Source organism: Acinetobacter sp. YH12235, assembly GCF_013417705.1.
In the GTDB taxonomy this organism is placed as follows: Bacteria; Pseudomonadota; Gammaproteobacteria; order Pseudomonadales; family Moraxellaceae; genus Acinetobacter.
Window position 1 is genome coordinate 1 of the sequence record NZ_VPDL01000004.1, and the last position, 57,671, is coordinate 57,671.

Consider the following 57,671-nt stretch of genomic DNA (forward strand, 5'->3'; position numbering starts at 1 on the left):
CTCATGAAATACGGTATTCTGATGTGACAAAACCTGAATCCTGGTCGTTAAAGTGTTTGTTTGCACTCATATTTTAACTGTTAGGACTCAGGTTTTTTTATTTAAAGCAAACTATGGGACAGCAGTGACCATTAGGTCCCTCTTTTCTAGAATTCACGCGTATAACATTAAATTAATAAGGCAATACAACTCCTTCATCCACGTAGCAACGTAGCAGTTCTCTACATAAACTATTACTGTTCTCTACAAGTCGTATTCACCCCAATATTGATGCAGTTATAAGTAGCCTTCTGTCTATTGAGTGTTGGGAAACTTTGGACAGGCATGTTATTACTGAAATTTTTATACATTTCTGCCTGTTGATTATAGCTATTAGCAACTCCATTACTTACCTCGGTAATTGCATTAAATAAAGCAGTCCAGCCCTCTTGAGCCTTTTGTTGCTGTGCTAATCTCAATTGCTCTGCCTGTTGAGCTTGAAGTTGTTGGTTAGCTATATATTGTTGTACATCCGCTAATCGTTTTTGCTTTTGCTGATTTACAAATTCCTTTCCTTGCTCGATTTGATTTTTAAAGACTCCTAAGGATTTATAAGGAGAACAAATTGCAAAATAATTATCTTTTCCAACCTCTTTAATGTAGTTAGAAGAAGTACAAGTTAAATTGATATAAGTATTAACCTTTGTTTCAGCATCCAAAGTCTTTTTTAAATCGAAATCATTAGGATTACTAAATTTGTTATCGAGGTAGAAAATTTTATTTGTAACAAAATCCTGTAAATTCTGAGAAGGATTCACTAAAACTGGAGAATTCGAACTTAAATCAACAAAGTTTTTTCTACCATCATTAAATGATTCAAATGTATATAGTTTCTTCTTCTGCATTTGCACTACTAATTGCTGTTTTAGCAAAGGATCGGAAGTATAACTTTGTTCCGTTACATTCAATCCACCTACACTTGCATAGAATCTTCCTTGTGCGCCTGCATCATCGAAAGACATTTTTTCATACATTTCCTTATGATCGTAGTCATGAAAAATAATGCTTTTTTTAAACACATTGTTATTATCTAACATACCTTGGAAGAGTAGTCTATTTTTAGGTGAATTTTCCAAGTCACCTATTTGGAACATTTTATTAACTTTATCAAATTGATAAAAATATTGGGGTCGCTTTTCCCCCCCTTTATATTCTCCAATAGCTTCAACGTAGGTTTGTTTACCAATAGAAAACTCTCTTCCTAACCCTATTGCGTAACCATCTTTACACTCACCATCCCAATAAAACCTCACAGTAGGATCATTTTTTTTAAATAATGGAGATGCATATATTTTACACTTAGCCTTTTGAGTATCAGCCCAAGTTTCATTTTCTATTTGAGGTTGAGGAAGGCTAGCTTGAGATTTGTTCTGTGTATCTTCATCCAAGTATCTCTGAAATTCTGAAGGAGACATGGATTTATATGGTTGATTTCTTAAAGGAGCAGAAGAACTGCAACCATACAATGAAAAAAGAACAATAGCCCCGATAGAAATATTTCTAAGCATTTTTATAGTGTCCTATTCACTAAAAATAATAAAAAGTATACATAATGAAATTATAAAAATACTTTTTAGAAAGTATAAGTTTATACATTCCGTTATTCTTGATTTTTTTAAAAAAACTGGGTTTTTCCACCAATTTAATATCCATTTAACATAATGGCGATTATGCAAAATTTAGTTGTAAGCTAAAAATAGAAATGTCCGCTTTTAGAATACGCAACTAAGCGCATAAATATACAGCGTATAAAAAATCGCAGCCTAAGCTGCGATTTTTAACCATATTTAAATGATTTAGCTTATTATACGGATGCTTTTAACTGTGCAGCTGCACGGCCATCGAGCAACTTGCAACCTGTCTGTTGCTGAAGTTCCTCAAAACTCAAGCCATCGACCATTTCTAGCACCCAAGCCTGATTATCTTTGAGTTCAATAATACACAAATCGGTATAAATGCGGTCAACGCAGTTTTTACCGGTAATCGGATAAGTCAGCTCTTCCACAATCCGTGGTTCGCCATTTTTAGTGACATGTTCCATGCAAACATAGACACAACGAGCACCAACCGCCAGATCCATCGCCCCACCCACCGCTGGAACCGCATCCAGTGCACCGGTATGCCAGTTAGCGAGATCACCGTTCACAGCAACCTGAAAGGCGCCCATAATACAGAAATCTAAATGGCCGCCACGCATAATATCGAAGGAATCTGCAGAGTTCATAAAACTGCCGCCATCCAGCATGCTGACTAGTTCTTTACCGGCATTAATCAGATCATCATCAGCTTGATCAGGATCAGTTAAAGCGGTAAAACCCAGAACGCCATTTTCGGAATGCAGGATAATATCCTGTTCAGGCTTTAAATAACCGGCAACGCGTGTTGGTAAGCCAATGCCTAAATTCACATAAGAACCGGTCGGAATATCCTGTGCAACTTTTTCTACAATCTGTTCGCGTGTACGTTTTTGAATTGTCATTATTTGATATCTCCTACCTTCACCACATGCTGCACAAAAATACCCGGCGTTACGATAATCTCTGGATCAAGCTCGCCTAGCTCTACAATTTCATGCACTTGGGCAATTGTTGTTCTGGCTGCTTTTGCCATTAACGGGCCAAAGTTTCGGGCTGCTTTACGGTAGGTTAAATTGCCCCATTGATCAGCCTGATTGCCATAAACCAAGGCATAGTCTGCATGAATTGGATATTCCAGCACATAGTCCTTGCCATTGATATGGCGGGTTTCTTTGCCTTCAGCAATCTTGGTGCCGTAACCTGTAGGCGTAAAAATAGCGCCCAGACCTGCACCCGCTGCCTGGATACGGCAAGCCAAGTTGCCTTGTGGTACCAACTCTAGTTCAACCTTTCCAGCTTTATACAGCTCTTCAAACACCTTGGAGTTATTGGCACGAGGAAATGAACAGATCATTTTTTTCACCAGTCCTGACAATAACAGGTTGGTTAGACCACGGTCACCAGAAGCTGCATTATTATTAATAATAGTCAGATCTTTAGGACCAATATCAATCAAAGCTTCAATCAGTTCGATTGGCTGTCCTGCCAGACCGAAGCCACTGGTCATAATATGTGCACCATCTGGAATCTGCTTCAGTATGGTTTCGATATCCTGTGTGATTTTATTCATTTAATTGCTTCCTAGCATCTTCCTGTCTTTATAAATGTTTGATTAATCAATTAGTCAGCTTTTTGTGGGTCAAATAAACGGTTTTTAATGAAAATCGCCGGGATCAGGCCACAAATAAAATAAGCCACACTCATGATGAGTAGACCTGTACCAATTGAGCCACCTTGCGCAAAATAACCGATAGTTAAAGGTGCCAATACTGCGCCTAGACGGCCAATGTTATAAGCGCCACCTGTTGCTGTACCACGGACTTTAGTAGAGAAACTTTCAGTCATATAAGTCGCATTAATGCCATATGGAATACCGTAAAGGAATCCGAAAAACAGCATTAGCCATAAGATATTGTCCGGTGTGTTACCAAAGACAATGATAGGAATAAAGATTGCGGTGCCCATGGTACCGAAAGCAAATACAGCACGACGACCAATTTTATCCGCAATAATGCCCGCGATCACTTTGGTACACATCATGATCAGGAAGGTCCCAATCATATAGGTAGTCATTTCTTTAAATTTGATACCTAAGTCTGATTCCAGATAAGCTGGTAACCAGTTACTTACGCCGTAATAACCAAACTGTAAGAATGCGGTGCTGAACGACCAGAGGATGAACATGCGACGGCTTAAAGCATCGGCAAAAATCATTTTAAACGTATTCTTCGGTTTTTCCTGCACTACGCCGCTGGCTTTGGCTGCCAATCTTTCTTGACGTGCCTTTAACCAGGCTTGTGGTTCTGGTACCAGGAAGAACATGCCAATCGCAAGAACAATCGGAACAATGGCAATATAGTAAAGGTAACGCCAGCCTAGCTCTGGAAGCAGCCATCCTGCAAGTACAGTGGCAACGACTGAACCAAGTGTCCAACCTGTCATTAAGGCAGCAAGTACTGTAGAACGATATTTTGTTGGCACATATTCTGCCATTAGAGTATTACAGGCAATATAGAGGGCACCTAAGCCAATTGCTGAAAAGAATCGCAACCATTTGAATTCTTCATAGCTTTGAGTGAAGCCCAGCCAGAAGGTTAATGAAGAGAATAAAGCGATCGCAACAACAATCACCCGCACTCGTCCGAAGCGGTCACAAGCCCAGCCACCAAAAAAGCCACCAATGGCCATACCAGCAAGTGTCCAGCTACCGAGTGCACCTGCCTGAATACTACTTAAAGAAAATTCTTGTTTGAGGCTGGTTAGACTGTAGGCTAATAGTGCAAGATCTGCACCATCTACCAATAATGCTAAAAATGAAAAGATAAAAGCCAGAATCCAGACCTTTTTCTTAGGCATATTTTCTTCTGGTAGAAGGTTTTGTTGTGAATTAAGCGTATTCATAATGTCCTTTACACTTTGCTGGCACTCCTGTGCCCTTTAGAAGTTTATGTTTCACCTAATTAATTAAATGAAACATAGAATGTTTAATTGATCTTTAATTCTGAATCTGACTAGATTTTTAAAATCCATCCCAGAACTGGATTGGCTGACTTCAATAGAAGTCAGCCAAAACAAACTAGCCAGCAATGCTGGCTAGAGGTTGATCTGCATTTAGTTGGAGAATGCAGCAATTCCTGTTTGAGCACGACCTAGAATTAGGGCATGTACATCATGGGTACCTTCATAAGTGTTGACCACTTCCAGGTTCACCAGATGACGTGCCACACCGAATTCATCAGAAATGCCGTTACCGCCCATCATGTCTCGCGCTAAACGGGCAATATCTAAGGCTTTACCACAGTTATTACGCTTGATCAGTGAAGTACCTTCTACTGAAGCAATGCCTTCGTCTTTCATACGGCCAAAACGTAAAGCCACTTGCAGACCCAACGCAATTTCAGTTTGCATATCCGCCAGTTTTTTCTGGATCAGCTGATTCGCAGCCAATGGACGACCGAACTGTTTACGGTCCATGGTGTATTGATGCGCTGTATGCCAGCAGAATTCAGCTGCACCCATCGCACCCCAGGCAATGCCATAACGCGCACTGTTCAGACAGGTAAATGGACCTTTTAGACCACGAATTTCCGGGAACGCATTTTCTTCTGGTACAAATACATTATCCATCACGATTTCGCCGGTGATCGAAGCACGTAGGCCAACCTTACCGTGAATCGCTGGTGCAGAAAGCCCTTCCCAGCCTTTTTCTAGAATAAAGCCACGAATATCACCGACATTGCCTTCAGGAGACACTTCTTTTGCCCAAACCACAAAGACATCAGCAATCGGACTGTTGGTAATCCACATTTTCGCGCCCGTCAGACGGTAACCACCATCCACCTTTTTCGCACGGGTAATCATGCTGCCCGGATCAGAACCATGATCTGGTTCAGTCAGGCCGAAACAGCCGATAAATTCACCAGTCGCCAGCTTTGGCAAATATTTCTGTTTCTGCTCTTCAGAACCAAATTCATTGATTGGCACCATCACTAGCGAGCTTTGTACGCTGGCCATTGAACGATAACCCGAATCCACACGTTCTACTTCACGTGCAATCAGACCATAGCTGACATAGTTTAGACCTGCGCCACCGTATTGCTCAGGAATGGTTGGGCCCAGCAGACCCAGCTCACCCATTTCACGAAAAATCGTTGGGTCAGTTTTTTCATGACGGAACTGTTCTAGTACGCGTGGCATCAGCTTGTCTTGACAGTACGCATGTGCGCTGTCACGGATCATGCGCTCTTCTTCAGTCAGTTGCTGTTCCAGTAAGAATGGATCTTGCCAGTCAAATCTAATTCTTGTGCTCATTTTAATATTTCCAATATTCTAAAATTTGCTGCTTAAGCGGTTGCTTGTTTAATCATTTCACGTGCAATGATGATTTGCTGGATTTGAGTAGTACCTTCATACAGACGGAACAAACGCACATCACGATAGAAACGTTCAATTGAATATTCACTGATATAGCCCGCGCCACCATGAATTTGCAGACAGCGATCCGCTACACGGCCACACATTTCAGTGGCAAACATTTTCGCGCATGAAGATTCAGTGGTTACATTCTTGCCTTCGTCACGCAGACGAGCAGCATCTAGAACCATACATTTCGCCGCATAAATCTCAGCTTTAGAGTCTGCCAGCATGCCTTGGATGAGCTGGAAATTCGCAATCGGTTGACCGAACTGCTTACGTTCCACTGCATAATTTAAAGCATCTTCCAGCATACGCTCTGCCATACCTACGCTATAGCCAGCAATGTGCAGACGGCCTTTATCCAGGACACGCATTGCAGTTTTAAAGCCAATGCCTTCAACACCACCGATCAACTGATCTTTATGAACTTTACAGTTGTCAAAAATCACGTCACAAGTGTATGAACCGTGTTGACCCATTTTTTTATCAATTTTGCCCAGACTTAGGCCCGGTGTATTCGCTTCTACCAGGAATGCAGAAATGCCGCTTGCACCTTTGATATCAGGATTGGTACGCGCCATCACCGTAAATGTTGTTGCACGCGGTGCATTGGTAATAAAACGTTTGGTACCGTTTAAAATATAGTAATCGCCATCTTTAACCGCGCTGGTTTTTAAAGATGCTGCATCTGAACCTGAATCTGGCTCAGTTAAACAGAATGAACCAATGATTTCACCAGTCGCATAACGTGGCAGGTATTTCTGTTTTTGCTCTTCTGTACCGTCAATCACGATCCCGCTTGAACCGATCCCGTTATTGGTCCCGATCAAAGAACGGAATGCAGCCGATGTACGGCCTAATTCCATTGCGACCAGAATTTCCTCTTCCATGGTGATACCTAAACCGCCGTATTCCTCTGGAATAGTTAGGCCAAACAGACCCAATTCTTTCATCTGCTCGACAATACGCTCAGGAATCGCGTTGCTTTCTTCAACTTCATGTTCTAAAGGGACTAGTTCATTTTTGACAAAGTTACGAATAGTCGAAAGAAGTTGCTCAAGCATTTCCGGATCGCGAATCATAGGGATCTCCATGTTATTTAGTTCATCTGGGTAAATTCCTTTACCCTTTAATTTTAGTTTCGTAATACGAAATAAATAATCATAAAAATTCATTTTGAGCAAGAAAAATTATTAAAAATTTTATTTTTTAAGCAAAAAAGCAAATTTTTCTAGCTTTAATTAAAAATTATAGTTAGAATTTTATTTCACAATGCGAAATTTTTTAGATTGTTAGTAGATTTAGAAAAGAGTTAGATGATCTGAATCAGATCATAATTGATTCTATAAAAGCGCAGCTAGATAAGAATGTTTCAATTAAATCGTGCTGATGATTCTCGTTTTGATTGGCTCCATTTTCCTGAAATTTTATCTGGCGAACTTTAAATTTTCTAAAGATACTTAAAGATCATTACAGGTCTCAAAAACCTGTAAATTCTGCATGGTTTTTAGCTGAATAGCGCTAATTGACTTAAATACAGATAAAATGAGCACTTTTTTATTTATTTTTATCATTAATAGAAGTGTTTTATTTTGTATCGTGAAATTTAATTGCTATCATATTTATTAATTTACCTTTAATTGCTCTGACCATGACAAAAAATAAAACTGGCGAAATACCTAATTTTGATGAGATCCGTTTAGATCCGATTTCACATATTCATAGAGAAAATAACCCACAATTTATCGCGTCTATTGCACGTGGTTTAGAAATCCTCAGATGTTTTTCCGCAACGAATCAATTACTGGGCAACCAGGAAATTGCACAACTCACTAATCTGCCAAAACCGACTGTTGCCCGGATCACCAGCACGTTGGTTTCTTTAGGTTATCTAAAACAGTTACCGAATACGACCAAATACCTGTTGGACGTTGGTGTATTGGCTCTGGGTTATGCGGCGCTCAGCAATATTTCGGCACGTACACAGGCTTATCCATTTATGGAAGAAATGTCACGTTATGCGCAAGCGCCTGTCGCCATGGCAACACGTGATCGTCTGAGCATGATTTATTTGGAAGTCGTTCACACAGAGTCTACTTTGACCATGCGTCGTCCAGTTGGCTCTACCCTGCCTATTCATAGTAGTGCGATGGGCCGTGCCTGTCTGGCTGCGATGGAAGTTAAAGAACGTGAATATCTGTTTGATGCGATCAAGAAAAGAAATGAAGATCAATGGCCAACCATTAAGCGTAATTTAGAACGTGCTATTCGTGATTATCAGGATTATGGCTATTGCTTATCTCTCGGTGATTGGGCCAAAGATGTGAACTCTGTCGCAGTACCTTTAATTCACCCTAAACATGGTATTTTGACCTTTAACTGCGGCGCGCCAACTTACCTGCTCAATCAGGAAAAACTGGAAAATGAAATCGGTCCTCGTCTGATTCATATGGTTAATAACATTTCCCTGACTTTAAATAATATTTAAGCTGTTATTTAAGATTTAAATGGGCGGCAATGATCGCCCTTTATTTTTTCTTTTTTAAATTACTTCTAAAATTTTAGAGCAATAGAAAAATAGCCCATTCTAAGATGGGCTATTTTTTAAAGATTTAAAGACCAGCAAACTTGGCTCGCGCTGTATGCAGTTTCTTATAGCTATCAATTAAACGCAGATGACGATCCAGACCTTCAAGCTGCATATTGGTTTCAGCTAAACCGTAGAAACGTACTGTACCTTCTACTGAACCGAGGACTGCATCCATACGGGCATCGCCAAACATACGGCGGAAGTTGTGTTCATAGTCTTCCAATTCCATTTCATCATCCAGAATGACTTCAAGCACTACATTCATGCATTGATAGAACAGGCCACGTTCAACCGTGTTGGTATTGTATTGCAGGAACTGTTCGACCAAATCTTTAGCTTCTTCAAATTGTTGTAGAGCCAGATAGATCAGGAGTTTCAGTTCTAGAATGGTCAGCTGACCCCATTCGGTATTTTCGTCAAATTCAATCCCGATCAAGGTACGGATTTCGGTGTAATCATCTTCATCTGCTTCTTCCAGACGTTCAACCAGAGCTCCCAGCTGTTCATCATCCAGACGATGCAGGTTCAGGATATCTTCACGATATAAAAGCGCCTTATTAGTGTTATCCCAAACTAGATCTTCCACCAGATAAATTTCAGAATAACCCGGCACCAGAATACGACAAGCAGTTGCACCTAAATGCTGATAGACCGCCATATAAACCTCGTGGCCCATCTCTTCCAGAATGGTAAACAATTCCTGCGCTTCATCGGCATTTGAGTTTTGACCATTATTGGTGAAATCCCACTCGACAAAATCATAGTCAGATTTTGCGCTGAAGAAACGCCAAGATACGACACCACTTGAGTCAATAAAGTGCTCAACGAAGTTATTTGGCTCAGTGACTGCATTTGAACTGAAGGTTGGTTTTGGCAGATCATTCAGGCCTTCAAAACTACGGCCTTGTAACAGCTCAGTCAGACTACGCTCTAAAGCGACTTCAAGGTTAGGATGGGCACCAAATGAAGCAAATACACCACCCGTACGCGGGTTCATCAAGGTCACGCACATCACCGGGAACTGACCGCCTAAAGAAGCATCTTTGACCAGTACTGGAAAGCCTTGCTCTTCTAAGCCTTTAATGCCTTCAACAATCTTTGGATATTTTGCCAATACGTGTTCAGGGACATCTGGAAGTGCCAGCTCACCTTCCAGAATTTCGCGTTTAACCGCACGTTCAAAAATTTCAGACAGGCATTGTACTTGAGCTTCAGCCAAAGTATTGCCCGCACTCATACCATTACTGAGGTACAGATTTTCAATCAGATTCGATGGGAAATATACAGTTTCACCATCAGACTGACGTACAAATGGCAATGAACAGATACCGCGTGCTTTATTGCCCGAGTTGGTGTCATACAGATGAGTACCTAGTAACTCATCTTCAGGATCATAAATTTCACGGGTATGTTCATCTAAAACTTCTTCTGGCAATTCACCATTTGGACCTGGTTGGAACCATTTTTCATCCGGATAATGCACAAATTCTGCATTGGCAATATCTTCACCCCAGAACTGGTCGTTATAGAAGAAGTTACAGTTCAGACGCTCGATGAATTCACCCAGTGCAGATGCCAGCGCACTTTCCTTGGTTGAACCTTTACCATTGGTAAAGCACATCGGTGACTGAGCATCACGAATATGCAGTGACCAGACATTCGGTACAATGTTACGCCAAGACGCAATTTCAATTTTCATGCCGAGGCCTGCCAGAATCGCAGACATATTGGCAATAGTTTCTTCGAGTGGTAAGTCTTTACCCGGAATACAGGTTAGGCTGTCTGAAGCCAGATTTGGCATCAACAAAGCCTGCGCATCGGCATCAATGCTTTCAACTTCTTCTATGACAAATTCAGGACCGGTTTGAATGACTTTTTTGACGGTACAACGGTCGATCGAACGCAAAATCCCCTGACGGTCTTTTTCAGAGATATCAGCCGGTAGCTCGACCTGAATTTTAAAAATCTGTTTGTAGCGGTTTTCAGGATCGACGATATTGTTTTGGGACAGACGGATATTGTCGGTTGGAATGTCACGCGCTGCACAATAAACTTTAACAAAATAAGCTGCACACAACGCAGAAGATGCCAGAAAATAATCAAATGGGCCGGGTGCCGAACCATCACCTTTATAGCGGATCGGCTGATCGGCGATTACCGTGAAGTCATCGAACTTGGCTTCCTGACGAAGATTATCGAGATAATTGACCTTAATTTCCATGTGGATACCTAAATATTCTTATGTGCCACCACGGACAGATAAGATGCTAAATCTGAATATACAAGCCGAATCACGGAGGAGAATTTGACTCAAAAATAAAAATAACCCGGGTTAAACCTTCAACCAGTTAGTTTCAGGATAAGCTCGAGTAAGAATGGGCGCTATTATAGAATCATTTTATGAAATTGATAATGTTTGCTCGAATTTCCTGCAGATTTATCAAAATATCTGTTAATTAAATATTCAGGAAATCTGGCTTTAAGCCGGGAACAGGCTGTTTTTATTGATACTTGCTGTTCCCGACTGGATTTTATGGACTGCGAAATGCGTTTTTTAAATCAGATCAAGATCCAAATTAAAAATCATAGCCAATACCAAACACAGCGAGATCGCGCTGTTTATCACCAAAACGGTCGTAACCACCGAAGATATAATCACCAGACAAGGTCAACTTTGGCGCAACTTCATAACTCAATCCAGCAGTTGCATAACGGAAAGCATGCTGTTTGGTAGTGTTGCCCAGCTCATTACCTTCATATTTGCCTTCATCATTAAAATAACCACCCGCTGCACCGACATGCGCACCCAGCTTATCATTAATCTGATGGGTTAAATCCAAGGTATAAAAAGTATCACCCTGATTGGCATAGGCCACATCATATAAATAGGTCGATACACCCGCTGTAACACTGGTCTTGTCGTTTAGTGCACGACTTACATTCAGACCTAATTCATTTGAAGTCGTATGGCTGCCACCCGGATAATAATAGGTTGCATCCCAGAAATTCCAGTCGTAGTTTTCACTGCTATAGTTATAGCCCACGATAAAATCATGTTCGACTTTATCGCGACGATGTGACTTCTTGCCTTCCAGTTCCGGATAGGAATAACCTAAGGTTGAGCCCCAGTAACCGACATAAAAATTACCATAAGCCAGATTCAGCGCTGCCTGTAAAGCAACGTCATCATTTTCTGGTGCATTGGTCAGACCACGAGAGATGTATTTAGAAACTACACTGATGTTTCCACTGGTTTCAATTTTTTTTGCTTCCGCATCATCTGTAAAACAATAAACACTAGAAACAGCAGCACAGCCGAAAAGGACTGTTTGTTTGAAAATTCTCATAAAATATAAATTATATTAAGCAAAGAATGGATAACACTGAAACCAATTACAGCCCTATCCAGCTTTGGGTAAAAATAAATTCCGCTATATTCCTTGATGCAACAAGCAACAGGAATATAGCCATGACTTAAGCGCGTGGGGCCCGGTAGAAAGGCGCTGTAGAAGCAGGTAATGCCTGCTTGCCACGGATATGATCTGCAAGCTTTTCAGCCATCATGATCGTGGTTGCATTGAGGTTACCTGTAATAATGAGCGGCATAATTGAAGCATCGATGACACGCAGGCCTTGCATCTCATGCACACGCCCATAACCATCGACAACTGCCATATCATCCTCACCCATTTTACAGCTACAGGACGGATGATACGCTGTTTCTGCATGATTACGAACAAATTCATCAATTTCTGCATCAGTTTGCAGATTTTTGCCCGGGCTGATCTCTTCACCACGATATGGATCCAGGGCGGGCTGATGCATAATTTCACGGGTAATACGGATAGCATCACGGAATTCGCGCCAGTCCTGTTCAGTGCTCATATAGTTGAACAGAATGCTTGGATGTTCAAACGGATCTTTGGATTTCAGGCGAACCCGACCACGAGATGGTGAACGCATGGAACCGACATGAGCCTGGAAGCCGTGTTCATGAATAGCATTGGTCCCATTATAGTTAATCGCCACTGGCAGGAAGTGATACTGGATGTTTGGCCATTCGAACTCATCCGAAGAACGGATAAAGCCCCCGGCTTCAAACTGGTTGCTGGCACCAATGCCTTTGCCTAGGAATAACCATTCTGCGCCAATCATGGGCTGGTTATACCATTTCAATGCCGGATATAAGCTGACCGGTTTTTTGCACTTATATTGTAAGTACATTTCCAGATGGTCTTGCAGGTTTTCACCCACACCCGGCAGATCCTGAACCACGGGAATATCCAGACTTTTTAATAATTCAGCCGGACCTACACCAGAGCGTTGCAGGATTTGTGGAGATGCAATTGCACCTGCACATAGTAGAACTTCACGATCTGCAAAGACCTGAATCGGCTGTAAGGTATTTTGACCTTCAAAATATTCTACGCCAATCGCCTGATTACGGTTAAACAGAATTCGGTTGGTCATGGCATGGGTAATAATGGTGAGATTATCCCGGCCTTTGGCCATATCCAGATAACCACGTGCCGTACTGGAGCGACGACCTTGTGGTGTCACAGTACGATCCATTGGCCCGAAGCCTTCCTGTTGGTAGCCATTCAAGTCATCGGTACGTGGATAACCGGCTTGAACCCCAGCTTCGACCATGGCATGAAACAGCTCATTATTACCATTCTTAGGCGTTGCAACTGAAACCGGACCTGAATCGCCATGATAGTCATTGCCGCCAATATCGCGGGTTTCAGCTTTTTTATAATAGGGTAGACACTGCGCATAGTTCCAGTGTTCCAGACCTTTAAAGCTAGCCCACTGTTCCAGATCCATAGCATTACCACGGATATAGCACATGCCATTAATCAGTGAAGATCCGCCCAGACCTTTACCACGGCCGCATTCCATACGGCGATTGTTCATGTGGGGTTCTGGATCGGTCAGATAGGCCCAGTTATAACGGCGTCCTTGTAAAGGATAAGCTAAAGCAGCCGGCATCTGGGTTCTAAAATCCAGACGATAGTCCGGGCCACCTGCCTCAAGTAATAGCACCTTAGTATCTGGATCTTCAGTTAAACGCGCTGCCAGAACATTACCCGCAGAGCCCGCACCGATAATAATATAGTCGTAATTCATCAAATCCCCCTTATGCGCTAAATACAGACTGGAAAGGACTGAGTTCGACCTGAACCGATTTGGTCTGGGTGTAGTGCTGCAAAGTGACTAGACCATTTTCACGTCCGACACCGGAATGCTTATAGCCACCGACCGGCATTTCTGCAGGTGATTCACCCCAGGTATTAATCCAGCAGATACCTGCTTCTACCTGATGAATAATTCGGTGTGCACGGGCCAAGTCTGGTGTGACGACACCTGCGGCCAGACCATAATCGGTGTCATTGGCACGACGAATGGCTTCTTGCTCGGTGTCATAACTCAGGATACTCATGACAGGACCGAAGATTTCTTCACGCACAATGGTCATGTCATCGCGGCAGTCGGTAAATACGGTTGGCAGGACATAAGCCCCTTGGGCAAACTGTTCATCTTCGGCACGGCCGCCGCCACACAATAAGCGCGCCCCTTCTATCTTGCCTTTTTCGATATAGCCCAGCACTTTTTCCATATGCTCAAAGCTGGACACTGGGCCGAAATTGGTTTCAGGATCGAGAGGATCACCCATACGGATATGTTCAACACGCTGCAAAATCTTTTCTTCAAATGCTGCTTTCAATGCCAAAGGTACAAAAACACGAGTACCGTTGGTACAGACCTGACCAGAGCTATAGAAGTTGGCCATCATGGCAATATCAGCCGCTAGATCCAGATCGGCATCTTCACAGATAATCAGCGGAGACTTACCGCCCAGCTCCATAGTGACTTCTTTCAAACTAGAATTGGCAGCTTGCGCCATAACTTTTTTGCCGGTAGAAACGCCACCAGTGAATGACACTTTGGCAATATCGGGATGCGAAGTCAGATAACCCCCAATTTCACCACTACCAGTCACCACATTAAATACACCATGCGGTACACCGGCTTCAGTATAAATTTCTGCCAGTTTCAACGCAGTTAAAGGTGTGACTTCACTGGCTTTGAAAATCATGGCATTGCCTGCAGCGAGTGCCGGTGCAGATTTCCATAAAGCGATCTGAATTGGATAATTCCATGCGCCAATTCCAGCGACGACACCCAAAGGTTCACGGCGGGTATAGACAAAGGAACTGCTTCTCAGCGGGATTTGCTGGCCTTCAAGAACCGGTAGAATCCCCGCATAATATTCGAGTACATCTGCACCTGTCGTAATATCAACAGTCGATGTTTCACTAAAGGCTTTACCGCTGTCCAGGCTTTCTAATTTTGCCAGCTCATCATTACGTTCTCTTAAAATGGCGACTGCCTTATTCAAGATGCGCGAACGTTGAATCGCGGTCATTTCTGCCCAGACTTTTTGCCCTTGTTGTGCAGATTCAACCGCACGATCGATATCATTTTTTGAACAGACCTGCACTTCAGCCAGGACTTCGCCTGTTGCAGGGTTAATAGTTTGAAACGTGCTATTGGACGTTGCATCGACATATTGTCCATGGATATAAGGACGTTGCAGTTTGAATGTTGTCAATGGAATTCCCTCGCAGATTGTTTATTTGAGTTGTTGCCGGATATATTCACTACACAGTTCAATCGGCAGTTCTGGATCAATTTCGCCACTTACTAAAGCACCTCTTAGCCAGAATCCATCAATGAGTGCAGCCAGACCTTGTGCTGCCTTCTCAGCTTGATCCTTACTCAGCTTTTTCATGAATTCATATTTAAGATTGGAATGTAAGCGGTAATGGTTTATTTGCTGTAAACGATGTAAATCAGGCTGGTGCAGACTGCTGGCCCAAAAAGCCAACCACACCTTCATGGCCGCTTTATCCGTTTGTGGAGCAGTAAAATTGCCACGCACAATCGCCAGTAAGCGTTGTTCAGGGGCGTCATTCACCTGTGACTTGATTTCAGCAACAGATTTACCCAATTGCTGCAATAAGTAACGCATTGTGGCTTCAATTAACCCATTTTTACCTTGAAAATAATGACTTATGATGCCGGTTGAGACACCTGCCCTCTGAGCAATCTGACTAATTGAAGCTTCTGCAAAACCTAGCTCATTCACTGCAGCTAAGGTGGCATCGATCAGTTGCTGACGACGGATCGGTTGCATACCAACTTTTGGCATAGGACTAACCTGAATAACGGATGTAACAATAAAAAATCACTCTGCTAAAGCAAATAGCTGAATAATGTAACAATTCATAAACTCTTTTTTAATTGAACGTTCAATTAATAAAAATTATAGTGCCAGCTCACCCTTGATGTACAGCGCAGTTTGTTTTGGATTTGCAAAAGTTTGTAATTCACGAAAACAAGGAAGCTTTAGGGCCAGTTTTTGCTTTTAAATCACACTGCACTGTAGATCATCCGGCAACAAAAACGATGGTCAGAGATTTATGCAAAAGAAAAACGAAGAGGTGCAAGATAGTCTGAATAAGGTAGTCTTTTATTGTTCGGCGACGCTTATTCTGCTGTTTTCTATCATCACGATTTTATTTAATGAACAAGCCAATCTAGTCATTATTAATATTTTAAACTGGGTCAGTAGTACCTTTAGCTGGTATTACCTGCTGGCGGCAACGCTGTATCTGGTTTTTATTGTCTTTATCGCCTGCTCACGTTATGGCGAAATCAAGCTTGGTCCCAAACATTCTAAACCCGAATTCAGCCTGCTGAGCTGGTCGGCCATGCTGTTCTCAGCCGGGATCGGGATTGACTTGATGTTCTTCTCGGTCGCTGAACCCCTGTCGCACTATATGAGTCCACCAGTCGGTGAAGCTGAAACCTTTGAAGCCGCGCGTCAGTCCATGGTCTGGACCCTGTTTCACTATGGTCTGACTGGCTGGAGCATGTACGCGCTGATTGGGGTTGCGTTGGGATATTTCAGTTATCGCTATAATTTACCACTGACAATTCGCTCTGCGCTTTATCCTATATTTGGAAAAAGAATTAATGGCCCGATCGGCCATACGGTGGATACTGCTGCGGTACTCGGTACGATTTTCGGTATTGCCACAACCTGCGGTATTGGTGTGGTTCAGCTAAATTACGGTCTGCATGTCCTGTTTGGCTTGCCGGAAAATATCTGGATTCAAACTGCATTAATTGGTGTTGCAGTCATTATTACTATTATTTCCGTCACTGCGGGTGTCAATAAAGGTATTCGGGTTCTGTCTGAAATTAATATCTATGTATCAATCGGGTTGCTGCTCTTTATTCTCTTTATGGGAAATACCGAGTTTTTATTAGCGGCTCTAATTCAGAATTTTGGTGATTATCTCAGCCAGTTCCCGAAACTCTCTTTAAGCAGTTTTCCTTTTGAGCAGCCTAAAGAATGGATGAATAGCTGGACCCTGTTCTTCTGGGCATGGTGGATTGCTTGGTCGCCGTTTGTAGGTCTGTTCCTGGCACGTATTTCCCGTGGTCGTACTATTCGTGAATTTGTCACCGGGACTTTGGTTATTCCTCTGTTATTTACCCTCACTTGGTTGTCTATTTTCGGTAACAGTGCTTTATACAGCGTGATTTTTGATGGTAATACTCAGCTTGCGACAACTGTTTTAGAAAATCCGGCACATGGTTTTTATGACCTGCTGGCACAGTATCCAGGTTTCACATTTCTCGCAGGTGTCGCCACCATTACAGGTTTGCTGTTCTATGTGACTTCAGCGGATTCAGGGGCATTGGTATTGGGGAACTTCACCACTAAATTCACTAATATTGAGCATGATTCACCGCGCTGGCTCAGTGTGTTCTGGGCGATTGCGATTGGCCTGTTGACGCTAGCTATGCTAATGGCTAACGGTGTGACAGCATTGCAAAACACCACCATTATTATGGGCTTACCTTTTAGTTTCGTGATCTTCTTTGTCATGGCCGGTTTGTATAAATCCTTGCGGCTTGAGGATTTCCGTCAGGCCAGTACCAGTCTGAATGCTGCACCAGTCGTCGGTAATGTTGACATCTTTAACTGGAAGAAACGTCTGAGCCGGGTGATGTTGCATCCAAGCCTTTCACAGACTCGCGCCATGCTGGATGACGTCTGCAAGCCGGCCATTGAGGCAGTTGCGACTGAGTTAACCGATAAGGGTATTCAAGTGAATATTCAGGAAAAATCGCTTGAGGAAGAACCTGAACTGTATCATCTGGATCTCACCATTCAGCTGGATGAAGAAGAAAACTTTGTCTATCAAATCTGGCCAGTACGTTATGCCACACCGAACTTTAGTTCACGGGGTAAACGGACTAAACGCTATTACTATCGTCTGGAAAGTTACCTGTTTGAAGGATCTCAGGGCAATGATCTGGTCGGTTACAGCAAGGAACAAGTTATTAACGACATTCTGGATAAATATGAACGTCATATGATGTATCTGCACATCAACCGGATCAGTCCGGGTAAACGTCCACTTTTCCCGGATCGTGAAATCTAGGATCACTCAACTACGGAAGGATTGAATGATGTCAGCAAGTTTAAATGCCTTTGCCCTGTTTTTTTCGTTACTCAATCCATTTTTGATGAGTATCTATATGCTCGGAATTATTCGTAATTCCGAAGCAAAGGTCTTCAATATGGCATTGATTCAGGGCAGCCTGATCAGCTTTATTGTTTTCATCATTTTTGCGAAAACTGGCGAAGCCTTCTTCAATGAAGTGCTACATGCTCGCTTTGAATCCTTCCAGATTTTTGGTGGTCTGATTTTTCTGGTGATTGGTTATCGCTATGTCTTTGAAGGTGCGGATACCATTGGGGTGATGCGGGGTGCGCCGAATCATCTGGCGGGTACGATTGCCATGCCTTTTATGATCGGTCCCGGCACCATTTCAGCTTCAGTTATTACCGGTGTACAGCTCAGTTTAATGCAAACCATTCTGGTGATTTTCTTTACCCTGTTTCTGACCTGTAGCTTGCTAATTCTGATGAAATACCTGCATGATCATTTACAGCATAAATATTCCAACTACATTGACCTGTATGTCGATATTGTCGGTCGTGTTGCAGCACTGTTAATCGGAACCATCGCCATTGATATGATTGTGACAGGTGTCAGTGGAATTCTGGAAGGCTAGTTTTATATAAGCTGACAATAAAAAAAGCGGGCAAAAATGCCCGCTTTTTTATGAAGTGATGATTTTAAAATTTAAACGACACGCCTGCATAAGTCGAGAAGCCTTCACCCGGTGAAGATCGTGCTAGATCTGCACCTTTGTCGTCATAGCCTGGAATTAACACTGCTGCATATTTTTCATCGGTGATGTTCTTGAAGTTAACCCAGGCACTCCATGACTGATCTTCTGGCGCATATCCCAGATCAATACCCCAAATCTGATAGTCATCACTGAAGCGGCTATTGGCATAATCATGTGCCATCTTCGATGCATATTCTGTATTTAGACCCACATAAAGACCGTTATTCAAGGCATAACTGAGCTGTGCCTGATAAAGGTGTTTTGGAATTCCCGGTAACTGGTTTTTGCCAAATAAAGGATCGTTTTTATACTGGAAATCACTCAAGGTATAAGCCTGTCGTAGGCGAAGTTCACCCTGCTGTGATGCATACAATGGTGTATCCAGACTGAGTTCTACACCTTGATGAAGGGTGGGAGTTGCATTGGATTCTACAGCAATTGGTTCAGAAGGTCGTTCCGATCCATCCTCATAGGTTTTGATCAACTCTGAGGTTAATAACTCGTTTTTAACTTTGGAATAATAGTAGCTCAGTGCCCAATCACCCCAGGCTGACTGACCCCGGCCACCCAGTTCTAAAGTATTTGCAGTTTGCGTGTCCAGATAAATAGGTTCACGTACCCGCCCTGAAGCGACACCAGTGTCAAAATAGTATGGCGAAGACCATGCCATCGCCCATGGATGTGCCGGTTCAATACTACGGCTTAAATTGGCAAACCATTGTAGTGTTTCATTTGGCTGATAAGTCAGGCCAATACGCGGGGCGAAATTCCATTCATAGCGGCTAACTTCAGGACTAGCCACAGGATAAGTCACTTCACTCTCACGGTGGGTATAGGCTGCTGCCAATCCTAGATCAAGCTTAAACTGATCATTCAACTGAGTTTCCTGATCAAATTGCAGCACATTGTCTGAACCACGATAGGTATAACGGCGTGTTACGGTATCTGCCGGATAAAGCGTGCCATCAATTGTAGTATCGCGTCGAATTGTTTCGGTTACACCACTATTCGGACGGTGCGTGGTACTTCGAAAAGCAACTTTTCCTTGATGTTCAAGACCGAATAACTGATAAGGTTTCTCATACTGAACCCGCGCACTAATATCCTCATAATCGACATTGGTACGATAACTACTTTCACGTAGATCCAATGGATAATGGTGATAAGCCAGACTACCGGTCAGTTTGGCATCATCCTGCAAGTTCCAAGTGGTAGTATTTGCCAGCCAGGTACTGCCCGGTTGAATCCGCTTGGCATCTACAGCCAGATTAAAATCATTGGCTGCTTCAGGATTATTCTTGAGCTGTTCCTGGGTAATGCGCCCTGGCGTTAAATGTTTGCTTTCACGGTAACGGGCATAAAAGCGGGTCTCAATATCTGGACTGATCTGATAACCCAGATTAAAAGCTAGACCTTTACCATCACCTTCGGCATGATCCTGAATCCCATCAAACTGTGAACCCGTTACTGTCAGATAATAATCTAACTTATCGAGTTGTCGGCCAGTACTAAACTGGTATTTCTGATAGCCATGGCTACCCGTTTCATATTTTAATTCAGAGCCATTCTGCTCTGCACCAGTCTTACTTTTATAATTAACTGTTCCACCTAAGGATAATCCGCCCTGTTTTAAACCATTGGCACCACGGTACACCTCAACATGATCAATCCACCATGGTTCAAGCAGTTCATAAGCTGTACCACCCGGTCCGGTAAAGGGAATATCATCGATCATGACATAAGTTCCGGATGCATGTGCACCAGAAGTACGGTTAATGCCAGAACCACGGATAGAAATTTTGGCTCCTTCATTGCCCGGCGATTGGGCATAAATGCCGGGCTGGAGACGGAAGACGTCAGCAATGGTTCCCAGACGCTGATGTTCGAGCTGCTGATCTGAAATAAAATTGGTTCCTCCCGAAACGCTGGCAAGTTCGGCCGCAGTCTGTTGCTGGGAATTTGTATTTTGCTCAGTGGTCACCACAATAGTTTCCAGTTGCTGAACACTATCCTGTGCTAGCGTAGTTTCAGCATAAAGATGGCCTGAAAATGCCGACAGTATCATCAGGCTAAGCGGATTTTTCTTGAGAGGGATTTTTGTCATATTCATGGCGAATTTATACAATCCTGTATAAGTGATCCTGATCTGCTTTAGGACTTGGCTTAAAAATTTAAGCTGTAGCATAAATGAAGCATGCAAAATTAAGCAGATATTTTCTGCCAAAATATCTGACTGGTGCGGCAATATTTTTAATTTTTTCTATACAAAAAATCTGTCAGTACTTTACAAGATCACAGACAGATTCATACAAGTTCTGACATCTAATTTATTAAGTATTTGTAATTTATAGATATGTATTTTTTTCTTGTAACCATCTAATTCGAGTTGGCAAAAAGTGATTTAAATTAAAAATTTTGAAGATATAAACAATATTCTGATTCATCAAGATCAGTTTAATAGACAGGTTTCTAGACCAAAATCTTAGTCATAACTAGAAAATAGAATTCTTATTTTTTGAACTATGGCTTATAGATTTCAGCCCAAAAAAGAAACCCTCCTGCTGGAGAGTTTCTTCATGTATTCTGGCTATTATTTTATTTAGAGGCATTTTCGATTACTTGTGCTTGTAATGGTACAGCTTGCTGGGTTTCAGCTGATTTTTTCTTGGTTTTCATTTCTGCCACTTTGGCCAGAGTTTTCTCGGTAAAACGTAAACCGCCATCTTCTGCCATCACATTACCCGCCATCAAAAGACTGCTCATTACTACTAGCAGGGATGGTATAAGTTGTAATTTCATGTCTATTCCACCTTTTTATTTTATAGTGGATTAAAAATAAGCAATTATTATTCCAATATTTTTATCTATATTTGATTTTTTTATTTTTCCCGATCATCTTGATGAAATTAAAATTGATCTAAGCGATAAATTTTATATTCTTTATTGTCTTAAAATTCCTTATTTTAGTGCGATTATTTTGGTTACGCCTCATTTTAGTCAGAGTAATTTAGTCTCATCAGACTCTATACACTATTTTTATGACACTTTTAACCTGATCTCCTGATTTTTTGCACCAAATTGCATGGTATGTTTTTTGCATAAGTCCTCATAGATATTCCCCGATGTACTAGTTAAAAATCTTGCATGTCTAAATTACGAATTGCCCTGATTGATGATGATCCAGAACGCGCTGAATTTATTCAGGCTTCTTTACTTGCGCATGATTTTCATGTGGTGGCCTGTGTCATTCTGAATGACCTCAACATTGTTGATATCAAAAGCCTGCATGCCGATGTCATTCTGTTAAATATGGATCATCCTCATCGCGATATTATCGAAAGCTGCGTGAGTCAGTATGAATTACCTACGGTTCTATTTACCCAAAATTCCAACAAGGACACCATCAGAAATGCCATTGATGCCGGAGTCACGGCATATATTGTGGACGGGATTGATCCAACCAAACTGGAAAATATTCTGGAAATATCGATTGAACAATTCCAGAAACATAAAAAACTGTTACATGACCTGAAGGAAACTCAGGAAAAATTAAGTGATCGCAGGGATATTGATAAAGCCAAAGTCCTGCTGATCCAGCTGCATGGACTGAGCGAAGAAGAAGCATTTGCCCTGTTGCGCAAAAATGCCATGAGTCACCGGATTACCATTGGCGATATGGCAAGGCGCTTACTTGATGCACAAAAACTGTTATCCGGCCAATAAGGAGCATTCAATGACAACATTAGAAAAAACAGAACTCAATATTGGCTATATTCCACTGCTTGATTGTGTTGCCATTCTTTGGGCGGAGCGACAAGGTTATTTTACTGAACAGGGTTTAAAGGTAAACCTGATCCGTGAAGCCTCCTGGTCCAGCTTACGCGACCGTCTGGCCTATGGCTTTCTGGATGCTGCCCATTGCCTGTCTGCCATGCTTCCCGCGGCTGCTTTGGGCGCAGACCAGTTACAAGTCGCTTTGCAGACCCCATTAGTCCTCAGTATCAATCAGGCATTTATCAGCTTAAGACAGGATTTGTGTTATGAACTGGGCATTCAGCCTGAAGATAATGAACAGATCACGTCACAAAAGCTGGTCAGTGCCTTAAAGCAGCAACATAAAGTAGGTCTGGCTCATGTTTATAAATACTCCATTCATCATTACTGTTTAAGAGAATGGCTGGCTTTAACTGATGCGCAATATGCTAAAAATATATTGCTCAAGACCTCACCTCCCCCTTTGATGGTCAAAGGGATTGCAGCACAGATTTTTGATGGTTTTTGTGTGGGTGAACCTTGGAATATTCAGGCCAAGCTTGAAGGTTATAGCCTGATTGTCGCAGCAAGCCAAAATGTGATTCCTAAAGTGGCAGATAAAGTACTAGCAATAACTCAGGAATGGGGCGAGTTGCATCCACTGACTGTAGAGGCCTTAGTCGCAGCTGTAAATAAAGCCCAGATGGATTTAAAGCATGCTACGGATCTTTCTGAAGTCTGGGACATGCTGATGGATTATCAGATTATCCAGTTTGAATGTTCAGCTTCTCGACACGTTTATGACTTCCATAAGATTCAGAATATTATTCGTAACCTTGCAGGTGAAAGTGTTGAGCCTCAATTCACCGATTTTATCTGGCTATTAGAGCAGATGGAAAAATGGGAAAATATTGATCTGTCCGCAGATGATCAGCTACAGATTGCACAATCCTGTATTTATCAGCAAGAATCCACGACTGTATAAATTATAAATTTATAAACTTCCATAAAAAAAGACCCAGAATCGTTCTGGGTCTTTTTATTTACTGCTGATATTTAGCTGAGCGCTTGCTGCAAATCCAGTTGCATGAATTTTTGCAAGGACAATTTTCCAGCAATCATCTGATTGATGAATTGTGACATTTCATCATACAAGGTCTCATATAGTTGCGGCTCTAATGCCATATGTCTTAACTGGATTTGTAAATGCATCAACAGTTCCTGCTGCTCGCATTCACCCTGTTCCAGAGCATAGATATAACCTAACACTGCGCCTTTTAAAACCACATCAAACGGTAAACTATATTTAAGCAAGGTCGATAATGAACCCATAACCCGTTCATTGTGTTTCAGCTTTCTTAAGGGTTCACGCCCTACACGTGCACATGGGTCCTGATAAGCATAGGCACAGGATTCAGTAAAACTTTGTGCCAGATGTTCCAGATCTGAAGCATGCTTAGGAATCTGGTAACAGAGACCATGCTTCACCTGCGCTAAGGCCTGCTGCATGAATTTTCTGACCGCATGATCTGACATGGCCACGCCAATGGTCTGATGACCGCGCAGGCTGGCATACCAGGCCATCATCGCATGCACACCATTCCATAAGCGGTTTTTAATCAGCTGGATATTGGCAATATCATCTACCAGAATCATCTGGCGCATTTTAGCCAATAATGGACTGTTATTTTCCACATAGATTGGCATATCCGTTTCGGCATTAAACAGAATCAGATCCATTGACTGTAGAATATGACTTGGCTGAAAATTACGGCGCAGGTCTTCAATATATAAGCCCGCCTGATGTTCCTGCTCTGCATTCAGGGCTGTAGAATCATCCAGATCCACTACAGACAGATCTTCATCCAGCTGATACTGCTTGAACATGTTGTATTTGATACGCAGCTGACGATACAGTTTCTGGTCTGACAGCTTGGACACCATACGGTTCACCACTGTGTCACAGAAATAATGCTGATCCATAATGTGCTGCGCTGTCTGTTCATCCGTAATCTGTTTCAGACGGCTCAGAATCTGCTGCATCACCAGCTGTTTGGCCCCGATTTTATTCAGGATAATTAACAGCGTCAGCGGCTGTTCCTGCTGCTCATAAGCCAAGTATCGCGCATATAAACCCTGTGCAATCACCTCTGCTTCAGAAACCAGAGCTTCCTCAGGGACACAGACTGCCACCAGACTGGATTCAATATACATATTCTGCATTTGCTTCAGATCATATGCATCAATCACGCTCATATTTTCAATACGCTGGTCAAAAGAGTTCTGACCATAACGAATGCAATAGGTGCCAAACGCATTAACGGCAGACTGATAGAGTGGATTACGGGTCGAGGCAATAATTTTGCGTGGACGCGTATAACCATCCCAGTGTGATAACACCTGAGCCAGATAACCACCACCAATTGCACCGAAGCCGTGAATCCCAACTGTTAACTGATTCAGCGTTTGCGGAAATGCAGTCTCAAGTTCTGGCATTTCCAGAACCGGAACAAACTGGTTCAGATCTGTCAGAAAATCTTCCATCGTTTCATAATAATACTGGGCTTGTGCCAGCATCGATTTATTCGGCGTTTTAATATCTTTAAAAAGTACCGTCATACCGCCTGCATCATAGGCAGATCGTAGACCATTTTCAGAATCTTCAAACATCAGGCATTGAGCCGGACTTAAATTGATTTTTTCGGCTGCACTGATAAAAATTTCTGGATGAGGTTTCCCCTGTTTAATCTCATCGCCACACACCAGTACATCAAAAAATTTATAGACATTGGCATTGATCAGATATTCTTCTGCGATCGCACGTCGGCTCGAAGTCGCCACAGCCATTTTCAGGCCTGCCTTGCGTAGGCGTTCCAGTACTTGTAATAAACCTTTTTTAATTGGAACACCATAATTGCGTACATGTTCTAGTTCCAGTACATCAGCACGCTGGCGGATCTCGGCATAAGGAACATCTTGTCCATAACGCTCTTTGGCCAGCTGCTCGGCACTACGGGCACTTAAGCCCAAACACTGCATTAAATAGTTTTCAGAAAATTCGACGCCGATCAGCTCACGCGAAGCTTGTTGCAAGGTTTGAAAGCGCAAACGTTCAGTATCAAACATGGTTCCATCCATATCGAAAATTGCGCCGTGTACGATTTGATTTTTAAATTCTAGCATTGCTCCCCTTTTATAATTCAATGAGTTAAGAAGTGGACAATACCTTAAGGAAAATAAGAGATTAAATAAACCGATGTAAAGATATGAAATAGTTCTGACTATAAATTGATCAATAAAGACTAAAATAAGATTATTTATGTTTCTGGATGTAATCAAACTGTTAACTTAAGTAAGTTATTAATCTTGCCCCTCAGTTTAAATTTTTCTTTTGAAATATCAGGTTATTTTATCATTTTAAATGTTTCTGCTTATCATGGCATCCATTTTGCTTGATCAGTATTACGTTTTATAAAAATTGTAATATTGAGGGGCAACACTATGAGTTACGTTGCACGTGAACTCAGTCAAAGAAATAAAATACTGTTTGGCTTGGGCTCTTTTTTAATACCGATCTTGATTTGGTGTGCAGTCAGTTATTTGCCATTTATCTGGCATCCACAAGTCCAGATTGCCGATTCAGGCAGCGTTAGCTATTTACAAGTCGGTAGTCGTATTGATAAGGATATCTTTTTCTCTGCTGCGCAATCCGCAGTGGATCAAGGTCTGGCGCCGCCCCAAGGTATTCTGGTCAATCCGATCTATCTGCCTGCCCCGCATGAAGTGGCGATCGCATTGGTCACTGCATTTACCACAGAACCTGCTCAAGCCAATGCTCCATGGTTTCATGAAAGCCTGTGGCACAGTATCAAGTTAGTGTTTACTGCCTTCTTAATATCTTCCCTGATTGGTATTCCACTCGGTATTTTATGTGGCTTCTCTAACAAAATTTCCCAACTGACCGAGCCATTTGTTGAGTTTTTCCGCTATTTGCCAGCTCCAGCCTTTGGTGCGCTTGCGGTTGCTATTTTAGGCATCAACGATGCACCAAAAGTAGCCATCATTGTGATTGGAACCCTGTTCCAGCAAATCCTGATTATTGCCAATACCACACGACTGGTAGATCGCAGTCTGATTGAAGCCGGTTTTACTTTGGGTACCAATAAATTAAAAAGCCTGTTTCATGTGGTCATTCCAGCGGCCCTTCCTGAAATTTATCGTAACTTACGCGTACTGCTCGGCTGGGCATGGACGTACCTGATCGTGGCTGAATTGATCGGTAGTACGTCTGGTATTACCTGGTTTATTACCCAGCAGGCCCGTTATCAGAATTTTGACAATGTCTTTGCAGCGATCCTGATCATTGGGGTAATTGGTCTGCTCTGTGACGTGATTTTAATGAAATTGGGACAACGCTTATTTAAATGGAAACCGGGAGCAAACTGATGCAAAACACTGAATTTAATACCCACGAATATTTTGACAAGATTTATAGCCGTCCAGTCATCCTGGAAGCCAAACAGCTCACTCAATCCTTCAAGCATGGCAAAACTGAACGCACCATTTTAAATGGCATTGACCTGAAAATTCATAAACGTGAGTTTATCTGTGTGATTGGTCCATCAGGTTGCGGTAAATCGACTTTTAGCCGTGTGGTAGCTGGGCTAGATCCTTATACCAGCGGTGAAATTCTGGTGGATGGCAAGCCGATTACTGGCCCAAGCCCAGAACGCGGCATGGTGTTTCAGGGGTATACCCTGTTCCCATGGAAGACCGTGAAAGAAAACATTATGTTTGGCCCGAAAATGAAAGGCCAAAGTAATGCTTCTGCTGAAGCGCAGGCACGTGAATGGATCAATATCATTGGTCTGGAAAAATATCAGGATCAGTATCCGCATCAACTTTCAGGCGGAATGAAACAACGTGTGGCGATTGCCCGCGCCTTGGTCAATGAACCTAAAGTATTGCTGATGGATGAACCTTTTGGTGCACTAGACCCGCATACGCGCCAAAAAATGCAGCGTCATCTGATGGATTTGTGGAAAAACATCGACATTACCATCATTTTCGTGACCCACGATATGGATGAAGCGATCTTGCTGGCAGACCGGATTGTGGCGCTGAAAGCCAATCCAGGTGAAATCAAGGAAATTATTGAGGTCAATCTTCCTCGTCCACGCCATCCGGATCTGATGCTGACTCCGGAATTTAAACAGCTTCGCGAGCACGTCAATCATCTAGTACATGCACAGGAGGATGAGCTGGATCCTGCACTAGCCGATCTTCCAGAAATTCCACGCTTGACCAAAGTCAGCACGAGCAAATAATCCATTTAAAAAAAGAGCCTTTGGGACGACCCAAAGGTTTTAGTCGCTGTGTTGGACGACCAACAATAAGGTGATTGCAATGCAAGACCAATACGTACTCCCACTCGTCGATATTTCTAAAATGCAAAGTCCACATCTGGCCGATCGTCTTGAAGTTGCGGCAGCTTTAGACCAGGCCTGTAAAGATGTCGGATTCCTTTATCTTAAAGGAGATCAGTTTAATTTTGATTATGCCACGTCACTGGTTGAACTGGCTAAATCCTATTTTGAGCAGGATCTGGACACAAAAATGCAGCACTATATTGGCAAATCCAGTAACCATAGCGGTTATGTGCCAATTGGTGAAGAACAGTTCGCAGGCAACAGTTATGACCTCAAAGAAGCCTACGATGTGAATTATGACTATCAGGGTTCTAGAACAGACTGCCCATTACTTGGCCCAACCTTATGGCCTGATTATCCAAATTTTAAAGCCATTGTCAGCCAATATTACGGTCACTTGCGCACCATTAGCGAACAAATTTTTTCTGCTTTTGCCCTGGCTCTTGGTGTCAAAGAAGATTTCTTTGCCGATAAAATTAATGATGCGCCAAGTCAATTGCGCCTGATTCATTATCCGTACAATCCGGATATCAAAGATGCCGAAGGCATCGGAGCACATACCGACTATGAATGCTTTACCCTGCTATTACCAACTGCGCCAGGTTTGCAGGTGCTGAACAAAGCTGGCGAATGGATTGATATTCCATTGATTGAAAATACGTTGGTGATGAACATTGGAGACATGATGGAAATCCTGTCCAATGGCAAATACCTGGCAACCAAACACCGCGTAAAAAAAGTCTCTGAAGAACGTTATTCCTTCCCGCTGTTCTGTGCCTGTAACTATGACACGGTGATTGAACCGGTGGTAAAAACTGATGATTCCAAATATAAGCCTTTGATTGGTGGTGAACACCTGTTTAATCAGACCGCACAAACGTTCCAGTATTTAAAACAGCGAATTGCCAATGGTGAGCTGGTTCTAAAAAATGCCGTTCCACTGTCTTCCTTTGGTTTAAATGAAAAATCGGAGGCAGCATCATGAACCTATTAGAAGCCATAAAAAAATTAACGCCAACAACTACTCAACCTGAAGTAGTTCCGAGCTTTTTATATGGGGCATTTCGCAGGAAAAGCATCAGTTTCTTTAATGGCCTGACCGATCAAAACACCATTGTGTACTGGTTCCAGTCACGCAGCTTTACTATTGATCTACGCCTGAAAAGTCAGAATGACACACCAGTGACAGAACGTCAGGGCTGGATTGGCAATACGGTATGGGATGATGCAACGCAGCTCTTGTCATGGGAAGTTGAAGACTACGCCAATTATCAAAATCATGTGCAGTGGCCTGAACCGGCCAAACTACATGCGATCGGGAACTGTATTCTGGAATTTTTACCCAGCAACGTCTATGTCGAAGACTGGCGTCAGCAAGTGAAGAAAGGTCTGTTCTTAGGCCTACGTCTAGAATCTGCGGTAGATGTCCAATCAGGTGCAAAGCTGCAAATGGATGGCGGTCTGATCATCTGTGATGATCATATAGCCTATGCCCTGACCCGCTTGCCAGAGGTGCAATCTCAAGTTGCAGAACTAGATATCAAGTCAGCCGATACTACTTCATTTGATCTATTACAAAGCTTTGAAGTCTCTATTGGCACCCAAGGTTTAAGTAAAACCTACAGCACCCGTACCGGTGAAACAGGCAACGCCTTTGATCTGGACAATTTTGAAATTCTGGATGCAACCCGTCTGGTCCAGCATGTGGTTCTGGATGGTCGTGCAATTGACCTGATTTTTAAGATTGATATCTACCAACCTGAATATGAGTTTCAGCACAGGACTAGCACGACTGCAGAAGCAGCACAGTGGATGAGCGCGGAACAGAATCACCTGCTGCATCATGCAGAACGGGTGTTATAAGGAGGAATATGGCTTTTTTATATCTATCCGTTGCTATTATTGCAGAAGTCATCGCGACTTCTGCACTAAAGGCCTCCAATGGCTTTAGCGTACTCTGGCCTTCAATCACCACATTTGTTGGCTATGCGATTGCCATTTTCTTTCTTTCCATGGCCATGAAAACCATCCCAATGGGCATTGCTTATGCCATCTGGTCCGGTGCAGGTATTATCCTGATTTCTACAGTGGGACTGCTGGTGTTCAAGCAGCATCTGGATATTCCGGCACTGATTGGTCTGTCATTCATGATTGTGGGAATTATTTTTATTAATGTCTTTTCCAAAAGTATTGAACTTTAATTTCTTAATATTAGTGTTTTTCATCAGTCATTTTTTAATTACTAAGAAGTAAATTCCCTCTCCTTGTAGGAGACTTGCGGAGCATGCTCCTCAGGGAGAGGTTCTCTCTAATAAATACCCTCATCCTCTTGCAAAGCTATGCTTCTCATCCCAGAGGGAGAAGAAACTTTCAATATCCATTAAATTTGAATATTAATGATCATTTTTCGATTTATAAAAGATATTTACACATCTAACAATAAAAAATCCCCGAAACTGGGGATTTTTTATTGTTTGGATTTCGACTTATTTCAGCTCTTGTACCAGCGTTGGAACAATCACACTATCCACATTCATTTCAGTGCTATAAATGCCATTAGTGACGTTAAACTTGTTGACGTGATAGCTTGAACCATAGATCGAATCGAAACCCTCACCTTTGGTAAAGACTTTTTTGTTCGCTTCCAGATCCAGCAAATGGGTACCATCTACAAACTGCATATAGGCTTTAGCATCAACACCGACACGTTTCGACATGATTTCTACAGCATCTGCACGTGTTGCCGGGTCATTGATATATTTAACAGTTTTATCCCAAACTTGAATGACCTTTTTCCATTGCTCTTTATTGGCTTCCAGATGCGCAGGATTCACGGTCAAGGTGTCGTAAATCAGACCAGCTTTATCTTTAGAGCTGAAAATAATTTTTGAACCAGCAACCGCAGATAAGGCCTGATTCGCGACTGGCTGCCATACCGCAATCGCATCAATATCCGCTGTTGCAAAGACCTGTGGCAGTTCATTGGTCATGGTATTGACCAGTTTCACTTCATTCAGTTTAACCTTTGCATCATCCAGAGCAGTCGATAGCAGCAAGTGATCGACCAGACCTTTTTCAGTGGCAACAGTTTTACCGCGTAAATCCTGAATCGAGTTGATTCCATTCTTGGCAATGATCACGTCATTTCCGGCTGAATAATCCGTTGCCAGTATCATCACGCCTTTGGTACCACCAGAGCCAGTCACCAGATTATCACCATTGGTTACCATGACTGCATCCAGCTGATTTGCTGCAAAGGCAGACAATGAAGCAGAATAGTCAAACCATTTAAAATCTGCATTCACACCTGCTTCTTTTAACCAGCCTTTTTCAATCGCCACTTGCCAAGCCACCCAACCTGGCCAGTCGCTATAGCCGATACGAATCGGCTGAGTATTTACATTGCCTTTGGCCTGACCAGAGGATTCTGGAACTTTCGCCGTATTGTCACAACCACTGAATAAAATGGCACCGCAAACCGATGCTGCCAGAGTAGCTTTTTTGATCATTGTGCGATTTCCCCTATGCAATTACATTTAAAACGCGTATTTGAAAGTTGTTTTGATTTGATAAATTCACGCCAGCCGCCGAAATGACTGATCTCAGTTGCATCTTCCAGCGCATAGCCTTCGCAGATAAAACCTTTAACCCAGCTGCCATCTGCCAGCTGTACATTGCCAATGCCCAGCGGTGCCGGAACTTCTGCCACGATCTGACCAAAGTTGGCGAATGAAATATCCCAAACTTCCACTTCGATCTCCTGACCTTTGCTGTAGTACTGCAAGCCCGGTTTCGGTGGTGTGGTATTTTTCAGTGCGAACAGTTTGTAGTTGGCTGCGGTTTTGGTTTTTTGCACTAGCGTGCCACCACGTGTGGTGAGCTGGAAGTTCAACGGCATATCAGTCAGATGTGCACCGACAACAGCCAGTTTTACTGCATGCTGTGACTGAATCTGGCCTATTGGTTCATAAGTTTTTTCAGATGTTCCTAGTGTTAAAGCCGTTGCCTGCTGCCAAGTCTGGCCAAAGTTTGCCAAGGCCTGATCCATCCAGGCGGGTGCAATGAAGGTCACCCCACTTGGCAAACCATCAGCGCGAATTGTATTAGGCAGTGCCAAAGCCGATAAATCCGCAAAATTCACGAAGTTGGTATAAGCGCCCATATGGCTGTTTTTCACCAACGGATCAGCTTCTACATCGGCAATCTTGTAGATGGTTGGCGCCGTTGGCACCATCAAGGCATCAAAATCCGCCAGCGCCAGATTGATCTGACGAGCCAATTGCGCTCTTTCATATTCCGCCTGCATCATATCCACGGCATTAAAGTTATCTGCCTGACTGATGATCTGGTTAATCACCGGATGCGTTACATCACGAGAAACCAGTTTTTCAACAGCATTGGTCCGTTCAGCCACCCAAGCCTTGTTATAAAGTGCGGATGCCAACTGGTTGAAAATGCTGAAATCAATCGCTTCAACTGCATAACCAAGCTGTTTTACACGAGCAATTGCCAATTCAAAGGCTTTATCAGTTTCGGCATCGCCATAGAATTCCAGTTGTGCTGGAATCGCGATTTTGCCTTTGGAAAATTGGGTTGGCACATTGGCTGGATGCTGGCGGGAATATTCATCGCTTGCGTCATAGCCTTGCATAATTTGTGCGACTTGCCATGCATCATCTACAGTCAGGGCAAAAATTGAAATTACATCAATAGTGCGGCACGCGGGTACCAGACCTGTAGTGGAGAACCAGCCTTTGGTGGGTTTCAAGCCGACAATATTGTTATGTCCTGCCGGTACACGACCTGAACCCGCCGTATCGGTACCTAAACTAAAAGGCACCTGACCATTCGCCACCGCGACCGATGAACCAGAGCTTGAACCGCCGCTGATATATTCCGGATTAAAGCTGTTTTTCACTGCGCCGTAGGGTGAACGTACACCAACTAAGCCAGTTGCAAACTGGTCCAGGTTGGTTTTACCCACCACAATAGCCCCTGCTGCTTTTAATTTAGCTACGACTGTGGCATCGCTGGTCGCCAGATAAGAAGCTTCTTTGCAGGCTGCGGTGGTATAAAAACCGGCAACATCAATATTGTCTTTGACTGCGAATGGAATGCCGTAGAGTGGCAATTCGGCTAGTGATTTTCCTGTTAAGGCATCAATTTGTGCTTGTAATTGTTCTGCAGATGCAATTGAAATCCAGGCATGATCATCATTTTGAAATGATGCAACATAATCGATCAGGTCCTGTAACTGAATCTGCTGCTGTTGGTAGGCGTTCTGCCAGTCTTGAATTGTCCATAAAGTATTCATGACAATACTCCTTTATTGGTATTTTGGGGAATGGGAGGCATCACGGCATCCATCAGTTCCAGGTGTCCTTTGAGCACCCCTTTTAATGCAATAAATTGTTCGCTAATTTCTTTTAAATCACTGCTTACACCCTGCATCAGCATCACTTGCAGGACTTTCTGATCATCCAGCTGGATATGCAGCGAGCTGATCACCTGTTCCAGATATTGCTGTTGCAAATCGACCAATTGGGAACGTAACGGTTTCAGGCTGACGTCATAGACCAGCGTCAGCGTACCGACCATGACTTCATCACGAGAAACCAGTTCATCAATCAGGTGGCGGTTAATCATGTCGACAATGGCCTGCGAGCGGCTTTCATAATGCTGCTCGACAATTTTCTGATCCATGGCCTGTAATGTGGTTTCCGGCACGGTGATACTGATTCGTGCCAATTTCGGTTTAGACACGTCTGTTTTCCTTGAGTGAATCCTGTTTGACATAAAGCCCGGCGCGAACGCTGAGCAGTTCAATTAAAAATTGGGCAAATGGATGCAGCTTGGCTTTTTTGCTTTGATTATTCATGCGCATCTCCTTGGTATTACTGAATGTGAATTTCGTATTACTTAAGGAAATGCAGAAAGCGTGCCAGTTTTAGATGAGGAAATTTACTAATTACGAGCAGAAAAGACTGAAATTCAGCTTAAAAAAAGCCCCATCAACGGTTATGGGGCTTTTTTGGAATCAAAATGAGTGAATTAATTCACCAAGAGGCCGTTAAATTAATCATGTACTGTAATTATTTTTAGACATGATGGATTGATCGAGAATTGCGTCTGGTTCTTCAAGTAATATGCTCTCCTCTTTTAATTCGGTATATAAATAAAAGCAGAAAATATGCCAAATATAAAGAGTTTTTTATTATTAAAAAATTGATTTAAAACAGTTAGTTGAAAATTAATAAATGCTACAAAATGTGTCTAAAATATTTATGCGCCAAGAGTGATCAAACTTGCACCAAAACGATATCAAAATGGGGTTTTATGGTACAGTTTTTGATAATGGAATCTTCACCAATTACTCTTCTCTAGCTTTAATTATGAATACTAAAGCCGCTCAGATTTAGGTTTCGATTAAAATTTGCACTACAGGTGAATTTCTATACAATAAATTCCATAAAAATGCCCGAACAATAAGGAAATTTAATGAAGACTTCCACTCTCCTTCGTACTGCCATTCTTTGTACGCCTTTTATTTTTGCGGCATGTAGCAAAACCGAGCAAGCAGAAACCTCCAAAACCGAAATCCAGCAGGAAGATACCACGCAAGCTGCCGAAACGGCACAGACACAAGCTTTTGACATCAGTAAAATACCACTCAGCACAGCGACACTCGGTGACTTTCCTTATATTGCCCTGCCAGATGGTTATATCTATCAAAATACCGAGCAGCGCAATTTTGAGCGTGTTCCATTCTGGACAGGACAGCAACTGGAATGGATCGAAGGACAATTATTCAGTTCAGGCATTACCTCGAAACCGGAATATAAAGAAGGCAATTTTTTAGAAATTCAGCGTAATCTGGAGAGTGTGATCAAGGATTTGGGCGGTGTGGAAATTGCCAATAGCCAGATTCCAAAAGACATCATCGAAAAAATTCCGAAGGATTTTCAGGTGCAATATTATGCGGGTCTGGGGGATATTTTTAACTACCCGACCAAGACTTATGTGGTTCGTCAGGAAGATAAGACTGCATGGTTCCAGCTAACCCAATCTGGTAATTATATTTCGCTGATGGTGGCTGAATCTAAATCTTTAAATGTGACTGCCAAAGCCCTGACTTCAAGTGCACTAAAACAAAGTCTTGATCAGGACGATAAAGTCAGCGTACAGATTAACTTTGCAACCGATAAAGCCGAGATTTTGCCGGACTCACAAGCGCAAATTGAGCAGATGGTTGCCTTATTAAATGACAACCCGGATTTAAAACTGGGCATTTATGGTCATACCGACAATACCGGTGATGCAGCTTATAACTTAGAGCTGTCTGATCAGCGTGCGCAAAGTGTGGTTACTGCCCTGACCAAAGCAGGTATTGAAGGCAGTCGTTTAACTGCCAAAGGTTTCGGGAATACTCAGCCTGTTGCAGATAATTCGAATGAAGATGGTAAAGCGAAGAATCGTCGGGTGGAGTTGGTGAAGCTGTAAAAGTAAGTCTATAAGACTTTGAAAATGTTTTAAAAGTGTACCATTACTGATAAATTACCCCCCATAATTCGGGGGCTTTTTTTATGACAGAAAAACTATATTATTGGGCTGAAAATTTAGAAAACTATACATCAGATAACGACAGTGAAACGGGCTATAATGAAGTTATAGAAATCAAACGTCTTAACTTTTTTATTGGAAAAAATAATTCTGGTAAAAGTCGTTTCATTCGTAATCTGTTTCAAACCACTCAAGGTCAGCAACTATATAATTCTCTTCAATTTAGAAGGCTATTGGCTTTCAAAAAGCAATTACAAATAAGTAAAAAATATAGTGATAATAATACCTACTATAACCATTTTTTGAAAACAACAGAGGACATTAAGCCATCAAAAATAGGTTCTGCAAATTCTAACTTTCCACAAGCACTTGATTACTTATCAAGAATTGGACAGCTATCAAGTCTTTACTCAAACAACAATAAATCTATTGCTACATCAATGTTTAATAAAGAAATAGAATTAAACTTAAATCCTATTTTCATAAACAAAAAATTTTACATCCCTATACTTCGAGGAATGCGTCCTGTCACTGACAAAGAGAATAAATATCCATATATTGAGCGAGCTCAGAAAGATTATTTCCAAGATCATAATAAATTTAATCAAGACAACATCATTACAGGTGAACGCCTTTACTATGAACTAAAAGTCCATTTATTAGGTAAACCACAACAACGTGAACTGATAAAACAATATGAAGAAAAATTAAGTCAGTATTTTTTTGATAATGAAACCGTCACTCTAATTCCATATATTGGTAAAGATGATAATGGTCATGAGAATGATGTTGTACATATTAAAATTGGTGAGGATGATCAATTCCCAATTTATAAACTAGGTGATGGTCTTCAACAAGCAATTATTCTGACTTATGAAGCCTATATCAAAAGCAAAGACAAAAATGGTAATACAGAAATCCATGCATTCTTTATAGAAGAACCAGAATTGCATATGCATGCAGGTATGGTTCGACAACTGATGAATTTCTACTTAAATGAAACTTCACACTATTATTTCTTTACTACACATTCAAATCATTTACTTGATATGGCAGATGAATCTGACCAAGTTATGATTCAAAAATTTGTAAAACAAGCTAGACAAGATAATCCTAAAGAATTCGAGTTTAAAATTTATCGATGCGACCGTGATCGCGATTTACTTGCTTCTCTAGGTGTTCGCCCTTCATCTGTATATCTAGCTAATTGCACGATTTGGGTAGAAGGAGTTACCGATAGACTCTATATCACTAAATATATGGAACAGTATTTGTCGGAGTTAAAAGAATCAAATCCTGATCTTTATAAAAAGTATCGTCGTTTTATGCCTAATTATCATTATACATTCGTGGAATATTCCGGAAGTAATTTATCTCACTGGTCATTTGATGATGATTACCCTAAAACAAGAGAAGAAAGAATTGAATTCCTTCAGCAAGATCGAGGTCAAAGTGCAACTTCCGTCGCAAGTGACATGCTATTGATTGCTGATGGAGACATACAAAAAAATTCTGAAAAAATAAAATTTTTAAGAAAAGAATTGAATAGAGATAATTTAATTATTTTGGAATGTAAAGAAACAGAGAATACTCTACCTAAAAATGCAATTATTCGAGTTGCGAAAGCAAAATTTCCACGCCTAAAAAATGTACGACAGAGCTATGATATTTCCTTAATTGATAATATTAATCAAGATGATTATTTTGATAATGCTCAATACGGTATTGGTCGCTTAATAGATGAAAAAATTAAGAAACCAACATCAAATACAACCAAAACTGCTTTTGCTGATGGTCCTGGTGTCGGGACTATTAAAGATAAACTAAAATTTTGCCGTGAAATTATCAAAGATTTTGATGAAAATCCTGATTGGAAGCTTACACCTAAAGCTAAAGAATTATGTGAAAAAATTTTTAAGCATATTGAAAGATGTAATAAATAAATTTTAATCTCCCCTAACCCCTCTTTAATAAAGAGGGGGAAATTCCCTCCTTTGGAAAAGGAGGGTTAGGGAGGATTTTTAAGCCACTGGTGCCAAAATAAATAACACCTGTCCTGTTTTCACAGTATGAGCTGATTAAACATTAAACCCAATATGTTTCCCTGTAGGCAGCTCTACATCAATACGCAGCTTTCCACCCATTGCTTCAACATATTTTTTCATTGTCGAAATCTTGAGATCGTTGCCACGATTCTCAATTGCAGATAGTGAAGGTTGTTTAATCCCTAAAGTTTCAGCCAGTTCTTTTTGAGAAATTTCCAACTCTTCGCGAATCATATGAAGATGTTGCTCAAGCAGCAGCTCTTCTGCCATTTCCTGAATACGAGCCTGACTCTCAGGAGAACGTTTCGCCAATAATTCTTGCAAAGTTTTAGCCATATCAGTTTACTCCTAAAGATTTCAAATGCAGTGAATACTGTTCATCTGCAATTGCCAGCATCTCTGTATAGAAACGCTTATTGCCACTTTTATCACCAATGCAGAGTACGATTGCCTGTCTTAACGGATCAAAAGCAAAAAATGCCCGGATTGGTTTTCCTCTATGTTGAACACGTAGCTCTTTCATATTGGTATATTTAGAGTTATATATTGTGTCTACCAAAGGTCGCCCAAGACTTGGCCCTTGACTCTGTAATACCACCAAAGCTGCTAAGACTTTTTCTTGTGTCGATTCGTCCTGTTGTTCAAGCCATTCATTAAATACATCTGTGGTCAGTACCGTCCACATACCACAACCCAAATATAGACTATAAGCTATATATTACTAATGTCCACTCTATACTGCAAATAAAAAACCGCCCTTATGGACGGTCTTTAAAAGTTCCCTCCTTTTTCAAAGGAGGATTAGGGAAATTCTTTAAGCCACTGGTGCTAACGTAAACAACACCTGCCCTGTTTTCACCGTTTGCCCTTTCTCAATCGTAATCGTATCTACACGCATACGTTCAGGGGCAATAATCGGAATCTCAATCTTCATTGCTTCAATTACGGCCAAGGTGGCACCTTCTTCCACGATATCACCAGACTGACATTCAATTTTCCAGATTGAACCCGGCATATGTGATTCCACCGCACAACCACCTTCCGGAATAGTCACAGTTTCACCATCATCGACTGCATCCAGACTTTCAGACACGTATTCTGCCAGTCCAGCTTCATGCCAGCGACGGCGTTCCGCTTCAAAGTTCGCTTGTTGCGTTGCCTTAAACTCGCTAATGGTGTCGGCATTGTCAGTCAGGAACTGGTTGTACTCTTTCAGGTTCAACACACCTTCTTCAATACGCAGTTTCAGACGGCCTGCCTTAAAGTCCTCACGCATTTGCATGAGTTCTTCTTCAGACACTTCATAGAACTTGATCTGATCAAAGAAGCGCAGTAACCATGGTTTGCCTTGCTCGAAGTCCGCATTTTTACGGTAACGCGACCACATTTGCGTAGTACGACCGACGAACTGATAACCACCAGGGCCTTCCATACCATACACGCACATATAAGCACCACCGATCCCCACGGCATTTTCAGGGGTCCAGGTACGCGCCGGGTTATATTTAGTGGTCACCAGACGCTGACGTGGATCAAGCGGGGTTGCGACAGGTGCACCCAAATACACATCGCCTAAGCCCATCACCAAATAGCTGGCGTTATACACTACATCTTTTACTGCCTGTTTATCTTTCAGGCCATTAATACGGCGGATAAACTCGATATTGTCTGGACACCATGGTGCATCTGGACGTACGGTTTGCATATAACGTTCGGTCGCCAGTTGGGTTTGAGAATCTTCCCATGCCAATGGCAAATACACGGTACGTGATGGCACTTCCATTTCAGTCACATCAGGCAGTTCAGTTTCAGCGACTTGCAACAAACGCAACAGGTCGAGCTGATCCAGCTTGATTGAATCGAAATGGATTTGCAGCGAACGGATGCCTGGCGTCAGGTCGATAATGCCCGGAATATTCTGTTTTTGAACCCATTGCATCAAGGCATGGATACGGAAACGCAGGTTCAGATCCAGTACCAGCTCGCCATATTCCACCAGCATGTAGTTGTTACCCGCTGGACGATACACCACATCCGGCGCACCATTTTCACCTTTTAAGGTATCCAGTACGGCATTTTTCAGCGTAGCCAGTTCAGGATAGAAGGATTCATTAAATGAAACTTCCTGAGTATCCAGCGCTTCTAGTTGTGCGTGATATTTCTCATTCAACAGTTTGGCTTGGTGATAGCTGACTGGAACAAATTTCACTTTGTCACCGGCTTTGAGCTGACCCAGTTTCCACAGCTCAGAATTGATCACCACCGCTGGACAAACAAACCCCCCCAAACTTGGGCCATCTGGACCGAGAATAATTGGCATATCGCCTGTAAAGTCGATCGCACCAATCGCATACGCGTTGTCATGAATATTGGATGGATGCAGACCGGCTTCACCACCATCTTCACGTGCCCATTCCGGCTTTGGACCAATCAGGCGGATACCGGTACGGCTAGAGTTAAAGTGAATCTCAAAATTATTGGCAAAGAAGGTATCAATGTCCTTTTTGATGAAGAAATCTGGCGCACCATGCGGGCCATACATCACCGCAATTTCCCATTCATGGCTGAATGCTGGAATTTGCTCAGGTGCCAGCGCTTTGACTTCATTGCTTGTAAATGCGGTGATTGGAAGCATATCGCCGATTAGTAAGTTACGACCGGCATGACCGCCAAACTGACCGAGGGTAAAGGTCGCTTGTGAACCCAAGTATTCAGGTACATTCAGACCACCTTTGATGCCGATATACGTCCGGCAACCGGTAGCGATCTTGCCACATTTCAGCACCTGACCTTTACGCACATTCACGGTTTGCCACATTGGCACAGCCACACCATCCAGTGTTGATGGCATATCCCCACCCGCCAGTACGATCTGGCTGTCGCAGTGGAATTTCAGTGTTGGACCTTGCAGGGTACATTCCAGACCGGCGGTATTTGGCGCATTGCCTAAAAGCTGGTTGGCGACATTGAGCGATAATGGATCAATCGCACCAGATGGTGGCACCCCCACATCCCAGTAACCGAGACGACCAGTGACATCCTGCACAGCAGTTTGGATGCCTGCTTGCAGCACTTCAATCTTCTGGGTTTTCCACTCAAAGGTATTCAGGAAACGTGTGGTTTGTGTTCCCGCCTTAAACACCTCACAGTCGATGATGTTTTGCAGATATTCCAGGTTGGTTTCGATGCCCGCCACTTGAGTTTTCGCCAGTGTATCCGTCATCGCCTGAATCGCGGCTTCCCGGTCATCTGCTGTGACAATGACTTTGGCAATCATCGGGTCATAGAAAGACGATACATTCGAACCCGTTTCTACCCAGGTTTCATTACGTGCGTTTTCATCAAACTCGACATAGGTCAGCAGACCGGCACTTGGCTGGAAGTTCTTGATCGGGTCTTCGGCATACAGGCGCACCTGAATCGAATGGCCTTTGGATTCCAGTGGCTCTGTTGGTGCAGTCCAGTCTCCGCTGGCAAGCGTCACCATCCATTCCACCAGGTCCACACCAAAGACTTGCTCCGTCACGCCATGTTCGACTTGCAGACGCGTGTTGACTTCAAGGAAGTAGAATTCTTGTGTATCGGTATCCATCACAAATTCAACCGTACCTGCTGAGCGATAATTCACTGACTGCATCAGTTGAATGGCAACATTTTGGATGTAGGCACGTTGTTCATCATTGATATGCGGTGCAGGCGTTTCCTCAATTACTTTTTGGTTACGACGTTGTACTGAACAATCACGCTCGCCGAGCGCAATCACTTGACCTTTGCCATCACCAAAAATTTGCACTTCGATATGACGGGCATTTTGCACAAATTTTTCAAGGTACAAACCAGCATCTTTAAAGTTGGCTTGGGCTAAATAAGACACGGTTGCATACGCATCTTTCAGTTCAGCTTCGTTCCAGACCAAACGCATACCGATCCCGCCACCGCCTGCAGTACTTTTTAGCATCACAGGATAACCAATACGATTAGCCTCAAGCAGTGCTTCAGCTTCATCTGCAAGCAGTTGACTGCCTGGTAATAACGGCACATTAGCTTGAATCGCAAGCTCACGTGCCGTGTGCTTTAAACCAAAAGCACGCATTTGCGCAGAGTTTGGCCCAATAAAAGCGATGCCTTGTAATTCACACAGGTCACAAAATTCAGCATTTTCTGACAAGAAGCCATAACCCGGATGAATCGCTTGTGCGCCAGTTTGTTTGGCAACTTCTAAAATTTTATCAACATTTAAATAGCTTTGGCTGGCTGGTGCTTCACCGATATACACCGCTTCATCCGCTAAAGTCACATGCAGTGAATCACGATCGGCTTCTGAGTACACTGCAACCGATTGAATACCGAGTTTTTTTAATGTACGAATCACACGACATGCAATTGCACCACGGTTGGCAATCAAAACTTTATTAAACATAACTTAAGCCTCCTCGCCTTCACGCACAACCAGCTGGATTTGTGTCGGGTTGTAGGCATTACATGGGTTGTTCAGTTGCGGACAGTTCGAGATCAGTACGATCAGGTCCATTTCTGCCTTGATTTCCACATACTTGCCAGGTGCTGAAATTCCATCATCAAATTTTAGATGTCCGTCTGAAGTCACAGGCACATTCATAAAGAAGTTGATGTTGGGACCAATGTGGCGCACGTTTAAGCCATGCTTTTTCGCCACCGGATGCTTCGCCAGCGCATACATAAAGTTGTTACGGCAGCTGTGCATTGGGTATGTGTCATGGGCATAACGGACGGTATTACTTTCACAGGAACATGCACCGCCTAAAGTGTCGTGACGGCCGCAGTTGTCATCATGGATCACGGCAATCGCACGGCCAAAGTTACTGTATAAAGTGGTGCCTTTTTCCAGATAAATCTGCTGGTTTATTGCCAGTGTATCGGTTGCGCTATAACGCTCTTCCGGATTTTCCGCAGAGATAAACAAGGTATCAACTGCCTGATTGCCTTCCAGATCGATGATACGGAAATACTGGCCTTTTTTGACTTCGCACATCCATGCTTCACCGGCAGGACAGATTTCGCTAAGAACGGTTTTTTCAAATTGTTGTAGAACTGTCATGATCATTCTCCTGCCTTAAATGTTTGAAAGTGCGTAGTAACGGGCATTGTTCTGGAATGCACGCTGATTCTGTGGACAGGAGTCACGGCAGATATCGGTTTCGCCTAAGCTATTGGCTTTAAACAAAGATAACTGGATGTCAGCTGGTTGATATTCCGCACTGTTATCCAGACCATGTGGTGCAGACGACAGGAACACCAGACAGTCCATTTCAAAGCGCATTTCAATGATTTGATCGGTATTGTCTGAAGATACATAAGACAATGCGCCGGCGTCATCTGGAGTGACTTTGGAGAATAAATTCACGGTTGCACTCAGGTCAGTCTGTCCCAAAGAGAATTTGGAGAGTTCAATGAGTAATCCGTCTAAACCGCTTTGATACATGTCATTTCGGGCATCCTGGAAGGTACGGATGCCAAACTGTTTTTCAATCTGTTCAGGACGAGATGGCCCGCAGAAAGTATCGTTCCAGCCAGCTTCATCTTTAACAATCGAAGCCATGACACGGCCTAGATCGGAATACAGCACATTACCCGCAGTCAAATACGCGGTATGCTGGCCTTTCAGGCTGTCAGGCATGTTGTAACGTTCCAGTTTGTCTTCGGCATTGACACAGAACAGGGATACATTGGCATTGGCACCGAGTGCCTTGAATTGCAGAACCGCACCTTTCTGAATGCGTCCGGACCAGTGATGCCCTCCCGGCAGGATTTCAGTCCAGAGTGTTTGATTATTGTGATAGTCGCCCATGTGCATGACCTCTCTAAGGTTTTTGTTCCAACCTCCCGGGCTTTTATCCCTCCGTGTAGCTGTGTTTTTATACAAAACAAGCCGTGAACTCTCGGTCTCAGGCGCAGTACTGTTTGAAAATGACTGCCGGAACCCTAGATCACTTTATGATGCGTAGATAAATGCAAATGACGTGCCAATTTAGTATTACGATTTTTATTATTAGTAATACTTAAAATGCTCAAAATAAGTTCATTTTAGTAATTCACTGATAAATACAGACTGGATGTGCACCCAAACTGGACTTTTTATCTCTTTCTAAAAACGGGATAATGGCGGCGAAAGAAAAATGGGTGTGACATGTTTAAAGATAAAAAGCTGGTATGTTTTGACCTGGATGGAACCTTGATTGATTCAGTGGGAATCTGGAACCAGGTCGATGCTGCCCTGATTCAGGAATTGTCGGGGATCGAAATCGGTCTGGATCAGATTCAGCAACAGCGTGACCTGCAACTGAAAGCCTTTAGACATATGCCCGATCCTTATCTGGAATATTGTGGCTATTTAAAAGAGCTATATGGTTTCAAGCCAAGTAAAGAAGAGGTTAAAAATCGCCGTTATCATATTTCACGGCATTTTCTGGATCATGTGATAGAACTCAAACCGCAAGCTGAGCTGCTGATTCAAGCCTTAAAACAGCAAGGGATACAATTGGCACTCACGACTACCACTAGTTTATTCAATGTGCAGCGTTATCAGGACAATAACCAGAAGATTAATCAGAAAATCAGTTTTGATGATGATTTTGCGATTATTTTGACTCGTGAAAATGTTGAGAATATCAAACCGCATCCAGAAGTGTATTTAAATGCGCTCCAGCATTTTGAAATTGAGGCTAAAGATTGCCTGATTGTTGAAGACTCTTTAATTGGGGTGGAAGCTGCCAACAATGCGGGAATTGATGTCGTTGCAATTTACGACCAGTATTCTGCGCATGAAATAGATCTGATCAAAGCCAAGGCAGATTATTTTGTAGAAGATTTTGCTGGTCTCATAAAATTGGTGAACTAAAAAAATGCCATGAATCCTCCCTGATCATGGCATTTTTCGTGTTATCTCTGAATTGATTAGATTAGAGCATTATTTGGCTTTTTTATAGACGGAGCCTGAACCGACCAGATTGCCAGTTTTTTCGTCAATTGCGAAATCAACGACACCTGTACCTGAATTAATCTGAAGCAGACCATTATCAGCGACTGAAGCTGGCATCGGATTTTTCTTGTCAGTTTTGCCGCTTTCTTTGTCTTTAATAGTATTGGTAATGAAATAGTTTTCACCATTTTTGGAAATCACCAGGATATTTTCCAATTTTGGATTTTCCAGTGTATTTTTCCAGTTCCCCTGATAATCTGGTGCTGGAGTTTCCGGGGTATTACACGCGGTTAACAGCAATAAAAGTGAGATGCCTGAAAAATATTTAAGATATTTCAAAACTGAGACCTTGAATGATAGAACGCGGCCATTATAAAAAGAACCTCCTTGAGGTAAACGCTTAGCTTGTAGGCGAAGCGTTTCAGCGGTAGTAAATCTGTCCCGCCTTCGTCATTTTTTGAAAATCATCTTCATATTTCATTCATAAATTCGTGTGAACTGACCACTTTTTAACAGATAAAAAAATCCTCAATAGACCATCCAAATCTATTGAGGAGTACCAAACTGGATAATAGAGAAACCTTAAAAAATTAATTTACAAGTTTGGATTTAAAGTAACGAAACACCGATTTAACTGCGTGAGTTTTTTCTGCAATTTGCTGATTCCATTCATTTGGCAGTGAGCATTTCGCCAGTCTGACCCATACAGTCGAGAACTGTTTCATAAAGCTGGCTTCGTTATAGTGAATCCCGTACTCAGCACATAAGGCTTTGATTTTTGGTGCTACTTCGGCATAACGGTTTGCTGGCATATCTGGGAACAGATGATGCTCAATCTGATGGCTTAAATTACCACTCAGAATATGCAACCAGTTCGCGCCACTGAAGTTGCTCGAACCACGGATCTGACGCAGATACCATTCCGCACGGGTTTCATTGTCGGTATTGTCCATTTCAAAAGTTTCTGCATCTTCAGTGAAATGTCCATTGAAGATCACCGCGGACGCCCATAGGCTACGAATCACATTGGCAACCGCATTCCCGGTAAATACTGGAATCGCATTTGGACCGGCAATCAGTGGGAAAAATACATAATCTTTTAGGACCTGACGGCGCATTTTTTTGCGTAAAGGCGCTGCTTCTTCCCAGACCTGTTTCCAGGTTTTAGTTTTATAGGCAATGACATCTTCCAGATGCAAACGCTGTACACCCACATACCATTCAAAGAACACCATCAACTGAATGGTTAAAGGAATATTCCAGATAAAACGTAGTTCCCACGGCTGAGATTCACTGACACGGATCAGACCATAACCGACATCGTGATCCATACCGACAATATTGGTATACGTGTGGTGAATATAATTATGCGTGTATTTCCAGTCATCCCCAGTGGAAATAGTATCCCAATCATAAGTCGAACCATTCAGACTCGGATCATTCATCCAGTCGAACTGGCCGTGCATCACGTTATGGCCAAGTTCCATATTTTCCACGATTTTCGAGATACCCAATAAGCCTGTTCCCGCTAACCAGACCGGCGGCAACCAGCCTGCAAACATCAGCATGCCACGGGAAGCAATCTCGCTATAACGTACAAAATTACGGATTTTATAAATATATTCTGCGTCTTTCTCGCCCAAATCTTCCATTACTTCACGGCGGATAGCATCAACCTTGGCACCGAACTCTTCAACCTGTTCCGGGCTTAGAAATTGAGATTTACTGTGTTTTTTAAAATCAATTTGCATATTCATGGGAGCACCTTCTTATTCGTTTAGTAATGGTTGAAATAGCTTATAAATTAATCACCACAGGACTGACGGCCTGTGAAATACAAAGTTTGATTGGAGTATTGCTGCCGTGGTCGATCTCACCCGTCAGCATGTTTTTAACTGAACCGCTGACTTTGGTACATGAGCAAGTATTACAAATGCCCATACGGCAACCATGCGCTGGACGAAGACCCGCCTGCTCTGCACTTTCCAGCAGATTAGATTCTGCCTGGAATTCCTGCTGCGATCTTAAAAACTGTACAGGCTGTGCTTTCACTTTTTCATCCATCGCAATCTGGAAATATTCAGAATGGAAGCTAGATTTCACCGCCAGTTTATCGGCAATCTTGAGTGCAGTTTTCATCATTCCCGCTGAACCACAGGCATAGATTTCACGCTGTTCAAAGTCTGGTACCAGCTTGTTTAGCAATTGCTGGCTCAGATGCTGCTTATGCTCGACTGTATTAAAATGATGATATTTCAGATGAGGATGCATTAACGCTAAGGTTTTGATCTCGGCATGAAATGCATCATCACGGGTAAAATAAATCAGATCAATTGGGTGCTGAAACTGCACGACTGCTTTTTGCAATAAGGAATAAATGGCGGTAATGCCACTGCCTGATGCTAGAAACAGAATCGGTTTAGGAGAGTTTAATAAGGTAAATTCGCCCTGTGGCTGAGACAGCTCGACCACTGCACCCAGTTGCAATAAAGTTAAGGCACGTGACACTTTACCTTGCTGCTTGACTGCAATAATCACATCGCCATTTTTTAAAATGGTCACGATAGAATAATGACGTTGATGACGTACTCCATCCAGACGCAGAGTCACCGCGATATTTTGACCGGCCTGAAATGACCCGTGGTTAAAGTTATAATTTGGACGTAACTGGATTTTGAAAAAGTCTGGGCTAACCGCCTGAATATTCACGACCGATGCTTTGACTTTTTTGAGTGCCCAGGTTGGATGGATTTTTTCACCAACAAAATCAATGAAATCTTCACGAATCCAATGCGGCTTGTAGGTTGTCATACTTGTCATTTTTATCCCCTCTATTCCGCAGACAGTATTAATGTACAACTGTCTATTTATTATGTAGTCCAGAATAAAGAATTCTGAAGCTCGCACCATGTCAATGTAGGTCAAATTATGTGCTTAGAAACCATAGTTAGACTTTTTGTAAGACAATCCTAACCAGAAAGTGCTGTAAAACTGTATGAACTGAATAAATTGCTTTTTTGGTCTGTATATTTTTAGCAAAAACATATAAAAAACTGACCTCTATATAAGAGATCAGTTTCTGTTTTAAATATTGGGTGAGTTAAAAAGGCAAAAATTTACCTTTTAAAAAAATAGCTTAACCTACGACCTGTTCCAGCAAGATAGAACCATAAAGTTCACGCAGGTCTTTTTTCAGCATCTTGCCGGTTCCACTTAACGGAATAGAATCTACAAAGATCACGCGATCCGGGATCTGCCATTTAGCGACTTTGTCCGCATAGTAATCCAGCATTTCAGCTTCACTCACATGACTCTCTGGCTTTTTAATCGCAATCAGAACGGGACGCTCATCCCATTTAGGATGCTGTGCCGCAATCACGGCAGCCATGGCAATTTCAGGATGTCCCATCGCCATATTTTCAAGATCGACTGAAGAGATCCATTCACCGCCTGACTTGATCAGATCTTTGGAACGGTCACACAGCTTCATAAAGCCATCTTCATTTAAGGTAGCAATATCTCCGGTATCAAACCAGCCATCTGCTGTGAGCGCAGATTCTTCCTTGCCAAAGTAATGATCAATGATCCAGTGCCCTTTAATCTGCAGATTGCCTATGGTTTCACCATCGCGGGCAATTTCCTGGGTTCCTTTTTCTTCATCGGTTAAACGTAAATCAACGCCAAACGGTGGACGACCTTGAGACAAGCGAATCTGCATTTTTTCTTCATCCGCTAGATCAAGATGTTTGGTTTTTAGCTGATTGGCACTACCAAGTGGACTGGTTTCAGTCATCCCCCAAGCATGAATGGTTTCGCAGTTAAACTGCTCTTTAAAGGTTTTCAGCATAGCCGGTGGACAGGCAGAACCACCGACCACATTCCGTTTCAGGCTTTCCAATTTTGAACCACTTTGCTGGGCAGCCGCAATCAGGCCTTGCCAGATCGTTGGAACACCTAAAGCCACAGATACTTTATACGTATCAATCAGATTGACCAGACTGGCTCCATCCAGGCCCGGCCCCGGCAACACCAAAGTACAACCGACCATGGCAGCGGCATATGGGGTTCCCCAGGCATTGACATGGAACATTGGCACCACCGGCAGCATGATGTCACGCGCTGCTACATTCAGGGAATCCGGCATGATGATGGCATAACTATGCAACACTGTTGAGCGATGGCTATATAAAACCCCTTTCGGATTTCCAGTCGTACCGGAGGTATAACACAGTGAACTCGCTGTATTTTCATCCAGTTCAGGCCAGTCAAATTCTGCAGATTGCTGGGCAAGCAAATCATCATAAAACTGAACTTCCGGAATGGCTTCACAAATCGACGAATCTTCAGCATCCAGACAAATATACTGTTCTACAGTTTTTAATAACGGTTTGACGGCTTTAATTAAAGGTGCAAAGGTTTTATCAAACAGCAGTATTCGATCGGCAGCATCATTGATAATAAATACCAGCTGTTCCGGAAATAACCGCGGGTTAATGGTATGGCAAATCAGTCCACTTCCCGAAATGGCATACCAAGATTCTAGATGTCGATGATTATTCCAGGCAATGGTTGCAACCCGGTCGCCGAGTGTCAGACCGAATTGCTGTAATACATTGGCAAAACGTTTCGAGTTTTCCCGGATTTCTCCCCAATTGGTCTTTTTAATGCTGGTATCGGTATTTTTAGAAATGATCTCGGTATCGGCATGATAACGACCGGCATGTTCAATCATGCTGCTGATCAGTAAGGGCTGGAACATCATATTTCCGAGCATGCTTCACTCCTTTATCCTTGTTGTTTGTCCATCTGCTATATCGTTGTTATTTCTGTATGATGCGCTGGCGAAAAGCCTGTATTCATTTTTATCATCAAACAGTCTGAATCTAGCAAGGAAATCTGACTTTGTGAGTGTCAAATTGTGACAAAGTCATAGAGTGGATGCAGAAAAAGTAGAAAATAAAACTGGTAATGTGTGGCATAAAAAAGCCCCAATTTAGATTGGGGCGATGATAGTGTTCAGGGAGAAGAGAATTTTAAAAGCCGCTCATCATAATTTTGTCTGCATTTACTACAAAGATAACGCCGAGGCAGAATAAACCAGTATAAAGTGCAAACCAGAGAATCATCTTCTTGAATGCTGCATCAGAAATACTGCTATCCGCATATTTTGGTGCTTTGTTGTCTTCTGAATTCATATGATCACCCATAGGTTGGTCTGGCGTTATGAGTTTTATTATCAGCAGACCTAAATCAACTGTATAGATACAATATTCATTTAAAAAAATATAACAGTTAGCCACTTATTTTTTTGATTTGTTATATTTTAATAACTTATTTATAATATAATTCTGATTATATTAGTACAGTTTAGATTTTATTTTCTTATGTTCAAATCTGAAAAGCTAGCCCAAAATATTCGCCAGATGATTGAAAATGGCGCATGGAAGGCGCATGACAAATTACCTTCATTACGGGAACAAACTGAACTGTCCGGCTATAGCCTGATGACGGTGCTTAATGCCTATCAGGTGCTTGAATCGCAAGGATTGGTCTATGCCAAAGATAAATCTGGCTACTATATTGCGGAGCGACCTCAAACCTATAACAGCAAAGAACCCGCGGTACAGATTGGCTTAAACTCCAAAGTTAAAATTAACTCTGTGGTATTTAATTATTTAAAGTCACTGCAAACTCCAAATATTGCACCTTTTGGTTCAGCTTTTCCAAATGCTGAACTGTTATATAACAGCCGGTTTATGCAGATTTTGGCGCAGCATAGCAAAAGAAAAAGCAGTTATAGCCATCAAAATCATATGCCACCGGGTAATCAGGAATTACGCCAACTGATTGCCAATCGCTATCAGTTACAAGGTATAAACTGTACTTCGGATGACATTGTCATTACTTCTGGTGCCTTGGAAGCCCTCAATCTGTCTTTACAGGCTTTGACTCAACCGGGTGATTTTATCCTGCTCCAGCAAACCATTTTTTATGGTGTCTGGCAGGCGGCTGAACGTTTAGGCTTGCAGGTGATTACAATCCCTGAACATCCGCAGTTTGGTTTTGACCTGGAATCATTTGAACAAGCACTTAAACAGTACCCGATCAAAGTTTGCTGGCTGATGCTGAATGCACATAATCCGATTGGCTTTACGGTAAATTCAGAGATCAAGCAAAGAATTGCGGAACTGTTGAATGAATATCAGGTATATCTGATTGAAGATGATGTCTATCAGGAACTCAATTACGGCGCTCATAAACCGGTTTCCGTGAAATATTTTGATCAGCATCAACGGGTATTGCACTGCTCTTCATTTTCCAAAACCTTGGGCATGGGTGCGCGGGTCGGCTGGGTTTTCGCTGGCCCATTTTCTGATGCAATCCAGCATTTACAGCTCATGAGTACTTTGACTGTTAGTCCGCTATTACAAAATGCACTGGTCGATTTTCTGTCCCATCATCATTATGAAAAGCATTTGCGCCATTTAAGACAGCAGCTGGAAAAGTATAAGCAAAAGTTTTATCAGGAACTCAAAGCGCGTTTAGATTCAGTCTGTGAAATTTATTATTATTCCAGTGGCTATTTTCTCTGGATCAAATTGCCCGAACAGCTGGATGGACAGGTTTTATATGAACAGCTGATTCAGCACAATATTGCTATTGCACCCGCTTTGCTGTTTAAACCGGAACATACCAGCCAGAATTATATTCGCCTGAACTGTTCATTTGACTGGACCTCTGAGATAGAAAATGCTGTCAATGTGCTGGCAGAGGTGATCCTGAATCATGCAAAAAGCGTGGATTAATTCATCCACGCTTTAAGTTTCTTATGTAAATCGCTAGAGCTTAGAAACTGTAAATTGCAACGGCATTCACTCGGTTATCTTCACCTTTTGTACTGCCATTTGGTGCAGCACCCAATGCTTCACGTTCACCATAAACATATTCCAGGCCAAAACTCAGCGGTTTTGTAGGGTTATAGAACACATTGGCCCAAGCCTGCCAAAGGTCTTTGTTCACTGCTGTTAGAGTCAGACCAGGAGCAGCAAGATAGCCATTATCTTGGTCGAAATTCATATAACCATACCCTACGGTACCACGCAATTTATCATTAAACTGCTGCGTTAGACCGACTGTAATCGAGTCAAATTCACTCTGTAGAAGATCACCATTAGGAGCTCGAACTACGCCAGGATTAGCGTAAGAGACAAAGCTGCTATCACCTTTGACATGATAATAATCTGCCTTAAGACTGGTGCCTGAAACAAACTCATATTTCGCACCTAAACCCACACCCCATGCAGTTTTTTCATCTTCATTCACACGTTTTTCATGGCCCATCGCACGCGCACTAACGGTAAGATTATCTGCAAATTTGTGATTTAACCGTGCTGTTAAAGCAGGTAGACGCTGCTTAATAGAACCATCTTTTGGATCTTCTACCGCCAGTACCAGATTGGTAGCCGGGCTGAAGGTGCTGGTATGACGAACTTGTGGAGTCCGTTTAATTGAACCGCCAGCATAAACCAGTGCATCTACAGTTTCTGGAATATAGTCCGGAGTTGCAAAGTTTGACCAGGTTTGACCAATTAACCAGTCAGCATAGCTGATATAGGCATGGCGAATACGCAGGTTGTCAAAACCAGCTCCACCCAGGAAATCGACCTCAACCTTACCGCTTAAGGCATTATCCCCAGCACCCACGGGCGCTTTAAAATCCATCCCTAAACGGGTGGCTGAAAGCGTGGATTTAAACTCATCACTGCGTTCACCTGTGCCTTCAAGAGGTACTGCATTAATCTGGTTATACATACGTGTCGCTGCACCGCCCTCAGCCTGATAAGAGGCATCAGCACGGATATTACCGTATAGATTAAACTCGGCCCCACTGGCAATTTTCATCACAGGTTTGCTCGCAGGGGCTACTGCTGTATTTGCAGGTGCCGGCGTTGTCGCTACAGGTGCAGTCACAGCAGCTGTCTGAGTCTGCTGCTGTTCAATCAAGGCGCGTAGAGCTTGAACCTCCTGACGCAACTGCTCAATTTCCTGCTGATTGGACTGAGCTGGAGTTTGTGCCTGGGTAGCCAAGCTGATACCCCCTAAACTCATTGCCATCATGCTCATCAGAACCGTGCGTTTTAATGTGATTGTTTGATTATTAAATAATTGTTTCGTGTTCATCCTAAACTCACTTTTTTATTATGCGTCTCGATTCTAGCAACAGATCACCACCGCTTACGATGGCGATCTCTATCATTAGAAGTGTTTTCTTTATTAATTGATATTTAATCCATTAACTTGCTTTTTCAGCGAGAGAATCAGTGCGAATCTCAGGTGTAGCAAGGGCTTGACCTTCTACAGACATCTTTAAGTTCACCAGGAAAATTGCCAGCGCAGCAATCAAACCGGGAATCGCAATTGCAAAGAAGTTCATTTGATGCGGTAAATTCATGGTGAGTAAAGCACCTGTCAATACCGGTCCAACGATCGCACCGATACGTCCAATTCCGGAAGCCCAACCCATGCCAGTGGAACGCACCGTTGATGGATAATATTGCGCCACGAAGGTGTAGAGCAGGATTTGAGAACCAATGGTTGCTGCACCGGCCACAGCAATCAAGCTATAAAGCACGAATTGCGGACTGTTATAACCGAGCAGGATTAAAGAAGCTGCTCCGCAAAGGAACATGATCGTCAGCACTTTTTTAATATGGAAACGGTCTGCCAGATACCCCCCACCAACAGCCCCGATCATGCCGCCAATATTCAGGGCAAACAGGAAGATCATGCTGGCACCCAGAGAATAACCGGCTTGGATCATCAGTTTTGGTAACCAGCTACCCAGTGCGTAGACCATTAATAAACACATGAAAAATGCCAGCCAGAACATAAAGGTACTAAATGTGCGGCCTTGCTGAAATAATGCTTTTAAAGGTGCTTCATCGCCTTTTTGTACTTCATTCAGGACGAACTGGGTGTCAGATCCAATTACCTGGGTTGGCGAGATTTTCTGGATAATATTTTGCGCTTCAGCCGTTTGCTGCTTATTGGTCAGATACATCAGGGATTCTGGTAAATATTTCCAGAGTATCGGCAGGAACAGTAAAGGAGTACCCGCAAGCAAGAACATGATTTTCCAGCCGAACTGTGGTACCAGCCATGCGCCAAGCAAAGCAGATGTCATGCCTCCGATGGCATAGCCACTAAACATCAAGGCAACTAATGTACTGCGAATCCTTTTTGGTGCGTATTCCGTCATCAGGGCAACGACGTTTGGCATCACGCCACCAATTCCGAGTCCGGCAAGAAAACGTAAAATTCCGAATTCGACAGGTGATGTTGCAAAGGCACCGATAAACGTAAAACCACTAAAGATCGCGACACAGATCATGATGGTTTTTTTACGTCCCAGTTTATCGGACAAAGTGCCGAAACTCATCGCTCCAAACATCATACCGAACAAGGCGGTGCTGGCTAACATGCCGGCCTGTACTGCACTGAGTGACCATTCCTGCATCAGTAGCGGTAACGCTACGCCGTAAATCACCAGGTCATAACCGTCAAAAATAATGATCAGCAAACACCAGATCAGGACGCCCCAATGAAATGGCGTGAACTTTGCTTCATCAATCAGCGTATTTATATTCACTTTATTTGTAGACATCTCCACCTCCTAATTGTGAAGTTCAATTTATGAGATTCACAATGCAGAAGATGTGCATAAATGTCCAAAACTGAATAGGCATGCTTCTATACCTATAAAGTCTGCCTTAAAGAAAAGGCTTTATTTACTATGCCTTAATGATATTCATCCAAAAAATGAAACCTTCATTCAATATTAAAATATGGATTCGCTTTATTCCCTATAAGATCCAGACAGGTATTGATCTGAATTAAAATACAGCACGATCATATTTAATCGCTTCAAGATCATAGACCTGATAGACCGCATCAAACAGATATCGAATATATTCACTTTCATCCATATTACGAATAGCCATAAAAACCGGACTGACCGCAAATTCATCTAATAAAGGGATAAAGTTTAAATGTGCCAGACGAATATTCTGGGCACTTTCCGGCACAATACAGACGCCCTCTCCGGCAGCCACAAAACCAAGCGCCAGTTGCAATTCACTGACTGCACGGATATTTTTCGGTTCCAGCCCATACTCGGAAAATATACCGCGCACCTGGGTAGAAAAATTAGCCTTACCATTATTCGGGTATAAAAAGAGTGGCTGATCCACCAGTTCAGTCAGGTTCACGCCATCTCGATGGGAAAGAAAATGGCTGGAATGTGCTGCGACCATCAGCCTTTCTTCACGCAGTAACACCCGTTTCACTGCCGGATCTGAAATTCTTAAACGTCCAAAACCGACATCAATCCGCCCTTCTTTAAGTGCCTGAATCTGCTCTGAAGTATTCATTTCAACCATCTCAATTTTGAGCTGGGGATGTTGCTGCTTAAATAGAAACACAATACGCGATAGCAAACCGAACAATAACGAGCCAACAAAACCAATGCTAATGGTGCGATCCGCGATACCAATCCGCTTGGTCATCGATTTGATTTCTTCCGCATTAGACAAAAGTTTAACCGCATGTTGATAGAAGAATTGACCTGCTTCTGTGGTCTTAAGCGGTCGGCTACCTCTTTCAAAGAGCTGAATATCCAGTTCCTGTTCCAGATTTTGTATCTGTCTGCTTAAAGGTGGTTGAGCAATAAACAGTTTTTCTGCCGCCTTGGTAAAACTTTGTTCTTCGACGACTGCGACGAAGTAACGCAAATGCCTGAGTTCCATATTATTGCATACCTTTAAAGTATAAAAAAATGCTAAATCGATCTTAGACCAATCAAAATTATTCTTTTAAGGTATATCAAGTCAAAACATTAAAGCAAGAATGTGAAGCGTAATTATGTATAAGTCAGTTGAAACCTTGCTGGTTCAAATACCGACGATCCGTCCTCACAAGATGGCTGTCGCAACCATGCAAACCCAGACACTGGTCCTGGTCAAAATCACCACCGAAGACGGCTATGTGGGTTGGGGCGAAGCCACCACTATTGGCGGTTTAGGCTACGGTGAAGAAAGCCCAGAAAGTGTCAAAGTGAATATTGAGACTTACTTTGCACCGCTTCTGAAAACATTATCAGGTTTGAATGTTGCACAGACATTACAAGCCATCAAAAAGAATATTAATGGTAACCGTTTTGCCAAGTGTGCCATTCAAACTGCGCTACTGGATATTCAGGCACAACGTTTGAACCAGCCACTGAGTGAAATTCTAGGTGGACGTTTACGTGACAGCGTACCAGTGCTGTGGGTCCTGGCATCTGGCAATACCGAGAAAGACATTGCTGAAGCCCAGAAAATGATTGCGGCCAAACGCCACAATATTTTCAAACTGAAAATTGGTTCTCGTCCAGTGGAACAGGATGTTGAACACGTGCTTGCCATTAAACAGGCATTAGGCAAAGACATTTCGATCCGTGTTGATGTGAACCGTGCCTGGACAGAGCTAGACGCGATTAAAGGCATTCAGTTACTCCAGGACGGCGGCATTGACCTGATTGAACAGCCATGTGCCATTGATAATCTGGATGCAATGCGACGTCTGACCCAGCGTTTTGATATCGCCATCATGGCGGATGAATCCTTGATGGGTCCGCAGTCTGCCTATCAGATCGCACGTCAGCATGGCTCATCAGTTTTTGCAGTCAAAGTGGCGCAATCTGGTGGCCTGATTGAAGGTTGTGAAGTTGCAAAAGTGGCACAGCTGGCAGGTATCGATCTGTATGGCGGCACCATGCTGGAAGGCCCGGTGGGCACGATCGCCTCTGCCCATGCATTCTCGACTTTTGAAAGTCTCGCTTATGGCACCGAACTGTTTGGCCCCCTGCTACTGACTGAAGATATTTTAAAAACCCCACTCCAGTATCAAAACTTTGAACTTGAGATTCCGAAAGGATCAGGTCTGGGTATTGAGTTGGATGAAAACAAAATTGACAACTTGCGTCGTCAATAATTCCAGGAGAACCCCATGCTTTTCCAAGTACGAATGGACGTCAATATTCCAAAAGATATGCCGGTTGAACAGGCCAATGAAATTAAGGCAGTTGAAAAAGCTTATTCACAGGATCTGCAACGCCAGGGTAAGTGGCGTCATATCTGGCGTATCACCGGGCAGTATTCAAACATCAGTATTTTTGATGTTGAAAGCAATGAAGAGTTGCACAACCTGCTACAAGGCTTGCCGCTCTACCCGTATATGAACATCGAAGTCATGGCATTGAACCGCCATCCCTCGTCGATTCGAGATGATGACAAGTAATGAATAAATTCGGGAATGGAAATGAAAGATTTTTCTTCCCATCCATACACCTGAGGGTAATCCAAAAGGACTTGTGGCCAGCAAGATTTAGCCAGCCAAACGAATGCTAAAACATGCGCCACTAAAATATGAAAGACATACTTTAGGAGCAATAGTATGAACCGCCAAGAAATTGATGCACTGGTTAAAAAAATGAATGTCGACACAGCGACAGGACCAGTAGATGAGCGTGTACAACAAGTTGTTGTACGTTTATTAGGTGATCTTTTCCAAGCGATCGAAGATCTTGATATTTCTCAGACTGAACTCTGGAAAGGTCTGGAATACTTTACTGATGCAGGTCAAGCTAATGAATTAGGCTTACTGGCTGCAGGTCTGGGTCTGGAACATTACTTAGACTTACGCGCGGATGAAGCAGATGCCAAAGCCGGCATTACTGGTGGTACACCACGTACCATCGAAGGCCCGCTCTATGTTGCAGGTGCACCTGAGTCCGTTGGTTTTGCGCGTATGGATGACGGTTCTGAAGAAGGCAAAATTCCAACCCTGATTATTGAAGGCACAGTGACCGATACTGACGGCAACATCATTGAAGGTGCAAAAGTTGAAGTCTGGCATGCCAACAGCCTGGGCAACTACTCTTTCTTTGACAAGTCACAATCGGACTTTAACCTGCGCCGTTCTATC

The 57,671-nt window shown here is 42.6% G+C and carries 48 protein-coding genes and 1 riboswitch (1 of these 49 running past the window's edge); of the genes, 17 read left to right on the forward strand and 31 right to left on the reverse strand.

Annotation, left to right across the window (positions count from 1 at the left end; all coding sequences use genetic code 11):
- Nucleotides 1-233: 233 nt before the first annotated feature.
- From FTV13_RS03130 to FTV13_RS03155, 6 genes are all read right to left on the reverse strand, one after another.
- Nucleotides 234-1,547, reverse strand: coding sequence for a hypothetical protein (locus tag FTV13_RS03130; protein WP_179992557.1), 1,314 nt, complete (start codon nucleotides 1,545-1,547; stop codon nucleotides 234-236).
- A gap of 296 nt (nucleotides 1,548-1,843) precedes the next feature.
- The gene (locus tag FTV13_RS03135; protein ID WP_179992558.1) at nucleotides 1,844-2,518 is read right to left on the reverse strand and encodes a 3-oxoacid CoA-transferase subunit B; all 675 of its coding nucleotides are present in this window, start codon (nucleotides 2,516-2,518) and stop codon (nucleotides 1,844-1,846) included.
- Nucleotides 2,518-3,186 (reverse strand): 3-oxoacid CoA-transferase subunit A, encoded by a 669-nt coding sequence (locus tag FTV13_RS03140; protein ID WP_179992559.1) that lies wholly within the window; start codon nucleotides 3,184-3,186, stop codon nucleotides 2,518-2,520. The genes FTV13_RS03135 and FTV13_RS03140 overlap by 1 nt, the downstream gene beginning before the upstream one ends.
- Before the next feature lie 50 nt (nucleotides 3,187-3,236).
- Entirely contained in the window at nucleotides 3,237-4,517 is a 1,281-nt protein-coding gene (locus tag FTV13_RS03145; protein WP_004785691.1) for an MFS transporter, read from the reverse strand.
- Between the two features lie 210 nt (nucleotides 4,518-4,727).
- Nucleotides 4,728-5,927 (reverse strand): acyl-CoA dehydrogenase, encoded by a 1,200-nt coding sequence (locus tag FTV13_RS03150; protein ID WP_179992560.1) that lies wholly within the window; start codon nucleotides 5,925-5,927, stop codon nucleotides 4,728-4,730.
- 32 nt (nucleotides 5,928-5,959) lie between these two features.
- On the reverse strand, nucleotides 5,960-7,114 hold the full coding sequence (locus tag FTV13_RS03155; RefSeq protein WP_034171043.1) for an acyl-CoA dehydrogenase family protein: 1,155 nt from the start codon (nucleotides 7,112-7,114) through the stop codon (nucleotides 5,960-5,962).
- Between the two features lie 569 nt (nucleotides 7,115-7,683).
- Here FTV13_RS03155 and FTV13_RS03160 point away from each other — a divergent pair.
- On the forward strand, nucleotides 7,684-8,520 hold the full coding sequence (locus FTV13_RS03160; RefSeq protein ID WP_004785687.1) for an IclR family transcriptional regulator: 837 nt from the start codon (nucleotides 7,684-7,686) through the stop codon (nucleotides 8,518-8,520).
- A gap of 124 nt (nucleotides 8,521-8,644) precedes the next feature.
- On the opposite strand, the gene FTV13_RS03165 is transcribed toward FTV13_RS03160, so the two are convergent.
- From FTV13_RS03165 to betI, 5 genes are all read right to left on the reverse strand, one after another.
- Nucleotides 8,645-10,843, reverse strand: coding sequence for an OsmC domain/YcaO domain-containing protein (locus FTV13_RS03165; RefSeq protein WP_179992561.1), 2,199 nt, complete (start codon nucleotides 10,841-10,843; stop codon nucleotides 8,645-8,647).
- Between the two features lie 355 nt (nucleotides 10,844-11,198).
- Nucleotides 11,199-11,969: a hypothetical protein gene (locus FTV13_RS03170; protein ID WP_179992562.1), complete on the reverse strand. Its 771-nt coding sequence runs from the start codon at nucleotides 11,967-11,969 to the stop codon at nucleotides 11,199-11,201.
- Between the two features lie 127 nt (nucleotides 11,970-12,096).
- Nucleotides 12,097-13,752 carry a choline dehydrogenase gene (betA, locus tag FTV13_RS03175; RefSeq protein ID WP_179992563.1) on the reverse strand — a complete coding sequence of 552 codons (1,656 nt, stop codon included), beginning with the start codon at nucleotides 13,750-13,752 and terminating at the stop codon, nucleotides 12,097-12,099.
- Nucleotides 13,753-13,762: 10 nt separating this feature from the next.
- Nucleotides 13,763-15,238, reverse strand: a complete 1,476-nt coding sequence (betB, locus tag FTV13_RS03180) for a betaine-aldehyde dehydrogenase (RefSeq protein WP_179992564.1) — start codon at nucleotides 15,236-15,238, stop codon at nucleotides 13,763-13,765.
- Between the two features lie 21 nt (nucleotides 15,239-15,259).
- Nucleotides 15,260-15,838, reverse strand: a complete 579-nt coding sequence (betI, locus tag FTV13_RS03185; protein ID WP_005235723.1) for a transcriptional regulator BetI — start codon at nucleotides 15,836-15,838, stop codon at nucleotides 15,260-15,262.
- A gap of 271 nt (nucleotides 15,839-16,109) precedes the next feature.
- Here betI and FTV13_RS03190 point away from each other — a divergent pair, with 271 nt between their 5' ends.
- Complete coding sequence (locus FTV13_RS03190) at nucleotides 16,110-18,146, forward strand: choline transporter (RefSeq protein ID WP_179992565.1); 2,037 nt, start codon at nucleotides 16,110-16,112, stop codon at nucleotides 18,144-18,146.
- Between the two features lie 28 nt (nucleotides 18,147-18,174).
- A complete protein-coding gene (locus FTV13_RS03195; RefSeq protein WP_179992566.1) occupies nucleotides 18,175-18,783 on the forward strand; it encodes a MarC family protein in 609 nt (202 codons plus the stop codon).
- A 64-nt stretch (nucleotides 18,784-18,847) separates the two neighbouring features.
- Here the strand turns inward: FTV13_RS03195 and FTV13_RS03200 are convergent, their stop codons facing one another.
- Both FTV13_RS03200 and FTV13_RS03205 read right to left on the reverse strand, forming a co-directional pair.
- Nucleotides 18,848-21,013: a TonB-dependent receptor domain-containing protein gene (locus FTV13_RS03200; RefSeq protein WP_180010980.1), complete on the reverse strand. Its 2,166-nt coding sequence runs from the start codon at nucleotides 21,011-21,013 to the stop codon at nucleotides 18,848-18,850.
- 485 nt (nucleotides 21,014-21,498) lie between these two features.
- A complete protein-coding gene (locus FTV13_RS03205) occupies nucleotides 21,499-21,702 on the reverse strand; it encodes a hypothetical protein (RefSeq protein ID WP_125278494.1) in 204 nt (67 codons plus the stop codon).
- Between the two features lie 345 nt (nucleotides 21,703-22,047).
- On the opposite strand from FTV13_RS03205, the gene FTV13_RS03210 reads away from it, so the two are divergent.
- Both FTV13_RS03210 and FTV13_RS03215 read left to right on the forward strand, forming a co-directional pair.
- Nucleotides 22,048-22,626, forward strand: a complete 579-nt coding sequence (locus tag FTV13_RS03210) for an ANTAR domain-containing response regulator (protein ID WP_004785667.1) — start codon at nucleotides 22,048-22,050, stop codon at nucleotides 22,624-22,626.
- Between the two features lie 10 nt (nucleotides 22,627-22,636).
- Nucleotides 22,637-23,641, forward strand: a complete 1,005-nt coding sequence (locus tag FTV13_RS03215) for an ABC transporter substrate-binding protein (RefSeq protein ID WP_179992568.1) — start codon at nucleotides 22,637-22,639, stop codon at nucleotides 23,639-23,641.
- A gap of 71 nt (nucleotides 23,642-23,712) precedes the next feature.
- On the opposite strand, the gene mtlD is transcribed toward FTV13_RS03215, so the two are convergent.
- A complete protein-coding gene (gene mtlD / locus FTV13_RS03220) occupies nucleotides 23,713-25,839 on the reverse strand; it encodes a bifunctional mannitol-1-phosphate dehydrogenase/phosphatase (RefSeq protein WP_180010982.1) in 2,127 nt (708 codons plus the stop codon).
- A gap of 318 nt (nucleotides 25,840-26,157) precedes the next feature.
- Here mtlD and FTV13_RS03225 point away from each other — a divergent pair, with 318 nt between their 5' ends.
- The 5 genes from FTV13_RS03225 to FTV13_RS03245 all read left to right on the forward strand — a co-directional run bounded on the left by FTV13_RS03225 (nucleotide 26,158) and on the right by FTV13_RS03245 (nucleotide 30,286).
- Nucleotides 26,158-27,102, forward strand: a complete 945-nt coding sequence (locus FTV13_RS03225) for an ABC transporter permease (RefSeq protein WP_179992570.1) — start codon at nucleotides 26,158-26,160, stop codon at nucleotides 27,100-27,102.
- A complete protein-coding gene (locus tag FTV13_RS03230) occupies nucleotides 27,102-27,983 on the forward strand; it encodes an ABC transporter ATP-binding protein (RefSeq protein ID WP_179992571.1) in 882 nt (293 codons plus the stop codon). Before FTV13_RS03225 ends, FTV13_RS03230 begins: the two co-directional genes overlap by 1 nt.
- A gap of 79 nt (nucleotides 27,984-28,062) precedes the next feature.
- Nucleotides 28,063-29,070 carry an isopenicillin N synthase family oxygenase gene (locus tag FTV13_RS03235; RefSeq protein ID WP_179992572.1) on the forward strand — a complete coding sequence of 336 codons (1,008 nt, stop codon included), beginning with the start codon at nucleotides 28,063-28,065 and terminating at the stop codon, nucleotides 29,068-29,070.
- Nucleotides 29,067-29,948, forward strand: coding sequence for a hypothetical protein (locus FTV13_RS03240; protein ID WP_179992573.1), 882 nt, complete (start codon nucleotides 29,067-29,069; stop codon nucleotides 29,946-29,948). The genes FTV13_RS03235 and FTV13_RS03240 overlap by 4 nt, the downstream gene beginning before the upstream one ends.
- Before the next feature lie 8 nt (nucleotides 29,949-29,956).
- A complete protein-coding gene (locus tag FTV13_RS03245; RefSeq protein ID WP_179992574.1) occupies nucleotides 29,957-30,286 on the forward strand; it encodes a multidrug efflux SMR transporter in 330 nt (109 codons plus the stop codon).
- A 285-nt stretch (nucleotides 30,287-30,571) separates the two neighbouring features.
- Here the strand turns inward: FTV13_RS03245 and FTV13_RS03250 are convergent, their stop codons facing one another.
- From FTV13_RS03250 to FTV13_RS15710, 4 genes are read right to left on the reverse strand one after another with little or no spacing between them, the layout of a single operon-like run.
- Nucleotides 30,572-31,594, reverse strand: coding sequence for an ABC transporter substrate-binding protein (locus tag FTV13_RS03250; RefSeq protein ID WP_179992575.1), 1,023 nt, complete (start codon nucleotides 31,592-31,594; stop codon nucleotides 30,572-30,574).
- Nucleotides 31,591-33,399 (reverse strand): allophanate hydrolase, encoded by a 1,809-nt coding sequence (gene atzF / locus FTV13_RS03255; protein WP_179992576.1) that lies wholly within the window; start codon nucleotides 33,397-33,399, stop codon nucleotides 31,591-31,593. Before atzF ends, FTV13_RS03250 begins: the two co-directional genes overlap by 4 nt.
- The gene (locus tag FTV13_RS03260; RefSeq protein WP_099339103.1) at nucleotides 33,396-33,848 is read right to left on the reverse strand and encodes a CopG family ribbon-helix-helix protein; all 453 of its coding nucleotides are present in this window, start codon (nucleotides 33,846-33,848) and stop codon (nucleotides 33,396-33,398) included. Before FTV13_RS03260 ends, atzF begins: the two co-directional genes overlap by 4 nt.
- Nucleotides 33,841-33,963 (reverse strand): hypothetical protein, encoded by a 123-nt coding sequence (locus FTV13_RS15710; RefSeq protein WP_257218449.1) that lies wholly within the window; start codon nucleotides 33,961-33,963, stop codon nucleotides 33,841-33,843. Before FTV13_RS15710 ends, FTV13_RS03260 begins: the two co-directional genes overlap by 8 nt.
- A 620-nt stretch (nucleotides 33,964-34,583) precedes the next feature.
- On the opposite strand from FTV13_RS15710, the gene FTV13_RS03265 reads away from it, so the two are divergent.
- Nucleotides 34,584-35,585, forward strand: a complete 1,002-nt coding sequence (locus tag FTV13_RS03265) for an OmpA family protein (RefSeq protein WP_179992577.1) — start codon at nucleotides 34,584-34,586, stop codon at nucleotides 35,583-35,585.
- Between the two features lie 83 nt (nucleotides 35,586-35,668).
- Nucleotides 35,669-37,588, forward strand: a complete 1,920-nt coding sequence (locus tag FTV13_RS03270) for an AAA family ATPase (protein WP_180010984.1) — start codon at nucleotides 35,669-35,671, stop codon at nucleotides 37,586-37,588.
- A 135-nt stretch (nucleotides 37,589-37,723) separates the two neighbouring features.
- On the opposite strand, the gene FTV13_RS03275 is transcribed toward FTV13_RS03270, so the two are convergent.
- The 5 genes from FTV13_RS03275 to FTV13_RS03295 all read right to left on the reverse strand — a co-directional run bounded on the left by FTV13_RS03275 (nucleotide 37,724) and on the right by FTV13_RS03295 (nucleotide 43,523).
- Complete coding sequence (locus tag FTV13_RS03275; RefSeq protein WP_179992579.1) at nucleotides 37,724-38,026, reverse strand: helix-turn-helix domain-containing protein; 303 nt, start codon at nucleotides 38,024-38,026, stop codon at nucleotides 37,724-37,726.
- 1 nt (nucleotide 38,027) lies between these two features.
- A complete protein-coding gene (locus FTV13_RS03280; protein WP_179992580.1) occupies nucleotides 38,028-38,375 on the reverse strand; it encodes a type II toxin-antitoxin system RelE/ParE family toxin in 348 nt (115 codons plus the stop codon).
- 129 nt (nucleotides 38,376-38,504) lie between these two features.
- Nucleotides 38,505-42,110 (reverse strand): urea carboxylase, encoded by a 3,606-nt coding sequence (uca, locus tag FTV13_RS03285; protein ID WP_180010986.1) that lies wholly within the window; start codon nucleotides 42,108-42,110, stop codon nucleotides 38,505-38,507.
- Between the two features lie 3 nt (nucleotides 42,111-42,113).
- A complete protein-coding gene (locus tag FTV13_RS03290; protein ID WP_179992582.1) occupies nucleotides 42,114-42,767 on the reverse strand; it encodes an urea amidolyase associated protein UAAP2 in 654 nt (217 codons plus the stop codon).
- Nucleotides 42,768-42,782: 15 nt separating this feature from the next.
- Nucleotides 42,783-43,523 carry an urea amidolyase associated protein UAAP1 gene (locus tag FTV13_RS03295; RefSeq protein ID WP_179992583.1) on the reverse strand — a complete coding sequence of 247 codons (741 nt, stop codon included), beginning with the start codon at nucleotides 43,521-43,523 and terminating at the stop codon, nucleotides 42,783-42,785.
- Nucleotides 43,524-43,547: 24 nt separating this feature from the next.
- Nucleotides 43,548-43,666: riboswitch (guanidine-I (ykkC/yxkD leader) on the reverse strand.
- A gap of 190 nt (nucleotides 43,667-43,856) precedes the next feature.
- On the opposite strand from FTV13_RS03295, the gene FTV13_RS03300 reads away from it, so the two are divergent.
- A complete protein-coding gene (locus FTV13_RS03300; protein ID WP_179992584.1) occupies nucleotides 43,857-44,567 on the forward strand; it encodes an HAD family phosphatase in 711 nt (236 codons plus the stop codon).
- Nucleotides 44,568-44,636: 69 nt separating this feature from the next.
- Here FTV13_RS03300 and FTV13_RS03305 read toward each other — a convergent pair whose 3' ends face one another.
- From FTV13_RS03305 to FTV13_RS03325, 5 genes are all read right to left on the reverse strand, one after another.
- Nucleotides 44,637-44,987 (reverse strand): hypothetical protein, encoded by a 351-nt coding sequence (locus FTV13_RS03305; protein WP_159122938.1) that lies wholly within the window; start codon nucleotides 44,985-44,987, stop codon nucleotides 44,637-44,639.
- A 251-nt stretch (nucleotides 44,988-45,238) separates the two neighbouring features.
- A complete protein-coding gene (locus tag FTV13_RS03310) occupies nucleotides 45,239-46,405 on the reverse strand; it encodes an acyl-CoA desaturase (RefSeq protein WP_179992585.1) in 1,167 nt (388 codons plus the stop codon).
- Nucleotides 46,406-46,445: 40 nt separating this feature from the next.
- Nucleotides 46,446-47,468: a flavin reductase family protein gene (locus FTV13_RS03315; protein WP_179992586.1), complete on the reverse strand. Its 1,023-nt coding sequence runs from the start codon at nucleotides 47,466-47,468 to the stop codon at nucleotides 46,446-46,448.
- Between the two features lie 316 nt (nucleotides 47,469-47,784).
- Nucleotides 47,785-49,422, reverse strand: a complete 1,638-nt coding sequence (locus FTV13_RS03320) for a long-chain-fatty-acid--CoA ligase (protein ID WP_179992587.1) — start codon at nucleotides 49,420-49,422, stop codon at nucleotides 47,785-47,787.
- Nucleotides 49,423-49,681: 259 nt separating this feature from the next.
- Nucleotides 49,682-49,843 carry a hypothetical protein gene (locus FTV13_RS03325; protein WP_166138668.1) on the reverse strand — a complete coding sequence of 54 codons (162 nt, stop codon included), beginning with the start codon at nucleotides 49,841-49,843 and terminating at the stop codon, nucleotides 49,682-49,684.
- Between the two features lie 189 nt (nucleotides 49,844-50,032).
- Here FTV13_RS03325 and FTV13_RS03330 point away from each other — a divergent pair, with 189 nt between their 5' ends.
- A complete protein-coding gene (locus tag FTV13_RS03330) occupies nucleotides 50,033-51,454 on the forward strand; it encodes a PLP-dependent aminotransferase family protein (protein WP_180010988.1) in 1,422 nt (473 codons plus the stop codon).
- Nucleotides 51,455-51,494: 40 nt separating this feature from the next.
- On the opposite strand, the gene FTV13_RS03335 is transcribed toward FTV13_RS03330, so the two are convergent.
- From FTV13_RS03335 to FTV13_RS03345, 3 genes are all read right to left on the reverse strand, one after another.
- Nucleotides 51,495-52,829, reverse strand: coding sequence for a DcaP family trimeric outer membrane transporter (locus FTV13_RS03335; RefSeq protein WP_179992589.1), 1,335 nt, complete (start codon nucleotides 52,827-52,829; stop codon nucleotides 51,495-51,497).
- Nucleotides 52,830-52,941: 112 nt separating this feature from the next.
- The gene (locus FTV13_RS03340) at nucleotides 52,942-54,312 is read right to left on the reverse strand and encodes an MFS transporter (RefSeq protein ID WP_180010990.1); all 1,371 of its coding nucleotides are present in this window, start codon (nucleotides 54,310-54,312) and stop codon (nucleotides 52,942-52,944) included.
- Nucleotides 54,313-54,541: 229 nt separating this feature from the next.
- Nucleotides 54,542-55,453, reverse strand: a complete 912-nt coding sequence (locus FTV13_RS03345; protein WP_166138516.1) for a LysR family transcriptional regulator — start codon at nucleotides 55,451-55,453, stop codon at nucleotides 54,542-54,544.
- Between the two features lie 115 nt (nucleotides 55,454-55,568).
- Here FTV13_RS03345 and FTV13_RS03350 point away from each other — a divergent pair, with 115 nt between their 5' ends.
- The 3 genes from FTV13_RS03350 to catA form a co-directional block, all read left to right on the forward strand.
- Entirely contained in the window at nucleotides 55,569-56,678 is a 1,110-nt protein-coding gene (locus tag FTV13_RS03350) for a muconate/chloromuconate family cycloisomerase (protein WP_179992591.1), read from the forward strand.
- A gap of 15 nt (nucleotides 56,679-56,693) precedes the next feature.
- Complete coding sequence (gene catC, locus FTV13_RS03355) at nucleotides 56,694-56,984, forward strand: muconolactone Delta-isomerase (RefSeq protein WP_104426111.1); 291 nt, start codon at nucleotides 56,694-56,696, stop codon at nucleotides 56,982-56,984.
- Between the two features lie 156 nt (nucleotides 56,985-57,140).
- On the forward strand, nucleotides 57,141-57,671 hold the 5' portion of the coding sequence (catA, locus tag FTV13_RS03360; RefSeq protein ID WP_179992592.1) for a catechol 1,2-dioxygenase. It continues 390 nt past the right edge of the window; 531 of the gene's 921 nt are visible here — the first part of the coding sequence; it begins with the start codon at nucleotides 57,141-57,143; the stop codon falls past the right edge of the window.

Coding starts and splice junctions, on each gene's coding strand:
- FTV13_RS03340 (WP_180010990.1), bottom strand. CDS start 54,312: ATGTCTACAAATAAAGTGAATATAAATACGCTGATTGATGAAGCAAAG.
- FTV13_RS15710 (WP_257218449.1), bottom strand. CDS start 33,963: ATGAATAATCAAAGCAAAAAAGCCAAGCTGCATCCATTTGCCCAATTT.
- FTV13_RS03225 (WP_179992570.1), top strand. CDS start 26,158: ATGAGTTACGTTGCACGTGAACTCAGTCAAAGAAATAAAATACTGTTT.
- FTV13_RS03205 (WP_125278494.1), bottom strand. CDS start 21,702: ATGAAATTACAACTTATACCATCCCTGCTAGTAGTAATGAGCAGTCTT.
- atzF (WP_179992576.1), bottom strand. CDS start 33,399: ATGAATACTTTATGGACAATTCAAGACTGGCAGAACGCCTACCAACAG.
- FTV13_RS03155 (WP_034171043.1), bottom strand. CDS start 7,114: ATGATTCGCGATCCGGAAATGCTTGAGCAACTTCTTTCGACTATTCGT.
- FTV13_RS03315 (WP_179992586.1), bottom strand. CDS start 47,468: ATGACAAGTATGACAACCTACAAGCCGCATTGGATTCGTGAAGATTTC.
- FTV13_RS03240 (WP_179992573.1), top strand. CDS start 29,067: ATGAACCTATTAGAAGCCATAAAAAAATTAACGCCAACAACTACTCAA.
- FTV13_RS03160 (WP_004785687.1), top strand. CDS start 7,684: ATGACAAAAAATAAAACTGGCGAAATACCTAATTTTGATGAGATCCGT.
- FTV13_RS03250 (WP_179992575.1), bottom strand. CDS start 31,594: ATGATCAAAAAAGCTACTCTGGCAGCATCGGTTTGCGGTGCCATTTTA.
- FTV13_RS03300 (WP_179992584.1), top strand. CDS start 43,857: ATGTTTAAAGATAAAAAGCTGGTATGTTTTGACCTGGATGGAACCTTG.
- FTV13_RS03350 (WP_179992591.1), top strand. CDS start 55,569: ATGTATAAGTCAGTTGAAACCTTGCTGGTTCAAATACCGACGATCCGT.
- FTV13_RS03140 (WP_179992559.1), bottom strand. CDS start 3,186: ATGAATAAAATCACACAGGATATCGAAACCATACTGAAGCAGATTCCA.
- FTV13_RS03190 (WP_179992565.1), top strand. CDS start 16,110: ATGCAAAAGAAAAACGAAGAGGTGCAAGATAGTCTGAATAAGGTAGTC.
- uca (WP_180010986.1), bottom strand. CDS start 42,110: ATGTTTAATAAAGTTTTGATTGCCAACCGTGGTGCAATTGCATGTCGT.
- betA (WP_179992563.1), bottom strand. CDS start 13,752: ATGAATTACGACTATATTATTATCGGTGCGGGCTCTGCGGGTAATGTT.
- FTV13_RS03325 (WP_166138668.1), bottom strand. CDS start 49,843: ATGAATTCAGAAGACAACAAAGCACCAAAATATGCGGATAGCAGTATT.
- mtlD (WP_180010982.1), bottom strand. CDS start 25,839: ATGCTAGAATTTAAAAATCAAATCGTACACGGCGCAATTTTCGATATG.
- FTV13_RS03265 (WP_179992577.1), top strand. CDS start 34,584: ATGAAGACTTCCACTCTCCTTCGTACTGCCATTCTTTGTACGCCTTTT.
- FTV13_RS03310 (WP_179992585.1), bottom strand. CDS start 46,405: ATGAATATGCAAATTGATTTTAAAAAACACAGTAAATCTCAATTTCTA.
- catC (WP_104426111.1), top strand. CDS start 56,694: ATGCTTTTCCAAGTACGAATGGACGTCAATATTCCAAAAGATATGCCG.
- FTV13_RS03235 (WP_179992572.1), top strand. CDS start 28,063: ATGCAAGACCAATACGTACTCCCACTCGTCGATATTTCTAAAATGCAA.
- FTV13_RS03320 (WP_179992587.1), bottom strand. CDS start 49,422: ATGCTCGGAAATATGATGTTCCAGCCCTTACTGATCAGCAGCATGATT.
- FTV13_RS03145 (WP_004785691.1), bottom strand. CDS start 4,517: ATGAATACGCTTAATTCACAACAAAACCTTCTACCAGAAGAAAATATG.
- FTV13_RS03280 (WP_179992580.1), bottom strand. CDS start 38,375: ATGTGGACGGTACTGACCACAGATGTATTTAATGAATGGCTTGAACAA.
- FTV13_RS03330 (WP_180010988.1), top strand. CDS start 50,033: ATGTTCAAATCTGAAAAGCTAGCCCAAAATATTCGCCAGATGATTGAA.
- FTV13_RS03150 (WP_179992560.1), bottom strand. CDS start 5,927: ATGAGCACAAGAATTAGATTTGACTGGCAAGATCCATTCTTACTGGAA.
- FTV13_RS03295 (WP_179992583.1), bottom strand. CDS start 43,523: ATGCACATGGGCGACTATCACAATAATCAAACACTCTGGACTGAAATC.
- FTV13_RS03165 (WP_179992561.1), bottom strand. CDS start 10,843: ATGGAAATTAAGGTCAATTATCTCGATAATCTTCGTCAGGAAGCCAAG.
- FTV13_RS03230 (WP_179992571.1), top strand. CDS start 27,102: ATGCAAAACACTGAATTTAATACCCACGAATATTTTGACAAGATTTAT.
- FTV13_RS03130 (WP_179992557.1), bottom strand. CDS start 1,547: ATGCTTAGAAATATTTCTATCGGGGCTATTGTTCTTTTTTCATTGTAT.
- FTV13_RS03290 (WP_179992582.1), bottom strand. CDS start 42,767: ATGACAGTTCTACAACAATTTGAAAAAACCGTTCTTAGCGAAATCTGT.
- FTV13_RS03345 (WP_166138516.1), bottom strand. CDS start 55,453: ATGGAACTCAGGCATTTGCGTTACTTCGTCGCAGTCGTCGAAGAACAA.
- FTV13_RS03195 (WP_179992566.1), top strand. CDS start 18,175: ATGTCAGCAAGTTTAAATGCCTTTGCCCTGTTTTTTTCGTTACTCAAT.
- FTV13_RS03275 (WP_179992579.1), bottom strand. CDS start 38,026: ATGGCTAAAACTTTGCAAGAATTATTGGCGAAACGTTCTCCTGAGAGT.
- FTV13_RS03245 (WP_179992574.1), top strand. CDS start 29,957: ATGGCTTTTTTATATCTATCCGTTGCTATTATTGCAGAAGTCATCGCG.
- FTV13_RS03335 (WP_179992589.1), bottom strand. CDS start 52,829: ATGAACACGAAACAATTATTTAATAATCAAACAATCACATTAAAACGC.
- FTV13_RS03135 (WP_179992558.1), bottom strand. CDS start 2,518: ATGACAATTCAAAAACGTACACGCGAACAGATTGTAGAAAAAGTTGCA.
- FTV13_RS03210 (WP_004785667.1), top strand. CDS start 22,048: ATGTCTAAATTACGAATTGCCCTGATTGATGATGATCCAGAACGCGCT.
- betI (WP_005235723.1), bottom strand. CDS start 15,838: ATGCCAAAAGTTGGTATGCAACCGATCCGTCGTCAGCAACTGATCGAT.
- FTV13_RS03215 (WP_179992568.1), top strand. CDS start 22,637: ATGACAACATTAGAAAAAACAGAACTCAATATTGGCTATATTCCACTG.
- FTV13_RS03200 (WP_180010980.1), bottom strand. CDS start 21,013: ATGAATATGACAAAAATCCCTCTCAAGAAAAATCCGCTTAGCCTGATG.
- FTV13_RS03270 (WP_180010984.1), top strand. CDS start 35,669: ATGACAGAAAAACTATATTATTGGGCTGAAAATTTAGAAAACTATACA.
- FTV13_RS03170 (WP_179992562.1), bottom strand. CDS start 11,969: ATGAGAATTTTCAAACAAACAGTCCTTTTCGGCTGTGCTGCTGTTTCT.